Source organism: Cohnella sp. CFH 77786, assembly GCF_019400745.1.
GTDB lineage: Bacteria > Bacillota > Bacilli > Paenibacillales > Paenibacillaceae > Cohnella.
The window spans coordinates 173,015-230,685 of record NZ_WJIB01000008.1 but is presented as its reverse complement, the minus strand read 5'-3'; the positions used below and the strand labels follow the sequence as shown (position 1 = coordinate 230,685).

53 protein-coding genes (2 of these 53 running past the window's edge) are annotated in these 57,671 nt (G+C 56.9%); 39 read left to right on the top strand and 14 right to left on the bottom strand.

All coding sequences use genetic code 11. The features are described 5' to 3' along the window. From tkt to GE107_RS13520, 5 genes are all read left to right on the top strand, one after another. Positions 1–1,918 carry the 3' portion of a transketolase gene (gene tkt / locus GE107_RS13540; protein ID WP_219640501.1) on the top strand. It extends 92 nt beyond the left edge of the window, so the window shows 1,918 of its 2,010 coding nt (coding positions 93–2,010); its start codon lies off the left edge, out of view; its stop codon occupies positions 1,916–1,918. 27 nt (positions 1,919–1,945) lie between these two features. Then, entirely contained in the window at positions 1,946–2,263 is a 318-nt protein-coding gene (ppnP, locus tag GE107_RS13535; protein WP_219640500.1) for a pyrimidine/purine nucleoside phosphorylase, read from the top strand. 228 nt (positions 2,264–2,491) lie between these two features. Further along, positions 2,492–3,133 (top strand): hypothetical protein, encoded by a 642-nt coding sequence (locus tag GE107_RS13530; protein ID WP_219640499.1) that lies wholly within the window; start codon positions 2,492–2,494, stop codon positions 3,131–3,133. 41 nt (positions 3,134–3,174) lie between these two features. Next, entirely contained in the window at positions 3,175–3,864 is a 690-nt protein-coding gene (locus GE107_RS13525) for a hypothetical protein (RefSeq protein WP_219640498.1), read from the top strand. Positions 3,865–3,979: 115 nt separating this feature from the next. Then, on the top strand, positions 3,980–4,768 hold the full coding sequence (locus tag GE107_RS13520) for a protein-glutamine gamma-glutamyltransferase (RefSeq protein ID WP_255570455.1): 789 nt from the start codon (positions 3,980–3,982) through the stop codon (positions 4,766–4,768). A gap of 62 nt (positions 4,769–4,830) precedes the next feature. On the opposite strand, the gene GE107_RS13515 is transcribed toward GE107_RS13520, so the two are convergent. Further along, positions 4,831–6,189, bottom strand: a complete 1,359-nt coding sequence (locus GE107_RS13515) for a cytochrome P450 (RefSeq protein WP_370636411.1) — start codon at positions 6,187–6,189, stop codon at positions 4,831–4,833. A gap of 245 nt (positions 6,190–6,434) precedes the next feature. Between GE107_RS13515 and GE107_RS13510 the strand changes: the two genes are divergently transcribed. Next, entirely contained in the window at positions 6,435–7,070 is a 636-nt protein-coding gene (locus tag GE107_RS13510; protein WP_219640497.1) for a DUF2238 domain-containing protein, read from the top strand. A gap of 62 nt (positions 7,071–7,132) precedes the next feature. Here GE107_RS13510 and GE107_RS27145 read toward each other — a convergent pair whose 3' ends face one another. Together GE107_RS27145 and GE107_RS13500 are read right to left on the bottom strand one after the other, a co-directional pair. Then, positions 7,133–8,497: an NAD(P)-binding domain-containing protein gene (locus GE107_RS27145; RefSeq protein ID WP_370636410.1), complete on the bottom strand. Its 1,365-nt coding sequence runs from the start codon at positions 8,495–8,497 to the stop codon at positions 7,133–7,135. Beyond that, entirely contained in the window at positions 8,494–9,087 is a 594-nt protein-coding gene (locus GE107_RS13500) for a CGNR zinc finger domain-containing protein (RefSeq protein ID WP_219640495.1), read from the bottom strand. Before GE107_RS13500 ends, GE107_RS27145 begins: the two co-directional genes overlap by 4 nt. 161 nt (positions 9,088–9,248) lie before the next feature. On the opposite strand from GE107_RS13500, the gene GE107_RS13495 reads away from it, so the two are divergent. From GE107_RS13495 to GE107_RS13440, 12 genes are all read left to right on the top strand, one after another. Continuing rightward, complete coding sequence (locus GE107_RS13495; protein ID WP_219640494.1) at positions 9,249–9,740, top strand: DinB family protein; 492 nt, start codon at positions 9,249–9,251, stop codon at positions 9,738–9,740. A gap of 287 nt (positions 9,741–10,027) precedes the next feature. After that, positions 10,028–11,377 (top strand): glucose-6-phosphate isomerase, encoded by a 1,350-nt coding sequence (locus tag GE107_RS13490; RefSeq protein ID WP_219640493.1) that lies wholly within the window; start codon positions 10,028–10,030, stop codon positions 11,375–11,377. 611 nt (positions 11,378–11,988) lie between these two features. Continuing rightward, the gene (locus GE107_RS13485) at positions 11,989–13,149 is read left to right on the top strand and encodes an iron-containing alcohol dehydrogenase (RefSeq protein ID WP_219640492.1); all 1,161 of its coding nucleotides are present in this window, start codon (positions 11,989–11,991) and stop codon (positions 13,147–13,149) included. Positions 13,150–13,289: 140 nt separating this feature from the next. Continuing rightward, positions 13,290–15,110, top strand: coding sequence for a PrpR N-terminal domain-containing protein (locus tag GE107_RS13480; RefSeq protein WP_219640491.1), 1,821 nt, complete (start codon positions 13,290–13,292; stop codon positions 15,108–15,110). A gap of 1,148 nt (positions 15,111–16,258) precedes the next feature. After that, positions 16,259–17,839 (top strand): type 2 periplasmic-binding domain-containing protein, encoded by a 1,581-nt coding sequence (locus GE107_RS13475; RefSeq protein ID WP_219640490.1) that lies wholly within the window; start codon positions 16,259–16,261, stop codon positions 17,837–17,839. Positions 17,840–17,973: 134 nt separating this feature from the next. Continuing rightward, on the top strand, positions 17,974–18,879 hold the full coding sequence (locus tag GE107_RS13470) for an ABC transporter permease (RefSeq protein ID WP_219640489.1): 906 nt from the start codon (positions 17,974–17,976) through the stop codon (positions 18,877–18,879). A 13-nt stretch (positions 18,880–18,892) separates the two neighbouring features. Further along, positions 18,893–19,768 (top strand): carbohydrate ABC transporter permease, encoded by an 876-nt coding sequence (locus GE107_RS13465; protein WP_219640488.1) that lies wholly within the window; start codon positions 18,893–18,895, stop codon positions 19,766–19,768. A gap of 30 nt (positions 19,769–19,798) precedes the next feature. Beyond that, positions 19,799–21,085, top strand: coding sequence for a four-carbon acid sugar kinase family protein (locus tag GE107_RS13460; protein ID WP_219640487.1), 1,287 nt, complete (start codon positions 19,799–19,801; stop codon positions 21,083–21,085). Between the two features lie 3 nt (positions 21,086–21,088). Next, positions 21,089–22,117 (top strand): 4-hydroxythreonine-4-phosphate dehydrogenase PdxA, encoded by a 1,029-nt coding sequence (gene pdxA, locus GE107_RS13455; RefSeq protein ID WP_219640486.1) that lies wholly within the window; start codon positions 21,089–21,091, stop codon positions 22,115–22,117. After that, positions 22,117–23,010 (top strand): 4-hydroxy-tetrahydrodipicolinate synthase, encoded by an 894-nt coding sequence (gene dapA / locus GE107_RS13450; RefSeq protein ID WP_219640600.1) that lies wholly within the window; start codon positions 22,117–22,119, stop codon positions 23,008–23,010. The genes pdxA and dapA overlap by 1 nt, the downstream gene beginning before the upstream one ends. 2 nt (positions 23,011–23,012) lie before the next feature. Next, positions 23,013–24,161 carry a sialidase family protein gene (locus GE107_RS13445; protein ID WP_255570453.1) on the top strand — a complete coding sequence of 383 codons (1,149 nt, stop codon included), beginning with the start codon at positions 23,013–23,015 and terminating at the stop codon, positions 24,159–24,161. Positions 24,162–24,182: 21 nt separating this feature from the next. After that, positions 24,183–24,866: a TerC family protein gene (locus tag GE107_RS13440; RefSeq protein WP_219640485.1), complete on the top strand. Its 684-nt coding sequence runs from the start codon at positions 24,183–24,185 to the stop codon at positions 24,864–24,866. A 238-nt stretch (positions 24,867–25,104) separates the two neighbouring features. On the opposite strand, the gene GE107_RS13435 is transcribed toward GE107_RS13440, so the two are convergent. Next, positions 25,105–26,121, bottom strand: coding sequence for a LacI family DNA-binding transcriptional regulator (locus tag GE107_RS13435; protein WP_219640484.1), 1,017 nt, complete (start codon positions 26,119–26,121; stop codon positions 25,105–25,107). A 79-nt stretch (positions 26,122–26,200) separates the two neighbouring features. Further along, entirely contained in the window at positions 26,201–27,187 is a 987-nt protein-coding gene (locus tag GE107_RS13430; protein WP_219640483.1) for a glycoside hydrolase family 16 protein, read from the bottom strand. A gap of 351 nt (positions 27,188–27,538) precedes the next feature. On the opposite strand from GE107_RS13430, the gene GE107_RS13425 reads away from it, so the two are divergent. The 3 genes from GE107_RS13425 to GE107_RS13415 all read left to right on the top strand — a co-directional run bounded on the left by GE107_RS13425 (position 27,539) and on the right by GE107_RS13415 (position 30,716). Further along, entirely contained in the window at positions 27,539–28,909 is a 1,371-nt protein-coding gene (locus GE107_RS13425) for an ABC transporter substrate-binding protein (RefSeq protein WP_219640482.1), read from the top strand. A gap of 92 nt (positions 28,910–29,001) precedes the next feature. Beyond that, positions 29,002–29,898: a carbohydrate ABC transporter permease gene (locus GE107_RS13420; RefSeq protein WP_219640481.1), complete on the top strand. Its 897-nt coding sequence runs from the start codon at positions 29,002–29,004 to the stop codon at positions 29,896–29,898. Further along, positions 29,898–30,716, top strand: coding sequence for a carbohydrate ABC transporter permease (locus GE107_RS13415; protein ID WP_219640480.1), 819 nt, complete (start codon positions 29,898–29,900; stop codon positions 30,714–30,716). Before GE107_RS13420 ends, GE107_RS13415 begins: the two co-directional genes overlap by 1 nt. Here GE107_RS13415 and GE107_RS13410 read toward each other — a convergent pair. Then, positions 30,656–30,985, bottom strand: coding sequence for a YkgJ family cysteine cluster protein (locus tag GE107_RS13410; RefSeq protein WP_219640479.1), 330 nt, complete (start codon positions 30,983–30,985; stop codon positions 30,656–30,658). The genes GE107_RS13415 and GE107_RS13410 overlap by 61 nt on opposite strands. A gap of 180 nt (positions 30,986–31,165) precedes the next feature. Here GE107_RS13410 and GE107_RS13405 point away from each other — a divergent pair, with 180 nt between their 5' ends. Beyond that, complete coding sequence (locus GE107_RS13405) at positions 31,166–31,795, top strand: YigZ family protein (RefSeq protein WP_219640478.1); 630 nt, start codon at positions 31,166–31,168, stop codon at positions 31,793–31,795. A gap of 623 nt (positions 31,796–32,418) precedes the next feature. On the opposite strand, the gene GE107_RS13400 is transcribed toward GE107_RS13405, so the two are convergent. Continuing rightward, positions 32,419–32,814: a secondary thiamine-phosphate synthase enzyme YjbQ gene (locus tag GE107_RS13400; protein WP_219640477.1), complete on the bottom strand. Its 396-nt coding sequence runs from the start codon at positions 32,812–32,814 to the stop codon at positions 32,419–32,421. Positions 32,815–33,356: 542 nt separating this feature from the next. Between GE107_RS13400 and cysT the strand changes: the two genes are divergently transcribed. The 7 genes from cysT to GE107_RS13365 all read left to right on the top strand — a co-directional run bounded on the left by cysT (position 33,357) and on the right by GE107_RS13365 (position 39,977). After that, positions 33,357–34,118, top strand: coding sequence for a sulfate ABC transporter permease subunit CysT (cysT, locus tag GE107_RS13395; protein WP_370636420.1), 762 nt, complete (start codon positions 33,357–33,359; stop codon positions 34,116–34,118). Continuing rightward, the gene (locus GE107_RS13390; protein WP_219640475.1) at positions 34,115–34,912 is read left to right on the top strand and encodes a sulfate ABC transporter permease subunit; all 798 of its coding nucleotides are present in this window, start codon (positions 34,115–34,117) and stop codon (positions 34,910–34,912) included. The genes cysT and GE107_RS13390 overlap by 4 nt, the downstream gene beginning before the upstream one ends. Positions 34,913–34,938: 26 nt before the next feature. Next, positions 34,939–36,003 (top strand): sulfate/molybdate ABC transporter ATP-binding protein, encoded by a 1,065-nt coding sequence (locus GE107_RS13385; RefSeq protein WP_219640474.1) that lies wholly within the window; start codon positions 34,939–34,941, stop codon positions 36,001–36,003. Between the two features lie 59 nt (positions 36,004–36,062). Then, positions 36,063–37,151: a sulfate ABC transporter substrate-binding protein gene (locus GE107_RS13380; protein ID WP_219640473.1), complete on the top strand. Its 1,089-nt coding sequence runs from the start codon at positions 36,063–36,065 to the stop codon at positions 37,149–37,151. Positions 37,152–38,008: 857 nt separating this feature from the next. Then, positions 38,009–39,001 carry a GNAT family N-acetyltransferase gene (locus GE107_RS13375; protein WP_219640472.1) on the top strand — a complete coding sequence of 331 codons (993 nt, stop codon included), beginning with the start codon at positions 38,009–38,011 and terminating at the stop codon, positions 38,999–39,001. 14 nt (positions 39,002–39,015) lie between these two features. After that, positions 39,016–39,537 (top strand): YcxB family protein, encoded by a 522-nt coding sequence (locus GE107_RS13370; protein WP_219640471.1) that lies wholly within the window; start codon positions 39,016–39,018, stop codon positions 39,535–39,537. A gap of 14 nt (positions 39,538–39,551) precedes the next feature. After that, complete coding sequence (locus GE107_RS13365; RefSeq protein WP_219640470.1) at positions 39,552–39,977, top strand: hypothetical protein; 426 nt, start codon at positions 39,552–39,554, stop codon at positions 39,975–39,977. A 21-nt stretch (positions 39,978–39,998) separates the two neighbouring features. On the opposite strand, the gene GE107_RS13360 is transcribed toward GE107_RS13365, so the two are convergent. After that, entirely contained in the window at positions 39,999–40,220 is a 222-nt protein-coding gene (locus GE107_RS13360; protein ID WP_219640469.1) for a hypothetical protein, read from the bottom strand. A gap of 137 nt (positions 40,221–40,357) precedes the next feature. Here GE107_RS13360 and GE107_RS13355 point away from each other — a divergent pair, with 137 nt between their 5' ends. After that, positions 40,358–40,723: a helix-turn-helix domain-containing protein gene (locus tag GE107_RS13355; protein ID WP_219640468.1), complete on the top strand. Its 366-nt coding sequence runs from the start codon at positions 40,358–40,360 to the stop codon at positions 40,721–40,723. Positions 40,724–42,084: 1,361 nt separating this feature from the next. After that, entirely contained in the window at positions 42,085–43,782 is a 1,698-nt protein-coding gene (locus GE107_RS13350; protein ID WP_219640467.1) for a glycoside hydrolase family 2 protein, read from the top strand. A gap of 78 nt (positions 43,783–43,860) precedes the next feature. Here GE107_RS13350 and GE107_RS13345 read toward each other — a convergent pair whose 3' ends face one another. Further along, complete coding sequence (locus tag GE107_RS13345; RefSeq protein ID WP_219640466.1) at positions 43,861–44,310, bottom strand: VOC family protein; 450 nt, start codon at positions 44,308–44,310, stop codon at positions 43,861–43,863. Between the two features lie 92 nt (positions 44,311–44,402). After that, positions 44,403–46,391 carry a response regulator transcription factor gene (locus tag GE107_RS13340; RefSeq protein WP_219640465.1) on the bottom strand — a complete coding sequence of 663 codons (1,989 nt, stop codon included), beginning with the start codon at positions 46,389–46,391 and terminating at the stop codon, positions 44,403–44,405. A 173-nt stretch (positions 46,392–46,564) separates the two neighbouring features. On the opposite strand from GE107_RS13340, the gene GE107_RS13335 reads away from it, so the two are divergent. From GE107_RS13335 to GE107_RS13325, 3 genes are all read left to right on the top strand, one after another. Continuing rightward, positions 46,565–47,032, top strand: a complete 468-nt coding sequence (locus GE107_RS13335; protein ID WP_219640464.1) for a DUF2269 family protein — start codon at positions 46,565–46,567, stop codon at positions 47,030–47,032. 45 nt (positions 47,033–47,077) lie between these two features. Beyond that, positions 47,078–47,761, top strand: a complete 684-nt coding sequence (locus GE107_RS13330) for a hypothetical protein (RefSeq protein WP_219640463.1) — start codon at positions 47,078–47,080, stop codon at positions 47,759–47,761. A gap of 418 nt (positions 47,762–48,179) precedes the next feature. Further along, a complete protein-coding gene (locus tag GE107_RS13325) occupies positions 48,180–49,274 on the top strand; it encodes a GRAS family protein (RefSeq protein WP_219640462.1) in 1,095 nt (364 codons plus the stop codon). Between the two features lie 70 nt (positions 49,275–49,344). Here the strand turns inward: GE107_RS13325 and GE107_RS13320 are convergent, their stop codons facing one another. Next, a complete protein-coding gene (locus GE107_RS13320; protein ID WP_219640461.1) occupies positions 49,345–50,148 on the bottom strand; it encodes a Cof-type HAD-IIB family hydrolase in 804 nt (267 codons plus the stop codon). Positions 50,149–50,293: 145 nt separating this feature from the next. On the opposite strand from GE107_RS13320, the gene GE107_RS13315 reads away from it, so the two are divergent. The 5 genes from GE107_RS13315 to GE107_RS13295 all read left to right on the top strand — a co-directional run bounded on the left by GE107_RS13315 (position 50,294) and on the right by GE107_RS13295 (position 55,940). Continuing rightward, a complete protein-coding gene (locus GE107_RS13315) occupies positions 50,294–50,509 on the top strand; it encodes a hypothetical protein (protein ID WP_219640460.1) in 216 nt (71 codons plus the stop codon). Positions 50,510–50,660: 151 nt separating this feature from the next. Then, positions 50,661–52,007 (top strand): GH1 family beta-glucosidase, encoded by a 1,347-nt coding sequence (locus GE107_RS13310; protein WP_219640459.1) that lies wholly within the window; start codon positions 50,661–50,663, stop codon positions 52,005–52,007. Positions 52,008–52,135: 128 nt separating this feature from the next. Further along, entirely contained in the window at positions 52,136–53,926 is a 1,791-nt protein-coding gene (locus GE107_RS13305; protein WP_219640458.1) for a B12-binding domain-containing radical SAM protein, read from the top strand. Beyond that, positions 53,923–54,915: an L-glyceraldehyde 3-phosphate reductase gene (gene mgrA / locus GE107_RS13300; protein ID WP_219640457.1), complete on the top strand. Its 993-nt coding sequence runs from the start codon at positions 53,923–53,925 to the stop codon at positions 54,913–54,915. The genes GE107_RS13305 and mgrA overlap by 4 nt, the downstream gene beginning before the upstream one ends. Positions 54,916–54,980: 65 nt before the next feature. Beyond that, complete coding sequence (locus GE107_RS13295; protein ID WP_219640456.1) at positions 54,981–55,940, top strand: acetylxylan esterase; 960 nt, start codon at positions 54,981–54,983, stop codon at positions 55,938–55,940. A 318-nt stretch (positions 55,941–56,258) separates the two neighbouring features. On the opposite strand, the gene GE107_RS13290 is transcribed toward GE107_RS13295, so the two are convergent. The 3 genes in view from GE107_RS13290 to GE107_RS13280 are tightly spaced (at most 36 nt apart) and all read right to left on the bottom strand, a layout consistent with a single transcriptional unit that may run on beyond the window. Beyond that, a complete protein-coding gene (locus GE107_RS13290; RefSeq protein WP_255570451.1) occupies positions 56,259–56,780 on the bottom strand; it encodes a MogA/MoaB family molybdenum cofactor biosynthesis protein in 522 nt (173 codons plus the stop codon). Further along, positions 56,755–57,249 (bottom strand): hypothetical protein, encoded by a 495-nt coding sequence (locus GE107_RS13285; protein WP_219640454.1) that lies wholly within the window; start codon positions 57,247–57,249, stop codon positions 56,755–56,757. The genes GE107_RS13290 and GE107_RS13285 overlap by 26 nt, the downstream gene beginning before the upstream one ends. 36 nt (positions 57,250–57,285) lie before the next feature. After that, a protein-coding gene (locus tag GE107_RS13280) for a type I phosphomannose isomerase catalytic subunit (protein WP_219640453.1) crosses the window boundary here: on the bottom strand, positions 57,286–57,671 show its 3' end. Its footprint extends 586 nt past the window's final position; only the last 386 of its 972 coding nucleotides appear in the window; its start codon lies beyond the right edge, outside the window; its stop codon occupies positions 57,286–57,288.

The following is a 57,671-nucleotide window of genomic DNA, read 5'->3' as shown; positions in this document are numbered from 1 at the left end:
CATGCCGATGGGCGCTGCCCCAATGGGCTACCAACTGTACGCGAAAACGATGAAGCACAACCCCGCGAACCCGACCTGGATCGACCGCGACCGGTTCGTTCTCTCCGCCGGCCACGGCTCCATGCTGCAATACGCTTTGCTTCACCTGAGCGGTTACGATCTGCCGATGGAAGAAATCCAAAGCTTCCGCCAATGGGGCTCTCTGACGCCGGGCCATCCCGAGTTCGGCCATACGGCGGGGGTAGACGCCACGACGGGTCCGCTTGGCCAAGGCATCGCGATGGCGGTCGGCATGGCGATGGCGGAAGCGCAGCTTGCGTCTACCTATAACAAAGACGGGTTTAACCTGATCAACCACTATACTTACTCGATCTGCGGCGACGGCGACCTGATGGAAGGCATCTCTTCCGAAGCGGCTTCGCTCGCGGGCCATCTAAAGCTGGGCAAGCTCATCGTGTTGTACGATTCGAACGACATCTCGCTCGACGGCGAGCTGAACCTGAGCTTCTCCGAGAACGTCGCGAAGCGTTTCGAAGGCTACAACTGGCAAGTGCTTCGCGTGGAAGACGGCAATGATCTGGAAGCGATCGGCAAGGCCATCGCGCAGGCGCAAGCCGAGACTTCCAAACCGACGCTGATCGAAGTGAAGACGGTCATCGGCTACGGTTCCCCGAACAAAGCCGGCAAAGGCGGCCACGCCGGGCCGCACGGCTCCCCGCTCGGAACCGAGGAAGCTAAGCTGACGAAAGGCGTCTACGACTGGGCTTGGCCGGAGTTCCACGTGCCGGACGAAGTCCGCGCCAACTTCGCGGAAGTGAAGAAGCGCGGCGAGCAAGCGAACGCGGAATGGGAAGCCTTGTTCGCGAAGTACAAGAGCGCCCATCCGGAGCTGGCGCAGCAGTTCGAGCAGGCCTTGGCCCGCAAGCTGCCGCAAGGCTGGGATGCGGACCTGCCGAAGTACTCCACGGAAGACAAACCGCTGTCGACGCGCGTTGCTTCTGGCAATGCGATCAACGGCCTGGCCAAAAACGTCCCCTACCTCGTGGGCGGCTCCGCCGACCTGGAAAGCTCGACGATGACGCATATGAAAGGCTTGCCGGTTTACAAGCCGGGCAGCTATGAAGGCCGCAACATCTACTTCGGCGTGCGCGAATTCGGCATGGCCGCGGCGATGAACGGCATTTCGCTGCATGGCGGCCTCCGCGTGTACGGAGGCACGTTCTTCGTATTCACCGACTACCTGCGTCCGGCGGTTCGCCTTGCATCCATCATGCATCAGCCGGTCATCTACGTGCTGACGCACGATTCGATCGCGGTCGGCGAAGACGGCCCGACGCACGAGCCGATCGAGCAGCTCGCTTCGATTCGCGTAATACCCGGCCTGACGGTCATCCGACCGGCGGACGGCAACGAAACGTCGGCGGCATGGGCGTACGCGCTCGAGAACACCGGCAATCCGGTGGCGCTCGTGCTGACCCGCCAGAACCTGCCGATCTTGGCCGGAACGGCGGAGAAAGCCCGAGACGGCATCGCGAAAGGCGCGTACGTGATCTCGGAAGCCGCCAGCGGAGCGCCGCAAGGCATCCTGATCGCGACCGGCTCCGAGGTGCAGCTCGCGATCGCTTCCCAGAAAGCGCTGGCGGAACAAGGCGTGCACGTCCGCGTCGTCAGCATGCCGAGCTGGGATCTGTTCGAGAAGCAATCCAAGGAATACAAAGAAAGCGTGCTGCCGAAATCCGTCAAAGCTCGCCTGGCCATCGAAATGGCTTCGCCGTTCGGCTGGGAACGCTACGTGGGTGACGAAGGCGCCGTGCTCGGCATCTCCACCTTCGGCGCGTCCGCTCCGGGCGACCGCGTCATCAAGGAATACGGCTTCACGCCGGAGAACGTCGTCGCGGAATTCCGCAAGCTGATTTAATATAGAGACGGGTGAGGAGAGAAAACCATGTCCCAATTCGACAACGTATCGGTCGTTAAGAAAGCGAACGTCTATTTCGACGGCAAAGTGACGAGCCGCACCGTGCTGTTCCCGGACGGCACGCGCAAGACGCTCGGCATCATGATGCCCGGCGAGTATGAGTTCGGAACGTCCCAGAAGGAAATCATGGAGATTCAGGCGGGAGAGCTGTCCGTGTTGCTGCCCGGCAGCGACCAGTGGATCAACATTTCCGGAACCGGAGAATTCACGGTGCCGGCGAACGCGAGCTTCAAGCTGAAGGTCGCCGAAGTGACCGACTACGTGTGCTCCTACCTGGACGCGTAATCGGACGAACGTCGTTTTAACGCATGCAAGGCGAAAGCCGCCCGACTCCCGCAAGGGGAGTTTCGGGCGGCTTTTCGTTTCTTTTCGGAGCATTCGGCGCGGGGTCAACAAGACCGGACAATTTCTGCTTGAAAGTACGAAAAAAAAGGATTAAGATGTGTCATGGATACAATACGTATCATCATTAGATACATATTGTGCCAATTACACGAGGCGAGGTGGACGGAGTTGAAGAAGCATTCATTGTGGCGAACGCTGGTTCTATCGCTGGTTCTGCTTTTCACCGCGACAACGACGATTTACGCGCAGGATGCGCAGCCGCAGCCGAAAGATCAAACGCAAGCGACCCCGCAAGTCAAGGAGACGAAGAACAAGGAGTGCCTGTGCGAGGTTCTCAAGAAGCTGAAGGAACTGACGGCGAGCCTTGAAGCTCTGAAAAAGACCGTTGCGGACCAGCAAAAGCAAATCGCGGACCAGCAAAAGCAAATCGACGATTTAAGCGTAGGGCAGGATGGCGAAGTAAGCGTGTTATTGCAAGGTACGAAAGGAGTCTCATTCAAAAACGCAGATAGCGCAGATTTGTTTACCATTACCCTTGAACCCGGAGCCCTTTATAAAATAGAAGTCACCGGATATGCGGGCTCGGTCGACGGAGGGGCTCGTCTTTCCCTGAACCTAAAAGTTCCATCCGGTGTTCTCACCATGATGTATACAACGCTTGAGGAAAAATCGTACGACAGCTTCGCGGCATCCTACTGGATCGACGGCACCAAGTTTAGTGCTCCAGAGCAGTATACCGTCAGTACCTTTACGGATGATACGACTGCCTTCGGCACCTATACTTACGACGTTATCCAGTATAAAAAGTGACGAGGGAATCTATACCATTTAGAAAAGGTGTGGTGGAACGGGTGAAGACGTTTTCGATGATACGCACACTGATTTTATCGTTAGTTCTGCTTTTCACCGCGACATCGACGATTTACGCGCAGGAGGCGCAGCCGCAGCCGCAAGGCCAATCGCAAGCGAACCCGCAGGTCAAGGACACGAAGAACAAGGAGTGCCTGTGCGAGGTTCTCAAGAAGTTGAAGGAATTGTCTGCTTATATCGAGGAACTCAAGAAGATCGTCACGGAACAGCAGAAGCTGAATATGGATCAGCAGAAAAAAATCGAGGACCTGCAAAAACAGATCGATGCTTTGGGCGGAGGACAATCGGGCGGAGTAAACTTGTACTTGGAAGGCTATCGTTCTACCGTAAATAAATTGAATGATGGATTCAATAAGTCGGTAAGTTTGTTTTCGGGTACTCTCGAATCAGAAGGAAAATATAAATTGGATATTACGATGAACGTTACGGGTTCGCAGGCGGATACCTTTGATCTCAGTTTATTAACGGGAGCAGGGCCCAACAGCTATAACTCCGGTATTACCATGAGTCGACCATCCATTTCAACCCAAACTTCGACCGTAACGGCAACATGGATTATCGATTCTTTTCCTACAAACGGTCCAACGTACTTCAAGATTGCGGCTTATACGGGTGACAATAAAGCCTATGCGACCAATATCAGTTACAACATCATTCACTTCGACGAATGATTCGGTTCCCCATGCATAAGCAAAAGCCCCGTCACCGGGGCTTTTGCTTTTCCCCCTACCGCCAATCATATCCCCCCTCCTCGCCCGCATACGCTGTAGAAACGGAAAGGAGGCGTTGCCCATCATCGCCATCGCCGGCGCTCAGACGCCCTTGGATACGACCTCCTGGTCACCTGTCGCGAGAATCGTTTATGAACGGAAATGGGCCAGTCCGTTCGTTTACCATTACCCCTCCGTCCATCAAGTACGCTTCGAAATGGAGCTGAGGGCGGCCACCGTGGCCGCGGCCGAAAGGTTAGGCTATAGCGGGATGAAGTTTTCCGATTTCAAGGACGCCAGGTGCAATCCTTGGGTGTGGCAACGGACGGAGCTCGGCGGCTTCAAGATCCGGGAGGGCGTTCCGCCGGCCGCGGGCATCCGGGACATCTTCGTGAACGGCAGCCTGTACGCGACGGAATGCGCGACCGCCACCATCATCGTGGTGTACAAAGCGGTGCTCGATACGATCGGGGACACCCAGTTCAATCGGCTGTTCGACGGCCTTCTCCTGTACGATTGGCAAGTGGACGACGACTTGCGATTGATCAAACGGAAGGGCATCGAATCGTACCCCGGGGATTTGCTCTATATCAACAATCCCGATTTCGATCCCGCAACGCCTCAGTGGCGGGGGGAGAATGTGGTCAAGATTTCGGACGACCATTTTTACGGCCATCCGCTAGGGGTCGCGCCATTGGAAATTTTCATCACCGGCTTAAACGGCGTCCGCCGGCCCGGCGCTTTCATCTCGGCCTATCTCACGGACGATGTCGTATATCCGGACCACGCGTACCTGTCTCAATTCGCGCCGGGCATGCGGCAGAAGGTGATCGGGCGAATCGGCGGAAAGCGCGTGGTCGATTAAAGGAAAAGCAGCCCCGCCATCGTTTCGGACGGGACTGCTTTCTTTTTCTGTGAAATCCAGGCTTATCGTTTCTCCAAAACCACCCGAATGCCGTCTTTCGGTACGAGCGTAAGTAGGGCTTCCGGAACGACCTCGTGATGGTTAGGGGCCAGCCGCATGCGGAACCGCCGGCCGATTGCGCACAGCACCATCATCATCTCGAGCATCGCATAGTGATTGCCGATGCACGCTCGCGCTCCCCCGCCGAACGGGAAGTAGGCAAATTGCGGGATCTTCTTGACCATATCGTTCTCGAATCTTTCCGGCCGAAAGGCGAGCGGGTCGGAAAAGTAAGCTGAGCTGCGGTGAATGACGTAGGGGCTGATAAACACAATTTCGCCTTTGGCAATTTGAATATTGCCGATGATTACGTCTCGGGCGGCTGTCCGATAGACCATGAAGGCGACTGGCATTAACCGCAGCGCCTCCGAAAGCACATGCTGAGTATAGGTCAACTGTGGAAAATCGTCCGCATTCGCGTCCCGGCCGCCCAGAACCCGGTTCCATTCCGCATGAAGCTTCGCTTCCGCTTCGGGGTTTTGCATGAGGAAGTAGAACGTCCATAGAAGCGTGTTGGCCGTCGTCTCGTGGCCGGCAAAGAAGAGCCCCATAAGCTCGTCGCGCAGTTGGGTATCCGTATAGGTCGATTGATCGGTTTCGTCCACGGCGGCCATCAGGACGGAGAGCAGGTCCTGATGAGTTGCGTCTTTTTCTTTTCGGCGTTTGGCGATCAGGGAATATACGATTTCGTCGAGCTTTCCGATGGCCTCCAGATATTCCTTGTTCTGCTTGGTCGGGACGAAAAGGGGGAGCTTGAACAGATGCCGCAGCTTCTCCGATCCGATCCGGTTAATGACGGAGTACGCTCGTCCGATGTCCGTAAGCTGATCGCTGGAATCGAAGCTGAATATCGTACGGGCGAGAATGTCGAATGTAATGCCGAAAAGCGCCTTCGACAACTGAAGTTCCTCGCTGTCCTTCCAAAGCTCCGCGTGAGCGGCGGCGATAGCGGACATTTGCTCGGCGTATTGCTGGATATGGGCACGGGTGAAGCGTGGCTGAAGCATCCGCCGATGTTTCTTGTGCTCGTCTCCTTCGCTGAAGATGACGCCTTCCCCTAAAAATCGCTTGACCTCCTGGGCAGAAAATCCTCCTCGAATAAAAGATTCGCTTTTGGTGATCAGCACCTCTTTGACCATCTCCGGATCGTACAAGAGATTGATTTTCTTGGGTCCGAACCGGATTTGGGCCGACATGCCGTATTGCTTGTGCATTTCCTCAAAGAACGCAAGAGGATTCCGTCGGAATGCTTTTAAATGTCCGCCTAGCCAAGTGCGGTCGTTCGTGGCCATAGGCGGTCTGACCGTTTGCAGTTGACTCACTGAAATCTCTCTCCCTATTTCCGTTTATCGGGCTGGCAACCCGGGTGGGGGGCCATGCCGCTCACTTGGGCCCAGTATAATCCGGATTTGTAAGGAGGAGTAGTTACCGGAGTCATGTGATCGGTCATTACTTTTCTTCATGAAACGCGCTGCTGTATTCCGTTTCGCGCCACGCGGCTGGTGAATGCTATGGCTGGATTTTGGGGAAACGATAAGAACCAATATCCGCAGAAAAGTGGTATGTTATGTTCTCGAGGAACGGGAAGCAGCGGTTAAACGACGTTTTCGAAATCGGCCTGTACGCGATCTGCGCCGTCTGTTTCGTTTATTTCACGAAACGGGGCATATACTCCAAAAGCTTTCAAGCCGCTCTGATCGTTTCGGTCCTGCTGCTGATCCGGGGGCTGGTCAAATGGACCCGGACCGCGCTGTTTCCGTCCCTCCGGTTCTCCATCCTGTTGTTCATTACGCTTGCCATGCTCCTCGCCAACTTGTTCGGCTTATACGGCGTCATTCCGCATCTGGATAAAATCGAGCACCTGCTCTCCGGCGTCATTCTTTCCTTCGTGGGATTGTTGGTGCTGCGGAAAGCGATCCGGAACCAGGAGGTATCTCGGATTCCGTCCCGCATCGGCGTCTGGTTCGCTTTGTTCTTCTCCGTGGCGATGGCGGGCTGTTGGGAAATCTACGAGTTCGCCACGGACCGGTTGTTCGGGCTCAATAGCCAGAACGGAAGCTTGACCGACACGATGACCGACATCATTTGCGGAACGGCAGGGGCAACGGGCACGTTCTTCTATCTGGCCGCCAAGGCGAGAAGGCATCCGTTCTCCATTTTGAATCCGGAACCCTCACCCGAAACGCCGAAGACCCCGCGCTAGCTCGATCCGAGCCGGCCGGGGTCTTCTCATGCGTGGCGCTGCGGGGCGGCGGATGGTTGCCGTTACGGCTTGGAGATCCGCTGCTCGATGTACTCTTTCAATTGGATTTTCTGGTAGAGCGGGAGCGCGGACAGCAGGCAGCCGTATTGAAACAGGTTCGCTTTCTTCTCGATGCGGATGATCCTTCCCGTCATCGGCGGCAATCCGGCTTCCGGAGGCATGTGGATGACGATGAACATGTCGCGCTCGAGCGGGAACGAGGAGGCGATCTGCAGGCCGTCCTCCGACACGTCATTCAGCGTGCCTTCCACCGATTGGCCGCTGAAGGCCCCTTCCTGCAGCCATTGGTACACGGAGACCATCACGGGGATATCGAGCGGGACCCGGGCTTGTTTCCTTCGGTTCACGGTCTCGGCCGGCTCCGTCTCCGCCGTCGCTGCAACGGGCGGCTTCAGGTCGGCGATCGGCGTGCCGATCCATTCCTCGTATACCTGCGCCAGCGCGGACAGGTCCAATTCGCCGAGGCCGGAGGAGTGGCCGATCTGGAACAGGCTTTTGGCCGTTTCCAGCATCGGGGTGGAGACGCCGAGCTTGTCCGTCAGTACGGAGGACAGCTTCAAGTCTTTGAGCATAAGGGCAAGGGAGAACTGCACGCCGAAATCATGATCGATGATCTTGCGGCCTTTCAGCTCGGCCTGCTTGCTCGAGGCGCCGCCGGACAACACGATCTTCAGGAAGGCGGACGCATCGATGCCTCCCTTGGCTGCGAGGGCCATCCCTTCGATCAAGCCTGCCGCGTTGATGCCGACGATCGTGTTGTGCGCGAGCTTGGCCGTCGAGCCGCTGCCGTTCGGTCCCGTGTGGACGATTTCCCTCCCCATCGCGAGCAGGACGTCCCGCTGTTCATCCACGACCTGCTTGTCGCCGCCGACCATGAACAGCAAGGTGCCGTCCATGGCGGCCGGCTTGCTCCCGGTGACCGGGGCGTCGAGGAAATACGCGAATTTCGCCTGGATGTCCGCCGCCAGCCGAAGCGAGAGGGCGGGAGAAACGGTGCTGCAGTCGATGACGGCCGTTCCCGGCTGCAAGCCCTGCAGGATGCCGTTATCGCCGTAGTAAACGTTCTCCACCGCATCGTCGTTGCTGATCATGGTGATGACCACGTCGGCCGAGCGAGCCGTTTCCGCCGGCGAAGGGACAACGTCGGCGCCGAGCGAGATCAGCTCGTCCGCCTTGCCGGGCGTCCGGTTGTAAACGGAAACCGAATAGCCCTTCCGAAGCAGATTGGCCGCCATGGGCGCGCCCATGACGCCGAGACCGATAAAACCGACCTTTTTCATCCTGGATTCTCCTTGTCCGAAATGAAGTCCTATCTCCTTTGTACCATAAAATGGCCCCGGCCGAAACCGGTACGTCCCGGCGTTCACTCGGCGTCTGAGGAGGAATGCCCGCCTGGCCGGCCGGTATCCGCCGGATGTGACGCTTTCCGCCGGGCGCGGAACCTTCTGACTTTCATCAGATTCCCGCACATCTTATCGTCGCAGAACCGCTTGGAGCGGTTCCGGGTATCGTCATAGTACACCCACAGGCAATCCGGATTGTCGCAAATTCGCAGCCGGGTCGGCTCGCCTTCCGCCAGCATGCGGCAGAAGGACGCGGCAATTTCCGCTTGGATGCCGGGCCAGTCGGACCGCACGGGGACGGATTCCATCCGGAGGCCGGAACCCGTCTTCGCGATGCGCCGGGTGACCGGTCCTTCGGCCAAGATTTGGTTCAGCCTCTCCAGGTCGCCGGATTCCGCGGGCCGGCCGGCGATCAATTGCCGCACGAGAAGGAGCAACTCGCCCCGCAGCCGCTTGAGGGCCTCCAGCTCTTCCTTCGTCGGGGGACCCGGATCCGGCAGCTTATGTTCGACAAGCCAACGTGTCCGCCATGCCGGCTTGTCCAAGCGGTCCTCCGATTTGCCGCCGCCCCTCCAGTCGTGATAGTCGCTGTTCAGAAAATCATCCCACAACATGATGCATGCCCCTTCAGTTGATTCGGTATGGGGACATTGTAACACTCGAAAGTGGATTTCACTAGTTACTTGTCGGAGGGGCGAAAGCCGTGTTAAACTGAACTGGGGAGTAACGAGTATTATTACATTAGCTGGTTACACGAACGATGGGAGGAACCTGGATGAACCGGATCGAACTGCTTGTTCAAGGTTGGGAATTCTGTTACGACAAGGAGGATTGGTATCCGCCGCTGCAGGACGCCCTGAAGGGAGTGTCGGCCTCCCAGGCAGCCTGGAAGCCGGAAGGGTCGGCCGTGAACTCGATTTGGGAGAACGTGAACCATCTCCTGTTTTACAAGGAACGGCTTCTCGCAAGGTGGACGGGAGAAGAAACCGCCTATCCGGAGGGAGTCACCAACGATGATACGTTTGCCGTGCCGTCCGCGGAAGAGGCCGATTGGCAGGAAACGCTCGCCCGGTTGGAGCGCGTTCATCGGGGGATCGGCGAGAAGCTCGCCGCACTGTCCGAGGAGGAGCTGGACGAAGCGATTCCCGGCCGGAAGCTGGAGGGTTGGGCTCACAGCCTCATCCGGCACGACGCCTATCACACCGGACAGATCGTCATGCTATGCAAGCTGCAAGGGACATGGCCCGCACGGCGCGCTTTCGAGTGAACGGCTGACAGACGGTGAAGTCCGCTTTCCACAAGGGAGAGCGGATTTTTGTGCAAAAGGCAGATTTTTTTTGTAGGATGATCCGGTTTTGCAGGAGGATCCGGTTTGGAACTTTTCGACAAAGAATGAGCCGGCCCAGAAAAACGGTTTTGGATACTTTCGTCATCACTTGGCATTGGCCCGAACGCGCGCTCCTCAACACGCAGAGAGGCGCGCTTGTGCCGAAGGGGAATTTTGAGTATGCTAAAAAGAAATTTGACCAGGAGAACATGAGGGGGATTCAAGCAGTGAGCAAGAGCATTCGTTTCGACTATTCCAAAGCATTGCAATTCGTGGGCCAGCACGAGATCGACAACCTGGCGCCGGCGGTGAAGCTGGCGCACGAGCAATTGCATAACGGAACCGGCGCGGGTTCCGACTACCTCGGCTGGATCAACCTGCCGAGCGACTACGACAAGGAAGAGTTCTCGCGGATCAAGAAGGCGGCGGACAAAATCCGTTCCGATTCCGATGCACTTGTCGTTATCGGCATCGGCGGCTCGTACCTCGGCGCCCGTGCAGCCATCGAGATGCTCCAGCATTCCTTCTATAACACGCTGTCCAAGGAACAGCGCAAAGCTCCGCAAATTTTCTTCGCCGGCAACAACATCAGCTCTACATACGTCACCCACCTGCTGCAGGTGCTGGAGGGCAAAAACTGGTCGATCAACGTCATCTCCAAATCCGGCACGACGACCGAACCGGCGATCGCTTTCCGGATTTTCCGCGATGCCCTGGAGAAGAAATACGGCAAGGAAGAAGCCCGCAAGCGCATCTACGCCACGACGGACAAAGCGCGCGGAGCGCTCAAGAACCTGGCGACCGCGGAAGGCTACGAATCGTTCGTCATTCCGGACGACGTAGGCGGCCGTTACTCCGTCCTGACGGCGGTGGGCCTGCTGCCGATCGCTTCGGCCGGCATCGACATCGACGCGATGATGCAAGGCGCGCGCGACGCATCGGTACAGTATAACAATCCGAACCTGAGCGAGAACCAGGCATACCAGTACGCGGCCGTGCGCAACGCCCTGTACCGGAAAGGCAAAACCGTCGAAATCCTCGTGAACTACGAGCCGGGCCTTCACTTCGTGTCCGAATGGTGGAAACAGCTGTACGGCGAGAGCGAAGGGAAAGACTACAAAGGGATTTATCCGGCGTCCGTGGACTTCTCGACGGATCTGCACTCGATGGGGCAGTTTATCCAGGAAGGCAACCGGATCATTTTCGAAACGGTGCTCCAGGTCGGGGAAGTGTCGGAGCAAATCACGATCCAGCCTGATTCGGAGGATCTGGACGGGCTGAACTTCCTGTCCGGCAAAACCCTCGATTTCGTGAACAAAAAAGCGTTCGAAGGAACGCTCCTGGCGCATACGGACGGCAACGTGCCGAACCTGATCGTCCATCTGCCGGACATGTCGTCCTACACGTTCGGCTTTATGGTGTATTTCTTCGAAATCGCCTGCGGAGTGAGCGGCTACCTGCTCGGCGTCAACCCGTTCGACCAGCCGGGCGTCGAAGCCTACAAGAAAAACATGTTCGCGCTGCTCGGCAAACCGGGCTTCGAAGAACAGAAGAAAGCGCTGGAAGCCCGCCTGTAATCCGGGGCCCGCATTCGCGAGCAGCCTTTCGGGAGTCATCCCGGGGGCTGTTTTTTTTTTTGTGGTTGGCGGGTGCGTCGGAGTGAAGGGTATAGGGTGAAAGGTTGTGCGGTGGTTGGCGGAGTTAAGCTCGCGGTACGGGCTTAACGTGTCGTGTGAGCGGTGGTTGGCGGAGTTAAGCTCGCCGTACGGGCTTAACGTGTCGTGTGAGGGGTGGGTCGACGGAGTTAAGCTCGCGGTACGGGCTTAACGTGTCGTGTGAGCGGTGGTTGGCGGAGTTAAGCTCGCCGTACGGGCTTAACGTGTCGTTTGAGGGGTGGGTTGGCGGAGTTAAGCTCGCCGTACGGGCTTAACGTGTCGTGCGAGCGGTGGGTTGGCGGAGTTAAGCTCGCCATACAGTCTTACCGTGGCAGGAGTGCTTGGCAGGTAGGGAACCATCCAAGAGCGGAGAATAAGTTAATCCTTGAAACACTGTTTCGAAATAAATCAGTTTTTTCGTCATTATATTGACACGGAATTTAATTGTTTAATATAACAATATTATATAACGTATTTTAATAACATTGACACAGTTTGTTTAAAACTGAAACAATTGAGGAGGAGCAGCCTTCATGACGTTGTCCCCAAACCTTTACCGCTTCCAAACGGCGCCGCAAATCGTCGCCGGGCCCGGCTCCCTTGGGCAGCTCGGCGCCCATCTGGATCTCGCCGGGTCCTTCCGTTCCGCCCTCGTCGTCGCCCAGAGATCCATGGTCCGGCAAGGGTTCGCGGACGAAGTCGTCCGCCAGCTGGAACAGAAGGAGATTTCCTGCTCCATCATCCAGGATGTCATGCCCGAGCCGACGGCGGGCCATATCCGCGAGTTGTGCGCAAGGTTGTCGGAAGAGTCGTTCGATTTGATCGTCGGCATCGGAGGAGGCAGCGTACTGGACGTGACCAAATTGATCTCCGTGCTGCGGACGAACGATCGGCAGGTCGAGGAGATGCTGGGCATCGACAATGTCGAGAGGCCGGGGATTCCCGCGGTGCTTATCCCTTCGACGGCCGGGACCGGTTCCGAAGTGACGCCGAACGCGATCGTCACGTTGCCGGAGGAAGAGCTGAAAATCGGTGTCGTGAGCCGCCACCTGCTGCCCCGTTTGGTCGTGCTCGATCCTTGTCTCACGATGGAGCTGCCCCAGGCGCATACCGCGGCCACGGGCATGGATGCTTTTACCCATGCCATCGAGTCCTATATTTCGGTCAAAGCGAATCCGATCAGCGACATGTTCGCCCTGGAGTCGATCCGCTTGATTTCCCGGAATATCGTCCAGGTTTATCGGGAGGGGAGCGATCTTGCGGCGAGGGAGCAGATGCTGCTGGGCTCGATGTACGGAGGCATGGCGCTTACCGGCTCCGGAACGGCTGCCGTCCACGCCTTGGCTTACCCGCTTGGCGGCAAGTTCAATATACCGCACGGGGTAGCCAATTCGATGCTGTTGCCCCATGTGATGGAGTTCAACGAAAGCGCGGTCAGAGGGCGTCTCAAGCGCGTTGCCGTCGCGATGGGGCTCGGAGGTTCGCTGCAGAACGCGGAAGGCGTCATTCAGAAAATAAAGGAGTGGACGGTCGCGCTGGACATCCCTCAGGACCTGCGCGTTTTCGGGGTCGAGGGGCGGAATGTGCCCGCTCTTGCGCAAGCGGCCCTCAAGGTGACGAGGCTCATGCAAAACAATCCGAAACCGATGGCCGCCGGGGATGTCGAAGCGGTTTACCGAAAGCTGCTTCCGTAGTCTTTTCGAAACAAATCCGGTAAACGGTTTTCGTGATAGACATTCGCAATACCTTTTCCAAACGAATCCGGTAAACGGCTTTCGTGAGCGATTTTCCGGCATTCATTTCTGCGCCGGACGGAATCCGGTATAATGGGAGGATGAACGCGATCGGAGGATCGGAAACGGTGATGAAGGTTCTTGTCGTGGCTCCCTATACGGGGCTCGGAGAGTTGATCAGGCAAATGACGGCCCAATACCGCCAGTTCGATATTACGGTCGTGATCGCGGACATGAAGGAGAGTCTCGGTCTAGTCGAATCGATCGGCAGGGAGGGCTACGACGTCATCATCAGCCGGGGGGGAACGGCGAGGCTGTTGGCGCAGCATTCGGAAGTTCCCGTCGTGGAGATCCAGGTATCCGGCTTCGACGTGCTCCGGATGCTCACTCTCATGAAGGAGTATCAAGCCAAGATTCGGTTGGTCGGGTTTCCCAATGTCATCCAAAGCTTCGTTTCCGTATCGAATTTGCTGGATTACGACTTTCAATATACGGTCATCGACGACGAGAACGAAGTCGGCGAGGCGCTAGCCGCCGCTAAGCGGGAAGGGGTTCAGGTCATCGTCGGAGACACGGTGACGGTCCGATTCGCAGGCGAGCTTGGCATGCAAGGAGTGCTGATCACGTCCGGCCGCGAGTCGGTGGCGGAAGCGTTCCGGACCGCGGAATTGATCTGCCGCTCCTTGGAAAAGCACAAAATGTTGAACCGGATTTACGAACGGCTGATTCGGGAGAGCGGTCGGGAAGCGGCCGTTCTGGATGCGTCGTTGAACGTTCTGTTCGCCACGCAGGGAATCCATTCGATTTGGGAAGGCACGCCGGTTCATGCGGCATCGCCCAACCGAGTGGAGAGCGGAAGATTCTTGGCCGAATTGTTGGAAGGAATGGCGTCCGACATCCGCGAGAATGGTCCTTTGCACGTCTATGAGCCTGCGCAGCGTCAGACGTTGACGGCATCGCTGCTTATGGACGGAGAAGGCTCCGAATACTATTGGCTGTCGCTTGCCCCATCGGATGAACGGGAGTCCGGAATTCGCGCCGTGTATCCTTATCGGGATTTGGAATCGTTCCCTTCGTTCCTGCATTTAACGGGAAGTATGGATCGGGCGTTGCGCCAGGCGAAACAAGAGCTGGAAAGCGGGCGGCCGGTCACGCTCCATGGAGAACAGGGGACGGGAAAACGGATTTTTGCGGGCGCGCTGGCCATGATGCTGAACAAGGATAATCGCCTTCTCGAACTGGAGGCGAGGTCGGGAGAAGAGCCGGCTTATCGGCGGCTGTGCCGCCTGATCGGCAAAGCGAAACGCGATGTCTTGATCCACGTGCGGGGACTCGAGAAGTTCACGGGGGCGCAGCAGAGAAAACTCGCGGACATCATCAAGGGCGGGGGTTGCCGCGTCGTCTTCTCGTTCGAAGAGCATCCGGGACGGTTGAAGGGCGAATCCCGCCTGGATCCTAAGGTGCTGGAATGGCTCGGGGGCGAGGCGATCGAGCTGCTTCCGCTTCGCGAGAGGCTGGACGAGCTGGAAGAACTGGTCCGTGCATTCCTGGCCGTTCTGAACGAGAAATACGGGAAACAGATCGTGGGGCTCCGTCCGGACGTTTGGGAGCTTCTGCGCAAGAAAAGCTGGAAAGGCAACCTCGTCGAGCTTCGGGACACGATCGATGTGTGCGTCCTCGAGGCGCAAGGGGAATACATCGAGCGTACGGACGCGGAAGCCGCGGCGAATCGGCTGCTCCGTAAAGCTCCGTACGTCGCTGACCGCATGCCGGCGATCGATCTTAATCAATCCTTGGAGGCGATCGAGAGGGACATTATCCGCTACGTGCTGGAAGAGGAAGACATGAACCAGTCGAAGGCGGCCAAAAGGCTGAAGATTAACCGGACGACCCTTTGGCGCAAGGTCAAGGGGGAGGAATGATTCCGTCGTTGCGCGCGACCGCGAGGTCGCGCTTTTTTTTTTTTTTTTATGCGGTTGACCCATTCGCATACAACAGCAAGTCAACCGCTATCGGATTGATCTCCCATCTAGATTCGGCAACTCGACTTCCGCCAGTTCCTTCGTCAGCACTACATTCTGGCTCGAAAGGCAAGATTCTGTCGGCCAATTCCGTCCCCACAGCCCCAGCCTCGGGAAACGTCACGTCATGGAACTCTTACCATGATCAGGCACTACGATTCTGTATGAAATTTCATATAGAAAATTACCGGACGCAGTAAATTCGATAAATCTATACGAAAAATCATACAGAATATACTCTATCGCCAAGAATCCCCATCATTCTGTTCGAAATTTCATACAGACAACGATGCAGCGGGTAGCGTCACCCTCAGAAGGATGAAATAGGGCTAGCCAAAGTGCAATTGGGGAGGAGAAAAAACGACTTTTGAATCGAATATCAAAAGATGAAATGTATTTTGGTTCTTAGAAGCCCGAATAAAGAGGAAAATTAGAAATTTAAATGCATTTTAGCTCATCGTTCAACCCGTGGATCAAGGAGCGAAGATCGCCTGAGAGAAGGGGATACCGCGATGAAGACGGTACATCCCTGAGAGAACGAGTGGTTAGCGGGTTGAAAGGTGCTTAGCATCTCCGAGAGAAGGGGATACCGCGATGAAGACGGTACATCCCTGAGAGAACGAGTGGTTAGCGGGTTGAAAGGTGCTTAGCATCTCCGAGAGAAGGGGATACCGAAGAAGACTTGGCATCGCCTGAGCGAAGGGGTTGTGGTACCCGACACGATCCTGAGAGAACGGGATAGCGGAGAGTGAATGGAATCGGATGCGGAATGGATCTTACATTTCCCCCGCTGACAACTGCCCCAAAAAACGAAGAAAGAAACGCATGAACCTGCAACATTTCCGACGTATAAATGTTTAAAAATGCAACAATAATCCATTAATTCACGATATACAAAAAATATGTTGCAAAAACGAATATCTCCGCTATAATAAAATTAAGAAAGCGGATACAAACCGGCGATGCTTTCTTGAGTCTGCAAATTATGTTTCAAAATGCAACGAACGGAAAAGGGCTCACATTTTCACCTCTGGGAAGGGGAAATTCGGATGCAGGCAAAGAAAAAAGGGTCAATCTTGATGGTCGTGCTTGCGGCAATGTTGATTTTATCGGCGTGCAACAAATCGGGTTCGGACGAATCGTCCGCCAGCCCTTCGGCTTCCGCATCCGGAAGCGGAGGAGGCAGCGGCGAGAAGGTGCAGTTCTCCTATTTGTTGGCCGGCAAATACATCAACTGGCTGAAGGACCTGAAATGGTATCCGGAGCTGCTGAAAAACACGAACGCGGACATCGAGCTGGTGAACGGCGGAGAAGACGACGACCAGTACTACAAAAGCCTGGAAACGAAGCTGATGTCCAACGACCTGCCGGATTCGGCGATCGTCACGCTCTCGCAAGCGGAGGTTTACGGTTCTCAGGGGCTGTTCCTTAACCTCAAGGACCTGATCGAGAAGAACGCTCCGAACATCAAGAAATTCATCGATGCCAACCCGGATTACAAAAAAATGATCACCGCGTCCGACGGCAACATTTACGGACTTCCGCAGCAATATCCCGTCATCACGCCGGTTCCGTTCTACCGGGCGGATTTCTTCGAGAGGGCGGGCATTGCGAGCAACCCGACCACGATCCAGGAGTTTACCGATGTCCTGAAAAAACTCAAAGCCGCTTACCCCGCCGCGGACTTCTACCCGTTCACAGGCCGCGACGGATACATCAAGTTCACCGAGTCGTTCCAAGCGAAGGATTTCATCGACGACAGCGGCAAGGTGCACGGGATCTATAACAACGGCCTGGGCTACGACCTGAAAGCGCCCGGCTTCAAGCAGCTGGTGGAATGGTACAACACGCTGTTCACGGAGAAGCTCATCGATCCGGAATGGATATACGGCACGCAAACGGAAGAAACCTGGCAAACGAAGATGCTGACCGGCAAAGGCGCCATTTCGTACGACTTCTTTACCCGCCCTTCCTGGTTCATGAACAATGGCGGACCGAAAAACGATCCGAAGTACAGCATTAAGGTCATGGACGCGCTGAAGGATCAGCAAGGCAACGCCCCGAAAGTCTCGGCTTACCAGCCGCGCTTCCGGAATGACCGCGTGTTCGTCATCAACGCGGCTTCGGAGAAAAAGGCGGAAGCCATCATCAAGTTCATGGATTACGTGTTCTCCGATGAAGGCCGCACCTTGATGGATTACGGCGTGGAAGGCCAGTCCTACAAGAACGAAGGCGGCGAGAAGGAATACCTCGTCAAATTCGAGGAAGAAGGCAATAAGCCGCTCGGCACGCCGGTGTGGAATTTCCTGCAGGACCGTCTGACCTTCCCGGCTCCTTCCAACGACGAAGCTTACTATCAATGGATGGACGATCTGACCAAGTCGTTCGCCAAAGATTTCTTCACGAAATACGCGGAAGTCATGCCGGCCCTGAAATATTCGACGGACCAGCTCAAAGAAAGATCCGGGCTCGTCGCGAACGTGCAGCCGATGATCGACTCTAACCTGGTGAAGTTCATCACCGGCAAACGGCCGATATCCGAGTGGGATGCGTTCCTCAAGGAAGCCGACGCCCAAGGCTACAGCAAAATCGTCGACATCGACCAAGCCGCATACGACGCGAATAAGTAAGCGCACCCGGTCCGTCACTCCATGCACGCCATGCGGTGGGGTGACGGACCGCTTTCCGAACCCAGTAAGCAAAGGATGTGCTGTGCATGCAAACCGCCCTCAGGAGCGAAACTGCCGGAGGCCGTGGCCGTCGCTTGTGGAACGGAATGTGGAGATCCCGTCTGCTGTATCTCATTTTGATCCCCGGTCTGGTTCATATGCTGGTCTTCAAGCTGCTGCCGCTGTTCGGGCTCGTGATCGCCTTCCAGGACTACAGCCTGATCAAAGGGATCGGGGCGAGCAAATGGGTGGGGTTTGCGAACTTCGAGAAGTTCCTGTCGGACCCTTACTTCTGGAAGCTTCTGAAAAACACGGCGCTCCTCGCGTTCTTCAACCTGCTGTTCGTGTTTCCGATCCCGATCCTTTTCGCCTTAATGGTGAACGAAGTCCGGATCAAATCGGTGCAGCGGTTCGTCCAAACGGTCACGTTCTTCCCTTATTTCATCTCGTCAGCGGTCGCGGTGAGCATTCTGTATACGTTCCTGTCGCCGCAGAGCGGGTTGGTGAACATGGCGCTGCAGAGCATGGGGGGCGAGCCGGTCTTCTTCATGTCCGAACCCGGCTGGTTCCGGCCGTTGTACGTGGCGCTGAACGTCTGGCAGCTGTTCGGGTACAGCTCGATCATCTACTTGGCCGCCATGACCAACATCGACCCGCATCTCTACGAAGCGGCGGATATGGACGGCGCAAGCCGTTTCCGCAAAATGTTCCACATTACGCTTCCGTCCATTTTGAACACGATCGTCATCATGTTCATTCTGGCCATCGGGCAAATCATGACGGTCGATCTCGACAAAATTTTGCTGATGTACAATCCGAGCCTCTATGACACCGCTGACGTCATCCAGAGCTACGTCTACCGCCAAGCGTTCGCGACCAGGGGCTTCCCGAACTACAGCTACGGCGCGGCCGTCGGTTTAATGCAATCGATCGTGGCCTTCATTCTCGTCCTGTCGGCGAACAAGGCATCGAAGAAATTTTCGGATTCGCAAATTTTCTAAGGGGAGGACATCCATGAAATCCAAGCTGCAAGGTTTCGATTACGCCAACATGTTTGTCCTCATCCTGATTTCGATCGTCTGCGTCTATCCGCTGTGGAACATTTTCGCCGTCTCGCTCAGCGACGGGATTTACGCTGCGGCTTCCAAGGTGTACCTGGTTCCGAAAGGGTTCAACGTCGAGACTTACAAATACGTGCTGAACAACCCGAGGCTCGGCGTGGCAGACGGTTTGCTGAACTCCTTCCTTTATACGGTCGTCGGAACCTTGGTCGCGGTCATCATGACCTTCATCACCGCGTATCCGCTCAGTAAGAAAAGGCTCGCGGGCCGAAAGCTGATCATGCTCGTCTTCATGTTCACGTTCATTTTCGAAGCGGGCATCATTCCGAACTACATCGTGTATCACGGAGTCGGTCTCGTCAACTCGTTCTGGGTGATGGTCATCCCGGGCGCGATCAACACGTTCCTGCTGATCATCATGCGGTCCTTCCTCGATGCTTTGCCGGAGGAGCTGGAGGAATCGGCCCATATCGACGGGGCGAACGACCTGCAGATCATGTGGAGAATCTATTTCCCGCTTACGCGTCCGGCGATCGCGACCGTATGCGTATTCTATTCCGTGTCCATCTGGAACCAGTTCCTGATTCCGGCGATTTATTTGCAGAAGCAGAGCCTGAAGCCGATCACGCTCGTGCTGTATAACCTGATCATCAGCGCGGGCAAGGACGGAACGTCGCTTGAGAGCATCAACGTGAACGGGGTGCAGCTGCTTCCGCAGAACCTGCAAGCGGCCGCCGTGTTCCTGGCCGTCGCCCCGATCCTGATCGTCTACCCGTTCGCGCAGAAGTATTTTACCAAAGGAATGCTGATCGGTTCCGTCAAAGGTTGATTGGCAACTTCCGTCAGCGAGGTGTTCGACTTGAAATTCGCCATCATAGCCGACGACTTGACGGGTGCCAATGATACCGGAGTGCAATTCGCGCGGCGGGGACTGGCCACGTCGGTGCTCCTCGAGCCCGATCCGGATTTGGCCAAGGACTTGGACGTGGTCGTCATCGATACGGACAGCCGCTCCTTGGCGCCGGGCGAAGCCTACCGCAAGGTGAAAAACGCGTCCGAATATTTGCGGCAATATCCGTTCGAGTTCATTTATAAGAAAATCGATTCTACCATGCGCGGAAACATCGGAGCCGAGATCGACGCGGTGTACGACGTGTTCCGGCCGGATCTCGTCGTCATCGCGCCGGCTTATCCGAAAAATAAACGCATTGTGAACAGCGGCGATTTCTATCTGGACGGCTCGCTGCTCCATTTGACCGAGATGGCGGCCGATCCGAAAACGCCGGTGACGTCCGCGCACATTCCTCACATCCTTCGTTCGCAGACCGAACGTCCGGTCGGGCAAGTCACGGCAGAGGATCTCAGGGTCGGGGAAGCGTACATCCGGCGGAAAGTGGAAACTTTCGCCCGGGACGAAACGCCCTATGTCGTCTTCGATTCCGTGAAGGAAGAAGATCTTCGTTCCATCGTGCATGCCGTTCAGGACAGCCGCCTCCGCGTCGTCTGGATCGGATCGGCGGGGCTGGCGAACCATCTCTGCAAAGCCTACCTCAAACGCCAGCAGGCTCCGGTACGCCGGAAGGACGGGCCGTCCCTGGTTCTGACGGTGGTCGGGAGCGTGAACCGCAACAGCCGGTCCCAGCTCGAGCAACTGCTGAAGACGGCGGGGGTGGAGGGCATCGAGATGAAATCGCACCTGGCCGTCCAGGGGGATGAGGTCGCGGCATTGGAGAAAGCCAGGGTGATCCGTCTGGCCTCGCAAGCCTTGGAAAGCGGCCGGCATGTGGTGCTGTATACGTCCGGCAACGCGGACGACATCGCCCTGGCCAATCAAATCGGCTCCGCCTCCGGATGGGACGCCAAAACGGTGAGCGACCGCATTTCCCGGGCGATCGGGGAGTCGGCGGCGATGCTGGTACGGCGTTTCCGGCTGAACGCCTTGGTCATGACCGGAGGGGATACGGCGAAGCAGGTGTGCTCCTATCTCGGCGTGAAAGAGTTCCAATTGATCGACGAAGTCGAGACCGGGATGCCGATCGGCATGCTGCCGGGCGAATGGCCTCTGTACGCCGTCACCAAAGCCGGCGGGTTCGGCTCCGCCAACGCGCTGTCCAAGGCGCTGAAAAAAATGCAGGGAGGGGTCTGATTCATGCGACCCGTTATCGGAATTACAATGGGCGATGCCGCCGGCATCGGGCCGGAAATCATCGTCAAAGCGCTGCGGTCGGAGGCCGTGTACCGCGAAGCACGGCCGCTCGTGATCGGGGATCTCGCCATCCTGGCGAGAGCGGCGGATTTCGCCGGCGTGAAGTGCGGCTTCCGGTCTGTCGGGTCGCCTTCGGAAGGGAAATACGAGCTTGGCGCGATCGACGTGCTGGATTTGGGAATGCTGCCCGCGGATTTGCCGGTCGGCCGGTTGTCGGCTGAGGCGGGGAACGCGGCGTTCCGGTACATCGAGAAAGCGGTGGCGCTTGCGCAGGCCCAAGAAATCGACGCGATCTGCACGGCTCCGCTGAACAAGGAAGCGCTCCGCAAGGGCGGACACTCGTACCCCGGACATACGGAAATTCTGGCCGAGCTGACCGATACCGACGACTACTCGATGATGCTTTCCGCTCCGAAGCTGAAGGTGATCCACCTGACCACGCACGTCGGATTGATCAAGGCCGTGCAGAGCATCACGCCTGAGCGGACGTACAAGGTGCTGAAGCTCGCGCACGAGACGCTGACCCGCGCCGGGTATGCCTCGCCTCGGATCGCCGTGTGCGGAATCAATCCCCATGCGGGGGAGAACGGGCTGTTCGGGGAAGGAGAAGAGGAAGAGAAGCTCGTGCCGGGCATCGAACAGGCGCGTTCCGAAGGCATCGACGTACACGGACCGCTGCCGGCGGATACGTTGTTCTATCGCGCGGTGCGGGGTGACTTCGACATCGTGGTCGCGTGTTACCACGACCAGGGCCACGGCCCGATCAAAGTGCTTGGTCTGGAAGCCGGCGTGAACATTACCGTGGGGCTGAAGGGAGGCATCATCCGGACCTCCGTGGATCACGGAACGGCGTTCGATATCGCGGGGACGGGGAAAGCGGATGAGGGTTCCCTGCTGGAAGCGATCCGGATGGCCGTCGAGCTGGCGCCCAAGCGGATGTCTCCATCCGAAGTGCAGGGAGGGATCGAGTGATGCCGTTCGTTCCGCAAGGAATTATTCCGGCTTTGGTCACGCCGTTTCACGGAGATGAGGAAATCAACGAGAACGCGCTGCGGGTTACGGTGCGGCGGCTGATCGGCGCCGGCGTCCACGGCTTGTTCTGCTTGGGGAGCAATGGAGAGTTTTTTGCCTTGTCCTACGAAGAGAAAATCCGGGTCGCTTCCATCGTGGCGGACGAAGCCGCGGGCGCGGTTCCGGTATTCGCGGGCAGCGGGGCGGAGAGCACGCGGGAGACGATCCGCTTGACGCGGGTTATGAAGGAATTGGGCGTCTCGGCGGCTTCCGTCATTACTCCGGCGTTCCTCAAGCTCACGCAAGCCGAGATGGTGCGCCACTACCAAGAGTTGGCCGCCGCCGTCGACTTGCCGATCCTGCTCTACAACATTCCGTCTCTTACGGGTAACTCTTTGTCGCCTCAGTCCGTCGGGGAATTGTCCCGCGTCCCGAGCATCATCGGGATCAAGGACAGCAGCGGCGCGTTCGACAACATCCTGGGGTACTTGGATGCGTCGGCATCTTCCGATTTCGCCGTGCTGGCGGGTACCGATTCGCTGATTCTGTCCACGCTGATGGCGGGAGGAACGGGGGCCGTGGCGGCCACGGCCAACGTGGCGCCGGAGACGGTCGTCGCGATCTACGAGAAATGGCGGAGCGGCGATTACGAGGGAGCGGAGCGCGAGCAGCGCAAGCTGCGTCCGATCCGCAGCGCGTTTAAGCTTGGGACGATGCCTTCTGTACTGAAGGAAATGATGAACGCCCTCGGCGTTCCGGCCGGATGGCCCCGGGCTCCGGTGAATGAACTCGGCGAAAGCGCCAGGCAGCAGGTCTTGAAAGTGGTACAGGAATTTCAATCCAAGGGGGAATAGGAATGAACGAACTGGCTGAACTTATGAAACAAAGCCGGGGAGAAGCCGGGCTTCTGCTCCCCTCCGGAAAGGGAACGGCGGAGGCGCTCCTTCCGACTCCCCATATTGTCAACCATGCGCCAAGCATGATAGAGTTGCAGAATGGCGACCTTCTTATGGTATGGTTCGCAGGAGATACGGAAGAAGGAAGAAGCGACATCCGCATCGTCATGTCCCGGCTGCCCAAGGGGGGGTTGCGCTGGAGCGATCCCGTGCCGATTTCCGACGATCCGGTCCGATCGGAGCAGAACCCGGTTCTGTTTCAAATGAAGGACGGAAGGCTGCTTCTTCTGCATACCGCCCAAGCTCCGCGGGAAGACAAGAAGGAGCGGTATAATCCGGCAACCAACGTTGACGCGGCAACCCGGCAGGAAACGTCCGAAATCCGCTCCCGGGTTTCGGAGGACAACGGACACACTTGGGGTCCGACGCAAGTTTTCTCCGGAACGCCCGGTTCGTTCTGCCGCGCTCCCATCGAGGTTCTGAGCAACGGGGATTGGATTTTCCCGATGTGGATCAGCCGCAGAGACGGGCAAACCGTATTCGGCAACGATACGAGCCTCGTGCGCATCTCCGCGGACGAAGGAAGGACGTGGACGGAATATCCGATCCCGGGAAGCCGGGGCAGGGTTCATCCAAACATCATCGAATGGGGCGAAGGGCGGCTCAGCGCTTTTTTTCGCAGCCGGTCCGCCGACTGGATCTATGTCAGCCGTTCGGCCGATTACGGCCGGACCTGGTCGGAGCCGGAGCGGACGACGCTTCCGAACAACAATGCGTCCATCCGCGCGATCAAGCTGCAGAGCGGGCGTCTCGCCGTTATTTATAATCATTTCCAAGCCGGCGACGATCCGAACGCGACCGTATGGCCCAAGACGCGTTATCCCGTGTCGATCGCCTTGTCCGAGGACGAGGGCCGCACGTGGCCTTACATTCGCCAGTTGGAGCAGGGCGACGGATTCGCAGGCGAAGCCAATCGTCATCATAACCGAACTTATGAATATCCGTGGATCCTGCAGGCGAGGGACGGGCTTCTCCACGCCGCGTACGCGTACGGCAACAGAGGATCCATGAAGCATGTCGTGCTGTCCGAAGAGTGGATTATCGGCTGAAGGCATACGAAAGGGGCTCGCATGGAAGCGGATTGGTGGCTCGGATTACTGAAAATCATCCTGATCAATATCGTGTTAAGCGGCGACAATGCGGTCGTCATCGCCATGGCGTGCCGCAACCTAAAGCCTCAGCAGCAGAAGAAGGCGATCTTCTGGGGCACGTTCGGGGCCGTCGCGCTTCGGCTCGTCCTGACGTTCGCGGCCGTCTGGCTCCTGAAAATCCCGATGGTCGAAGCGGTCGGAGGCCTCCTGCTGCTTTACATCGCGATTAAGCTGCTCACGGGCGAGGAGGAGGAAGGTCCGGACAAAGGGAATCTGTCGATCGGACAAGCCATCCGGACGATCGTGATCGCCGACGTGGTCATGAGCCTTGACAATGTCGTGGCGGTCGCCGGCGCGGCGCAGGGGGATTGGGTGCTGATCGGGATCGGCCTCGCCGTCAGCATCCCGCTCATTATCTGGTGCAGCCAGCTGCTCACCGGTCTCATGAAACGGTTTCCCATCATCGTTTGGCTGGGGGCCGGACTGCTCGGCTACACGGCGGGCGAGATGCTGGAGGAGGACGAGTGGGTGCACGGCCTGCTCGATCCCGTGACGGCCGGGTACGAGGTCGTGATCCCAGCCGTGACGACCTTGGCCGTCCTTGCTTGCGGTCGGATTGCCGCCTTGAGAGCTCAGAGGAGAACGGGTCACGAAAGAGGTTGAGTGCGGTTCCGGAGGGCTGTCTCCGGGAGCCGGTAGCCGCGCCCGCGCTACGGATCGACGACGAATGGAAAGGCGCCTCGCGAAATCGCGAGGCGCCTTTCGTGCGCTGACGGAGACGTTATGACAACTTTATACGTTATCAGGAAGCCATATGCGGCATTCTCTTATTTGCGCGCTGGCCTCGGGTTGGCAACCGGAAGTGCGCCATTGAGGCGTCGAAGCAGGAGCGCGAACGAGGTCAAGGCAGCGTCTTGCCGCAGGATTGCCGGGCGACCAGCTCCGCCTCCACCACGATCGCGGACGGGTCCATTTGCTTGTTGACCATGTCGTACAGCATCATGGCGGCAAGCCGGCCGATCTTCTCCGTATCCTGTTTCACCGTGGAGAGGGCCGGATCGGTGTACCGGCAAGCGTCGATGTCGTCGCAGCCGATGAGCGCCATGTCGCCCGGAATCCGCAGGCCGTGTTCTTTCATCGCGCGGATGGCGCCGAAGGCCAGCAAATCGGATACGGCGAACATCGCTTCGGGCAGCGCGCCTTTCTCGATCAGCTGCTTCACGGCCCGGTAGCCATTCTCCTCCTCGTAATCGCTGCTGTAGACGAACCAGTCCGGGTTGACGGCCAGACCGAACGTTTTGAGCGTCTCCCGAAAAGCGTTCTCCCGGAGGGACGTGATTTCCGAATGGCGCTCAATGCCGAGGAATCCGATCTTGCGGTAACCGTTCAAATAGAGGTGCTCGACCACTTTGGCGGAGATTTTCTCGTTGTCGGACATGATGTAGGCCGAGTTTTTGCCGGACAGCTTGATGTCGACTCCGATGCACGGGATGTCGCTCTGGTCCAGCTGGTGGACGCTCGGCTCCACTTGGTCCCCCGCGATGATGATGCAGCCGTCCACCTGGAAGTGGCGGCAGCGGGCCAGGTAGTCCTCTTTTTCGCTGAAGAAGTTTTCGTTGGAAAACAGAAGCAGGTCGTAGCCGAATACGCCGATCTGCTTCTTGAATGAGTTGATGACTTTGACGAAAAACGGATGGTTCAAATCGGAGTTGAGCTCGCCCGCAAAAACGACGCCGATCAGGTTCGATTTCTTGGTGGCGAGCGTTTTGGCGGAGGAAGACGGCTTGTACCCGGTCTCGTCCATGATTTTGAGCACCCGCTGCCGCGTCTCTTCCCCGACGTCGCTGTAGTTGTTGATGATTTTCGAAACCGTCGCGACGGAGACGCCTGCCATTTGGGCGATCATTTTGATGTTCATTTCGATAATCCCCTTATGCGCGAAAATTTCGGTCAGCATTCCCGCGAAAATGGCGCATGGTTTCGTAAACCACTATACTTCAATTTCCGGACTTGGTCCATACGGCAACATAGTCCACCTTCATCTCCGCGCCGGAAACCGTCGCGGGAGTCGGCAGGCCCGGCCAACCTCCGCCGATCGCCACGTTCATAATCAAGAAAAAGCCGTGATCGGTCGCTTTCTTCCACGTTTCGGCATCCACCTGGTCGGCGGTCACCTTGTGGTAAAGCTTGCCGTCCGCGTACCACCGGATTTGCTCCGGGGACGCGCTCCTGTCATATTCAACCGCGAACGTATGAAAGCCGTCCTGCAGCGCAGGAGAGAAGCCGGATTCGGTGCCGCCGATGCCGCTAGGCTCCAGGCACGGGCCGCCCGGATAAACGCCGCAATGCAGCGTCCCGTGCAAGGCGTTGCCTCCGTTCACATTCTCCATGATATCGATCTCGCCGACGCCCGGCCAATTCGTGTATACGCCGCGGAAGGGCTCGCCGAGCATCCAGAACGCCGGCCAGTAGCCCTTGGCTTCCGGGCCCGTTGCCTGCGGCAGCTGGATGCGGCCTTCCACGCGCATGACGCCGCCTGCGGGCGGTTTGAAATCGGTTCTCGCCGTTTCCACGCGGCCGGAAGTCCATGTGCCGTCATCCTCCCGGATCGCCTTGATATGCAGCAAGCCGGAGCCGTCCTGGAACACGTTCCGGGTGCTGTCCGTCATCTTCTCGATTTCGCCCGTTCCCCAGTTCGCCGCGCCGCCCGGATATCCCGTTCCGATGTCATGGACCCAGTCCCGTTTGTTCAATCCTGTCCCGGATGCTCCCAAGAAATCGTCGCTCCAGACGAGCGTCCATTCCGGCGCCATGGACGGGATGGACGGTGAAGCCGGATCGGCCCCCAAGTCCCGGAAAGGACCTAATCGAAGAGAGAGAATCGCAAGCAGGGCCGCGAGCGAAAAGAGCGAAACAAGAAGCGTTAGTTTTCGCCTGCTTCCCTCCAAACGATGCCCGGAATGCACACGAATCCCTTTATCCAAGGCGTTCGACCCCCATATTGGATAGAAAAATGACGCCGAAACGAAACCGGTTTCGTGCAAAGTTTACTATAGTTTCGCTGTGCTGTAAACCGAATTCGCGAATGGATTTGATTTTTTTAACGAACTGAAATTCGATTTCATTCCAATAATATCAAGGGATTATGGCGAATGGAATGAGGTTGGCTGGCAGAAGATTCTCGGAGGATAACAAAGAAATTTGCAATCCCCTCTTTACAAACCGGGGTTGGGTAGGAAATAATGGGGATGAAGTTACGAAAGCGATTTCGTTAATCGATGGGCAAGAAGGATTCAGACGCTTTCGGATGACTTACAAATGGACTGGGGGAATCGGTGTTGAAGAAGAGGTTGTTATTGCTCTTGGTGTGCATGATGTTCGTTTCCGTGGCAGCCGCTTGCGGCAATGGTAAAGAAGAGTCCAGCTCGTCGCCGTCCGCGTCCGCTGGTTCGTCGGCTCCCGCGTCTTCGGCTTCGCCTGCCGAAGAAGAAGTAACGCTCAAGATCATCCACTGGATCAACGAGCCGGTCAATAAGTATTACGAAGAGTTCAACAAGAAATTCATGGAGCGCTATCCGAACATCAAGGTCGTGTACGACGTCGTTCCTTCGGACGCCACCTACGACCAGCTGCAGCAAACGCGCATCAACGCCAATGATGCCGACCTGATGGCGCTCAAAAGCGGATTTGCTCCGATCCCCCAGGAATGGGCGAAAGGCGCCGAGGATCCGTTGTGGAAGCAATGGATCGACGCGGGTCTGATCGCGGATCTGTCGAACCAAGAATTCGTGAAGAACTACAATCCGGTCGACGTTCAGAACTCCACGACGTATAACGGCAAAGTGTACGGCATCAATATGGGTAAAGTATCCTTCACCGGTCTTTACTACAACAAAAAGATTTTCGCCGAAAACAACCTGCAAGTGCCGAAAACGTGGGACGAATTCGTTAACGTCGTGAAAACGCTGAAAGACAAAGGCATCGCCCCGATCGGCTTCGCCGGCAAAGACATTTGGCCGCTCAACCTTGCGGTTCAAGGCTTGTCCGCCTCCGTTCACAAAGACCAGGGCTCTTTCATCAAAGGACTGTGGGACGGCTCGACGAAGTTCACGGATCCCGTGCAAATCGAAATTCTGGATAAAGCCCAGTTCATGATGCAGAATGCCATCGACGGCTTCATGGGCGTCGACTACGCTTCGCTGCCGAGCTTGTTCATCAGCGGCCAAGTCGCCATGATTGCCGACGGAACTTGGAACGCGCCGACGCTCAAATCCGGCGATGCCAGCCTGGAATTCGGCTACTTCCCGATCCCCGGCAGCAACGACGCCGCTCAGAACGCTTCGCTCGCCGGCAAATACGACATGTCCTGGGTCGTGCTGGAAAAATCGAAAAACAAGGATGCCGCGCTGAAATGGCTGGCCATGCAGTCCGAGCCGGAAAATTACGCGGCGTTCGTGAAAGCATCCGGATTCTTGCCGAATGCCGACGTAACGGTCGACGATCCGTTCATCAACGAGATTAAGCCATATCTGTCGAATTTCAAGCTGGCTTGGGACCAATTGTTCATTAACCGCGCCAATGCGGGCGAGCATGTCAACGGTTCCAGCATCCACGCGGAGTTCCTGGCTCCGGCGGGCCCGATCAAAACGTCCAAAGAGCTGGCTGAGCTTTCCCAAAAAGAATGGGACGCAGCCGCTCCGAAGTAAATCTAATACGAATAGAAAGATCGCGGGGTCTGATCTCGAATCAGGCCCCGTCCTTCCTTGAACGCTAGCTCAGGTATGGAGAGGTGAATGGGATGTACCCGTTCGGGAGAGGAATCGCAAGGCACTTGCCGCTCGCCTTGCTCATGCTGCCCTTGTTGCTGTATGTCGTGTTCGGATTCGGACCTTCCGTTGCGACGATCTTTTTTTCATTCACGAACGCGTCGGGGCTGCCGGGCGTAGACTGGCACTTTATCGGTTGGCATAATTACGAGAAGTTTTTCTTCTCGTCGGACCAGCAGGAGCGGATCCGGTCGATCGGCAACTCGGTTTATTTCGCCTTCGCCGTAGTCGTCATTCAGAATGCCATCGGCCTGTGGATGGCCATCCTTCTGAACCGCAAACTGAAAGGCGACGCCTTCTATCGGGCGACGTTCTTTCTGCCGGTCGTATTGGGCGTTACGGTATCCGGCCTCGTCTGGCGGATGATGACGAACCCGCTTGGCGGTCCGATGAAGGAAGTGTATAGCTGGTTCGGCGCCAAATCGACGTTCTTTTCCAGCTACGATTCCGCTTTCGAGTGGATTATTTTCGTTCAAATCTGGATGTACATGGGCTATTCGATGACGATTTTCCTGGCAGGACTGCAATCGATCCCGAAGGATTTGTACGAAGCGGGCCATATCGACGGCACGAACCGCTGGCAATCGTTCCGGCATATTACGTTTCCGATGATCGCTCCTTCTTTTACCGTCAATATGATGCTTTCGATTATCGGGGCACTGCAGACGTTCGATATCATCTACGTGCTCACGGGCGGAAACTTCAATACGCGCACGCTGGCCTTTGACGTGTTCCGCGACGCGATCGCGACGAACCGGACGGCCGACTACGGTCTGGCGTCCGCCGGTGCGATGATCCAGTTCGTCTTCGTATTCCTGGTGTCGGTTATCGTCTTGATCTATTTGCGCAGACGAGAGGTGGAACTGTAATGCAAGAGACGAGATCCGCTTCCTTCGTCCGTTATCTCGTTGTCCTGGCGATGCTGGTCGTCTATATTTTTCCTTTGTTCTACCTCTTTAACGTGGCCATGAAAACGCAAATCGAATTTTTGAAATCCCCGGTCGGCATCGCAGAGCATTTTCGGTTCGGGAATTTCGCCGAGGCATGGAAAAAAGGAGATTTCTCGACTTATATTTGGAACAGCTTGCTGTACACCACGACGGCGACGATCGCTTCGATCCTGCTTTCGGTGTTCGCCGCTTTCCCGATCGCCCGCCAATACGTCCGATTTTCCAATCTGATTTACCTGTTCTTCATGATGTCGTTGTTCCTTCCGAACCCGCTCGTTCCGCAATTTTGGCTCGCGAACAAGCTTGGGCTATACAACGAGCAGTGGGGCTATATTTTGCTCCGCACCGGAGGAACGGGCATCGCTTTCATGATGTTCGTCGGATATATCAAATCGATTTCGAGGGAGCTTGACGAAGCGGCAGCGATCGACGGAAGCGGGTACTTGAGGTATCTGTTCCAAATCCTGATCCCGCTCATGAAGCCGGTCCTGGCAACGGGAATCCTGCTGACCGCAATCGGGGTCTGGAACGACATCATCGGGCCGACCATTTACCTGTCCGACACGAAGTACCAGCCGATCACACGGGGACTGTTCGCGTTTTTCGGCCAATATTTGAACAACTGGCCTCTGCTCGCTTGCGGCATTATTATCGTCGCCTTGCCGCTCATCGTGCTTTATGTGTTCGTGCAGCGCTTTCTGGTCAGCGGGGCTTTGGCCGGTTCCGTCAAATTCTGATCGAATATCGAGGCTTTGGGCGACGTCGCGCGCTCCCATTCCGTTAAGATCCGGTAAGCATCCTCGTTGTCGTTCCCGCACATCTCCACCGACGCCTGCAGGCTCACGCAGACGGCCGGCCTTTCCGGCTGGCCGAACAGCTTGCAGGCGTTGTTTTCGTTTAATTGCACGCAGCGGACTCCCGCAGGTTTGCCTTTTGGCATCCCCGGAATCGGCGACGAAATCGAGATCGCGATGCAGCAGGCCGCACAACCGACTCGGCATTCCATGGTCCGAACCCCTCCGATCGAATCGTATTCTGATCTTATTACAGTCGAGTCGGATTGGAAAGCGCGTTATAATGGAAGGAAGCAAGGGATCGAGAGTAATCGAGGAACGTGGAGTCGAGGAACGTGGAATCGAGGAACGTGGAATCTGGAACGCCGAACTAAGGAAGCGGGGAAAGGGTTTTGCTCGAACGTTATGCGACTTTGAAGGAAAACGGGAGCCAGGAAATCGTCATCAAGAAATCGCTTTTCATCGGACATGCCCGTCCAGCGGAGACGGAGGAGGAAGCCGTCGCCTTCATTGAGCAAATCAAGAAAAAATACGGGGACGCCACGCACAATTGCTCGGCTTACCTGATCGGAGAGCGTGACGAATGGCAGAAAGCGCTCGACGACGGAGAGCCGAGCGGCACGGCGGGCAAGCCGATACTGGAAGTGATCAAAAACCGCGGGCTCAAAAACGCCGTGGTCGTCGTCACCCGGTATTTCGGCGGGATCATGCTGGGTGCGGGCGGCTTGGTTCGAGCTTATACGGACGGCGCGGTTGCCGGAATCGACGCGGCCGGGACGATCGTGAAGGTGCTGCGGCGGGAGGTGGCGATCGACGTCGACTATACTTGGTATGGGAAGCTGGAGAACGTACTTCGCGATCGCGGCACCCGCGTAGAAGGTGTCGACTTCACCGACCGGGTGCGGGTACGGTGCCTCCCCGAAGAGGGAGAGGCGGAACGCTTCAAGCTGTGGATCACGGACGTCACCCAAGGCCAAGCCGTTCTGGAGACGGGTGACGCCGGGTACTATGTGGATCCTTAGTTAGTTGACAAGACCTTGGGATGATGCAACAAACGCCGACCCTTCCATAAGCAGACGGTTACCGCCAATCATGTACGCCAATTAGCCGCGATCAACCGCCGACACCATTCACCATCGCACCAAGCACAAGCACCAAAGCACCGGACTCTGCCGATTGCTAAGAACCAAAATGCAGTTAGTTCCTCCCAATCTGCCCATTTTTGAGCGACTAAGAGCCGAAATACATTTATTTTGAGTATAAACGTCCAGTTCCACCGATTATCGTATTTGCTAAATGTATTTTGGCCTTTATTCATTGAAAATGCGGTTTATTACTGGATATGAACTGTATTTTAGCTCTTAGGTCTCGATAGAACCGGCTTACGAAAGGAAGAGAGCACCCATGACGTCATGGAAATTCGATTTCGGCAGCGGCGGCGAGCCTTTCAAGAGCAAGGGGCGATTCGCATCGCCGGGCTCGTGGCGGAAGAGATTCGCCGGCTGAATCTCCGGCCGCTTACGCTCTATCTCCGCTGACACGGCAGATGTTCGCGGATGCGGGCGCTCTTGGCATCCCGTCCGACTGGGCAATGGAAGACGCTCCGCTGGCTCAGGGCCTGACGGAGCGTCTTTGCGCGCGACAGCTACAGGAATTTCACATAATATTCCCGTTCCCGCGGACCGTCGAACTCGCAGAAGTAGATGCCTTGCCAGCGGCCGAGCAGCAGTTTACCTCCCGTCACGATCACGGTCTGCGACGTTCCGGTCGTGATCGCCTTGAGGTGGGCCGCCGTATTGCCTTCCGCGTGGCGGTATTTCGGATGCTCCCACGGAAAGACCTCGTCCAGCCGCATCAGCACGTCGCGTTTCACGTCGGGGTCGGCGTTCTCGTTGATGGCGATACCCGCGGTCGTGTGCGGGCAGTAGACGAGGACGGCGCCCTCGGTCCAACCTTCCCGAGCGACGATGGCCGCCACCTGCCGGGTAATGTCCACCATTTCGTCCCGGCGGCTCGACCGCAATGTTTCCCTAACGATCATGTTTTGTCACCTTATCCTTGATGTAGTGGCTATCATCTTGCTCTGCGCCGCGTCCTCCGTTTCGGTCCGCCCGGGCGGGCCCGCTTTACTTCGGTATTCGTGCGCTGCAAGAGCGGCAAATCGCCTTCCGCCCACGAGTGTATAGAGACTTCGGGCGTATAAGGCGATCGGGAATCCCTTACAGGGGTCACGCGGTTTCCTCCTGATTTCGGAATCCATGGATATTGCCATTTTAGAACGAATGTTCCTGTTTTGTCCACCCGATAATCCTTGTGCATCCGGCGAATCCTCCCCGAGCCCCTGTTGCCAAACACCGCCCATAAGCAAAATGAATAGTGTATATCAGTTTCGGTAATAAAAACTGCTTTTGTACCGTTCCATATGGTTGACGGACAAAGCCAACCTCTGCTAAAGTATGAATACCGACTAAATTAATAGGAATTATGCTAAATACTTAACGGCCAAGAGTACGGGAGGTACACGTCAACGTGAGTTCCACGCTACAGAGCCGCTGGTGGGGCTGGGGTTTCCGCAGTGCCGTCATGCTTTATTTTGTATTGCTGATCGTGTTTCCCATTCTCGGCATTTATGGACAATCCTTGTCCGCCGGGTGGGGGGCGTTCGCCGACAACGTCACGGAGCCGCTCGCCTGGAAAGCCGTCGCGCTGACGGTCAAACTGGCGCTGATCGCGACAATCATTAACGTTCTGATCGGAACGATGGCCGGCTGGGTGCTGATCCGCTACCGGTTTCCGGGGCGCAAGCTGCTGAACAGCATGGTCGACCTGCCGTTCGCGCTCCCGACGGCGGTCGCGGGCCTTATGATCCTGCTCCTGCTCGGGCCGCAAAGTCCCGTCGGGCAATGGGCGGAACGGCTCGGCTTCACGATCCTGTTCCATCAGCCGGCGATCGTCATCGCGATGGTGTTCGTCACGTTCCCGTTCGTGATCCGCGCCGTTCAGCCGCTGCTGGAGGAGATGGATCCGGCCGAGGAGGAAGCCGCGTATACGATGGGCGCGACCAAAGCCGCGACATTCTTCCGCGTCATCCTGCCGAACATGGCGCCCGGCATTGCCAGCGGTGCGATGCTCGCTTTCTCCCGGGCGCTGGCCGAGTTCGGCGCCGTCGTGCTCGTGGCGGGGAACATCCCGGGCAAAACCCTGATCGCTTCGGTGTACATTTTCGGCGAAATCGAAAGCGACAACGTGGTCGGAGCGACCGCGGTCAGCGTCATCCTGCTCACCTTCTCGTTCCTCATCCTCTGGTTCGTCAATCATTTGCAGACACGGAGGAAAGGCCGATGAGACGCTTATGGATCCTTTTAACGTTCGTCGTATTCGCGCTCTTGCTCGGCGCCCCGGTCGTCCGGATCGCCATGGGCGCTTGGGACCAGGGGTGGTCCGGCTTTGCAGGCGGCTTAACCCGGCCTGAAGCCCTTCACGCGTTATGGATGACGACCTTGATCGTCATTGCGGTCACGGTGATCAATACCTTTTTCGGCGTTATGCTTTCGCTCTATCTGGTCCGGGCCGCGTGGCTCGGTCCGAAGCTGAAGAAGCTGATGAACAGCATCGTGGATTTGCCGTTCGCGGTTTCTCCCGTCATCGGGGGGCTCATGATCGTGCTGATCCTCGGGCCGGAGACGGCACTCGGGGGACTGCTCGGCTCGGCCGGCATCAAGATCGTGTACGCGTTGCCGGGGATGATGATCGCGACGCTGTTCGTGACGTTCCCGCTGGTCATTCGCGAAGTGATGCCCGTGCTTCAGGAAATCGGCAACCAGCAGGAGGAAGCGGCGTCCACTCTCGGAGCATACGGGTGGACCACGTTCTGGCGGGTCACCTGGCCTTCGATCCGGTGGAGCGTCGTATACGGGGTCGTGCTGACGGTTGCTCGGGCCCTCGGCGAATTCGGAGCCGTGCTGGTCGTTTCGGGGAATATTTTGTTCAAGACGCAAACGGCGACGACTTTGGTTTATCAAGACGTGGAAAATTTCAACCTGACTTCGGCAAATTCCGTGGCGCTCGTATTGGCCGCAGGGTCGGTCGCGCTGCTTCTGCTCATGGAATGGGCCAAATCCAGGCAAGGACATCATTAAGGCGACGCAAAAGGGAGTGTTTGGGCATGCATGTGGAAGTTCGCGGATTGAACAAGAGGTTCGGCGAGTTTCAAGCGGTGAAGGATGTCGATTTCTCGATTGCCAAGGGCCAGCTCATCGGCCTGCTCGGGCCGAGCGGCGGCGGCAAAACCTCGATTCTCCGCATGCTTGCCGGCTTGGAGACGCCGGACGCGGGGGACATTCTGTTCCACGGCCGGAGGGTAAACGAGTTGCCGCCGCAGGAGCGGGGCATCGGCTTCGTGTTCCAGAATTACGCGCTCTTTAAGCATATGACGGTCGAAGGCAACATTGCCTTCGGACTCGAAGTGAAGAAATGGTCCAAACCCCGCATCAAGGAACGCGTGGCCGAATTGGTCGAATTGACCGGCTTGTCCGGCTTCGAGAAGCGGTACCCGCACCAGCTGTCCGGCGGCCAGCGCCAGCGCGTCGCTTTCGCCCGCGCTTTGGCGCCGGAGCCGCAGCTGCTCCTGCTCGACGAACCGTTCGCGGCGATCGACGCGAAGATCCGGCAGGAGCTCCGTTCCTGGCTGAGAGAGATGATCGACCGCCTCGGCATCACTTCGATTTTCGTCACGCACGACCAGGACGAAGCGATCGAAGTCGCGGACGAAATCATGATCATTAACAAAGGAAACCTGGAGCAGAAGGGCACGCCGTGGGAGATTTACAAGAATCCGCAAACGCCGTTCGTCGCCGGTTTCATCGGGGAGTCGACCATCGTGGAGAACATCGCGTCCATCCGGGGCTTCGAGGATGCCGCGTCATGGCCGGGCACGAAGGCGCTGATCCGTCCGGAATACGTCGAAATCGGCAAACCGAGCGAGTTCCGCTTGCTGTCGGCAACGGAAACCGGGAAGGTGCGGCATCTGCACTTCCGCGGCAGCGAGTGGCTGGTCGAGGTCGAAGTCGGTTCGTCCAAGCTCGTCACCTACCGTTCGCTGGAGAAAGAAGTGCTGCATCCGGGCGATCCCGTTCAAGTGCTCGTGCACCGGGCTTATCTGTTCAACGACAGCGACAGCTGGATCATGGAAAACAAGCTGAAGGAAGATCCGATGCCGGTTCATATTTGAACCGGAACCGGATTCGCGAAGGGCGGGAGCCTTCGAAGGTACCGTGGGGAGGAAAGGACATGCGGCCGGAATTTCGGAAGCGTAAAGGGCTGTTTCATCATGCCGGCCGGACGGGAGCGGGACTGGCGTTGCTCGGTTTGCTCTTGCTGCTGTCGGCTTGCGGAGGCGCTGCCCAGAAGAGCGGGGGGGATGAGGCTGCGGCGCCCAAAGGCGATCTCACGCTCGTGATCGGCGCGTATTCCGTCGCCAAAGACGCGCTGACCGACATTCTTCCCGCGTTCAAGGCGGAGTGGAAAGCGAAGACGGGACAAAACATCGCGTTCCAGGAATCCTACGAGGCCTCTGGCACGCAGGCTCGGGCGATCGTAGGCGGTTTCGAAGCGGACGTCGCCTTGCTGGCGATGGAAGGCGACATCGACAAAATCGTCAAGGCGGGGCTGATGGACGCCGATTGGAAAAAGGGGCCGGATGGCGGCATGGTAACGAGGTCCATCGTCGTCTTGGGCACCCGCTCGGGCAATCCGCTGGGCATTCGCGGATTCGAAGACCTGGCCCGGCCTGGCGTGAAGGTGCTCTATCCGAACCCCAAGACATCCGGCGGGGCGCAATGGGATATCAACGCGATATACGGGGCCGGACTCAAGAAGTCGGAGGCCGAGACGGGACGCAAGGATCCGGCGGCGGCCAAGCGGTTTCTGGCGGAAATCCACCGGAATATCGAATCGATGGACAAGAGCGGCCGCGCCTCCATGGCGGCGTTCGAATACGGGGTCGGGGACGTCATCGTGACGTATGAGAATGAGCTGCTCGCCCGGATCGCTCAAGGCGTCAAGTATGACATCGTCGTTCCCGACGCTACCATCCTGATCGAAAATCCGGCCGCCGTCGTGGACCGCAACGCGGACCGCCATGGGGTTCGGGAAGCTGCGGAAGCGTTCGTGGCGTTCCTGCACGGGGAGAAAGCCCAGGAGCTGTTCGCCAAGCACGGGTTCCGGCCGGTTCTGCCGGAGCTCGCCGAGCGGTTGAAGGACCAGTACCCGGTACCGCCGCAGCTGTTCGACATCGGCTACCTCGGCGGGTGGAACGAGGTTCGGAAAACCCTCTATTCCAAACGCGGCGTCTGGTATCAAGTATTGTCGGGAACCTGACAGGAAGAGCGCGGCGAAAGCCGCGCTTTTTTTTTAAACATCCCTGACTACGAGCGCTGTAGTGACTTCCGGAGACGTTATTTTTGCGAAACCCCTGACTACGAGCGCTGTAGTGACTTCCGGAGACGTTATTTCTTCGAAATCCCCGACTACGAGCGCTGTAGTGACTTCCGGAGACGTTATTTTTGCGAAATCCCCGACTACGAGCGCTGTAGTGACTTCCGGAGACGTTATTTTTGCGAAGCCCCCGACTACGAGCGCTGTAGTGATTTCCGGAGACGTTATTTTTGCGAAACCCCTGACTACGAGCGCTGTAGTGACTTCCGGAGACGTTATTTATGCGAAATCCCCGACTACGGGCGCCGTAGTGACTTCCGGAGACGTTATTTTTGCGAAACCCCGACTACGAGCGTTGTAGTGACTTCCGGTGACGTATTTATGCGAAACCCCCGACTACGAGCGCTGTAGTGACTTCCGGAGACTTTATTTTTGCGAAATCCCCGACTACGGGCGCTGTAGTGACTTCCGGAGACGTTATTTTTGCGAAATCCCCGACTACGAGCGTTGTAGTGACTTCCGGTGACGTATTTATGCGAAACCCCCGACTACGAGCGCTGTAGTGACTTCCGGAGACGTTATTTTTGCGAAATCCCCGACTACGGGCGCTGTAGTGACTTCCGGAGACGTTATTTCTTCGAAACCCTTAGGTGTGCTGTAGGTATAATTGAGGAAGCAGAACCGCGCAAGCGGTCTTTCTTCTCCAGCAAATTTGTTCTGTCGGGGAAAAACCCCTACAATAGAGGAAATGCATCCGCTTTCGACGAAATGTAGAGAAAAGAGATCGAGGAGGAACTTCTTTGCCTAGACCGACCAGTATACGAACCGCTATATGGCTGCTATACATCCGCTTGTTTCTATCGGTTACGGCCATCGCCGTCAACATCAGGCTCTTGGTTTCGCCGACGGCGGAGGAGAACGCCAAGTACAAGATCGACCAATTGACGGGCGGCCAGATCGCGGTGGCATTCGTGAATTTGCTCCTTCCGGTCGCCGCGGTTGTCCTGACGCTGTGGTTTATCCGCAGGAGAAAGAGAATGCCGGCCATTATCGCGTCCTTGGTCGTGCTTTGGTTTTCCGCTTCTTTATTGCCTCAAGTCGAAATGGTGCTGGGAGTCGTGACGTTGTTTCTGCTGTTCGGGCGGGCTTCCAAGACCTATTTCTCGGATTCGCTCCTGAATGAGCCCAAAACCGTGCAGGCCGAGGAGAAGACGGCAAACGGCGAAACGGTTGATGTCGCCGATGCGGACGCCTCTTCGGACGCCGAAGGACAGGCCGAACCGGTTCCGGCCTCGGCTCAGCGGAGCCGGGTCGACCCGGTCGTGGAGATCCGGCAAGCGACGCCGGACGATGCGGAGGTGGTCCATGCTCTCATGATCGAGGCCTTCGAAGAATACCGGGCCGCGGTTCCGCCTTCGAGCGCTCTGGACGAAACGGCAGAGTCGGTGCGGGAGGCGCTTCAGGGCGGAGAAGGCGCAGCGATCCTGTATGAGGACGAGAATCCGGCGGCCATGGTGCGTTACAACATCGAAGGGGAAACGATCAACTTTTTCCGGCTGTCGGTTCTCCCTTCCCGCAGAAGAAGAGGGTATGCCAAACGGCTGGTGAAGTGGGTCGAGCAGTTCGGCATCAGCAAGGGGCTTAACGTTTGCCGCTGCATGGTGCGTCAGACGGTGCAGAACAACGTCGCGATGTATCAGAACATGGATTACGCAATCGTCGATCAACAGCTTGTCGTTCGCGAGTCGGGCTCGGTGAAAGCGCTCGTGATGGAGAAAAAGCTCGGGGTTTAGGAAGGGGAACGGAAATGCCGGAAAGGGAAGACCATACGATCCGGGTCACGCTGACCGCGGAGGATTACACGGGATTCAATTTGTATCACGGCCGGTGGCAGCTTGCCGGGCTGTTCGCGTTCTATTGGTGTTTGTTCGTGATATTCGCCAAGTGGAGCGGCGTATTGGGCGACTCCGCGAATTTGGCGGTCGTGATTCCCGCCGCGTTCGTGATCAGCGGCGTCATGCTCGCTTTCCAGCTCTGGAGAATCCGGGCGAGAACGGCCAAGCTCTTTGCCAGCGATAAGGTGTCCAAGCTGGAGCAGCACATCGCTTTGACGGACGGGGGTATTCGGCATACGACCGGTGAGACGACGGTGAACGTGCCATGGGACGACGTGTTCAAGGTAGGCGAGTTTTCCAAAGCGATCGTCATTTACTTGGCGCGCAACAAAGTCATCATGCTCCCGAAGCGGGATGTCGGCGGTGACTTGGGTGAAGTCCGGGCTGCGCTTCGGCGGCACCTACCCGGAGGAAAGCTGAAGCTGAAAGCGTAATCGGCGGTGAACGCATGGAACACGCTGCAGGTTTCTTCTTTCGGTTGATTTGCTCGGCGGCTGCGTTTTTTTTGTTCGTCCTGGTTCTTCTGCTGCTCCAGAATCCTTCATGGGCGTCACTGTTTAGCTGGCCGTTTCTCGCCGGATTCGGTTTGATGGGGTACGGATGGTACGGGGTTCTGTTTCTGGCGGCAGGGTCTCAAGCTGCGGATTGGGAACTAGTAAAGCTACTGGATCGAACCCGGACTACGCCCCGCCTTCGATCGGCCGCACTTGCGATGGGCGATTTGACGGCGGGTGCGTGTGCAAGCTATATTTGCTACGCCGATAATGAGGTATTCCTCTATTCCGGCTTCGCGATAACCGTGTTATATACCGCGATGTACCGCGGGATCGAACGGCTGCACCATGCCAAGCGGGATACGCCGACTGCAGATTAAGGCACCGGGTGGGGTTCACCCTTACTCTAACGTAACCGCAACGGAGAAACGGTCCGGTTCGACGACGAGCGTAGAGCCTGCGACACGGTAATCCTCTCCGTCGATCGTGACGCCTCCGACCATGCGCAACAGAAACATCAGCCGCTCCATGTCGGAGACCGGTTGTTCCTTGACCCTGCCGTCGGGAAATCGCCATTCTACGTTCGTGAGGGCCTTGTCTTCATCGATAAACGATTCGGGCATGAACGTGCGACCTCCGAATGTTCAATTTGCGCCATTGCGATCCGCAACCCGCAAACATTTTTAGCACAATTTTCATGTGTCACTATCCATTATTGATTAATCTTCAATATTTTGCAAGAGGGGGCTGCAGTGAAGTCATGACGACGTTCGGAACCCGGCTGAAGCAGGCGAGGAAAAGCAAACGGCTCACCCAGAACGAAGTGGCCGAGCAGCTGGGCATCGATTTTACGACCGTGTCCAAATACGAGAACAACAAGTCGCAGCCGGACAACGAAAAGCTGAGAGAGCTGGCCGGCCTGTACGAGGTGTCCCTCGACTGGCTGCTGACGGGACGGATCGGCGAAGGCATCTCGGCCAATCGGCTTTGGGTGAACGGCCAGCCCGAGGAGCTGACCGACGAGGAAGCGCTTCACCTGCTCGAGAGCCTCGAAATGTTCCGGCTGCTGAAAGCGAAACGGAAAAAAAGCAAGGCCGCAGCAGGACAGACGAACCCGGAGATCTGAAGCCGCGGGCGGGCCCAGTATGGTTTGGACAGAGGGATTGCAATGGCAACACCGCCAGAGTGTGGTGTGCATGACCAGTTTCGCGCCGACTTGCCACAGCATGGCAAGGGTACGTTATTTTCAAACCCATAAGCCGTGCTGCCATCCTCCCGCTTGCTAAGACCCAACATACAATTTGCCCAAATGAGGGGAGAACAGCAAAGTTGAGGTACAAAGTGCCTTAAATCCACCATAAAAGCGGGAGAACAGCAGAGTTGAGGTACAAAGTGCCTTAATTCCGCCAGAAAAGCGGGAGAGCATCAGAGTTGAGGTACAAAGTGCCTTAATTCCGCCATAAAAGCGGGAGAACAGCAGAGTTGAGGTACAAAGTGCCTTAATTCCGCCAGAAAAGCGGGAGAGCATCAGAGTTGAGGTACAAAGTGCCTTAATTCCGCCATTAAAGCGGGAGAACAGCAGAGTTGAGGTAAAAAGTGCCTTAATTCCGCCATAAAAGTGGGAGAACATCAGAGTTGAGGTACAAAGTGCCTTAATTCCGCCATTAAAGCGGGAGAGCATCAGAGTTGAGGTACAAAGTGCCTTAATTCCGCCTAAAGCGGGAGAACAGCAGAGTTGAGGTACAAAGTGCCTTAATTCCGCCATTAAAGCGGGAGAACATCAGAGTTGAGGTACAAAGTGCCTTAATTCCGCCAAAAAAGCGGGAGAGCATCAGAGTTGAGGTACAAAGTGCCTTAATTCCGCCTAAAGCGGGAGAGCATCAGAGTTGAGGTACAAAGTGCCTTGATTCCGCCATTAAAGCGGGAGAGCATCAGAGTTGAGGTACAAAGTGCCTTGATTCCGCCATTAAAGCGGGAGAGCATTAGAGTTGAGGTACAAAGTGCCTTAATTCCGCCCAAAAAGTGGGAGAACATCAGAGTTGAGGTACAAAGTGCCTTAATTCCACCCAAAAAGCGGGAGAGCATCAGAGTTGAGGTACAAAGTGCCTTAATTCCGCCATTAAAGCGGGAGAGCGGCAGAGTTGAGGTACAAAGTGCCTTAATTCCGCCATGAAAGCGGGAGAACAGCAGAGTTGAGGTACAAAGTGCCTTAATTCCGCCATAAAAGCGGGAGAACAGCAGAGTTGAGGTACAAAGTGCCTTAATTCCGCCTAATAAGCGGGAAGTGCGGCAGAGTTGAGGTACATCGTGTTCCCGAAAACGGCCGTTCGGCCGGTTTTTCGGCGAATCCAGGTTTTTAACGATAGTTTGGATTTTTGAAAGCGTTCAATGAACATGCAGCGAGACAAAATCAACCGAGTGAAACAGCTGCCGCCGGTCGCGGCGGGGGTGCGAGGAGAAAACGGGAGCCGATAGGAGGAAACGACGATGCTTCGATTGTTCGAACAGCATGCCATTCGTCCGCAGACGGAATTGGAGGGCATGTGGGATTTTCAGCCGCTAGCGGAGGGTGAGGATTGGCCTTCCGATTACGCTTATTCGATGCCGGTGCCCGGATGCTGGGAGCAGCACCCGGACTTCCTGACGTACCGGGGCAGGGCGGTTTATCGCAAGAAAATCAAAGTACGGCAGGCGGGCCGCCTTCGGATCGAATTCAAAGGGGTCAGCCACACCGCGGAAGTGTTTTTCGACGGACAGCCGATCGGGAAGCACTACAATGCGTATACGGCTTTCTCCGTTCTCGTCCCGGATGTAGCCGAAGGTGCGCACGAACTGGCGGTGCGAGTCGATAACCGCTTTACCGAAGACTCGGCATTGCACGTCCCCAACGACTATTACACTTACGGCGGTATCGTCAGACCCGTTGCCATGGAAACCATCGGAGAAGCATACATCGAGAGGATTCGGTTCATGCCATCCTTGAATAACGGGGAGTGGACCGCGGAAGTCGGCGTTCTGCTCCGCAATGTCTCCAATCAAACGAAGACGGTTCAAGTACGCGCGACGCTGGGCGGGGAATATCCGATCGATTTCGGCGAAACGGCCGTTCCCGCCGGAGAAGCGGCGTGGGTCGGCGGGAGCTTCGCTTTCTCCGGAGCCGCGGCTTGGAGCTCGGAGTCCCCGCGGCTGTATGAATTGGAGGCCCGTCTGTACGAACCGGGCAGTCCGGAGCCCTTCGACGATCTCATCGAACGGGTCGGTTTCCGGGAAGTGCGGCTGGAAAACCGGAAACTGCTCGTCAACGGCAACCCCGTCTTCCTGAAAGGCTTCAACCGCCACGAAGATTTCGGAGTCGTCGGCTGCGCCTTGCCGCTTGCGCTCATGGCGAAAGACGTGGATCTGATGCTCGACATGGGGGCGAATGCGGTCCGCACCAGCCACTACCCGAACGACGAGCGGTTTCTCGACCTGTGCGACGAGAAGGGCTTGTATGTGTGGGAAGAAAACCACGCCAGGGGCCTCGGGATCGACCGGATGAAACACCCCCTGTTCGAGAAGCAATGCGAGGACTGCAACCGGGAAATGATCGAACAGCACGGCTGCCATCCCTCCATCGTCATCTGGGGGCTGCTGAACGAGTGCGACAGTGATAACGCGGAAGGCCGTCCGATGTACGAGAAGCAGTTCGCGCAAATTCGGGGGATGGACGGCAGCCGTCCGGTCACGAGCGCCACTTGCAAACATTTCACGGACATCTGTCTGGACTTGGGCGACATCATATCCTTCAATCTATATCCCCAATGGTACGAGGATGTCGATCCGGAAGAGCCTTACTTGAAGGAACTAAAATGGGCGGAAGAGAGCGGAGGCGCCGGCAAGCCGGTGATCGTCAGCGAGTTCGGGGCGGCAGCGCTGTACGGCTTCCGCGAACCGACGCGGGTCAAATGGAGCGAGGAACGGCAAGCGGACATCATTGACCGCTGCCTGGAGGTGTACATGAGCCGCCCCGAGGTGGTCGGAACGTTCATCTGGCAGTTCGCCGATTGCCGCGTGACCGAAGGAAGCGGCTGGCTGCTGTCGCGGGCGCGGACGAGGAACAACAAAGGGGTCGTGGACGATTTCCGGCGGCCGAAGATGGCGGTCGAAGCGGTCAAGAAACATTACCGGAATAATTCGCCTTTGTAACAGGAAATGGACAAGGTCAGCCCAGGTTCGACGAGCAATCGTTGGCCTGGGCTTTTTTTTTTTGGCATGCATGATTCTTTATTGGTTGACCTGCCGAAGGATTTCCATGATCTCCTCCTCCGTCTTGGCAAGATCGACCGGATGAATGAACGGAGGCTTCCGGTCGGCCAGCGGAGTAGGCCAATGCACTTCGATCAGGTTATCCTCCGGATCCGCGAAGAAGATCGCCACCGACCCGGCTTGGATCTGGGTGGCCCGGACGATAATTCCTGCGGCTGTCAGCTCGGCGTATAGCTGTTTCAGTTCTCCCAAAGTGGCTGCTTTGAAAGCGAAATGAGCGATTTGGGCGCTCGCGACGAAGGCAAGCTCATGGTTTTCCTCGGAAGCGCGGCTGCGCAGGAACGTGGCCGTCCAGTTGGGGGAATACCCCACCGTCTCGAGTCCAAGCACGCGGTTGTAAAATTCACTCAAACTCTTCGGATCTTTGGCGTGTAAAGCGACATGACTCAAACCTGTTGTCGTTAACAATTCTATCCCTCCATGGATCGTGATGTATCAAACTATAAATGGAGGGGACGGGAAAAGTAATTATACGGAGGTATACATTTGGCAAGCTGCCCTTATTGGGGCCTTTCCACCCATTTCGACAATAACTCCACTTTGTTCTTGACGCCTAGTTTGTGATAGATGCGACCCAGGTGCTTTTTGACGGCAATTTCCGTAATGTAACAGCTCTCTGCGATCTCTTTGATGGACTTCCCCGCAAGCATCAAAGATGCGATTTCCTGCTCCCGCGGGGTAAGCAGTTGAAGCTGTTCCCATTGCGAAATCGCGGCGGGAACGGGGATATTCATTTTGTCCATCATACGTTTCATGAAGGATTTAAATTTCTGACCCGACAAATCCATGACGTAGGTCGGGGACGGAAATCGATCGCCGAAATCGTAATGAACCGGGATTTCCGGCTGCTCCGTAAACCCCATGCGAAGAAGAAAGTCTTGATAATGAGGGAGCGGGAAAGAAGCGACGAAGATCCCGCCTTTCATGTAGGCCGAGATATAAAATTGAAACGTCAAGGCGAGGGCATCGGGACTGTTATCTTTTCGCAAATCGACGTGGTAAAAATAACCGCCGATCGGAGCGCTCGATTTCCTTGCGGCTTCCACGATGTGCTGATTGCCGGGATGCCGAAAAAAATGCTTGGAGATCGGGCTGTCGATCAAAAAGGGCAGTGAGCGCGAATGAATCGAAATCAGCACGAGGAGTCCGGTGATTTCGGAGCGATCGTTCCGGATTGCATGAATCGCATCCTCATCGACCGCAAGAATGGCTTCAGGGTTCAAGATCCGAAACGCACGCTGGTCGAAATCGCTGGGAATATCAATCACAATCCGTTCGTGGGTAAGCGGATCGAAGAACACGTGGTAAAAATCTTTGCGGCTGTCAAGCACATCCTGTATATGTTGACGAACTTCACCAAGCGTCTCGGCCGTCACGGTCTCCAACGTGTATTGGCGTTCCTGCTGGCCGAGCAAATAGACGGAGCGAATGACCGGGTTGTCAAGCAAATATATGAAGTCGGAATAGAGAAGAGCGTTGTCATCCGAAGGTTCGTCGGGAAGCTGCCGGTACAGATAGACCATGCAGCGCTCCCGCCATTGCCGATGCGTTTGCGGTTTGCGTTTCCGGAAATCTTCGTACACCGCTTTACGCAGCACGTCGTGGATATACCATCCTCTGGCGTTCCTGCGGATAAAGGAAAGTTGGATAAAGCGGTTAAAAAGTACTGCGGAAACGGTTTCTCCCACGACAAACTCGAGAAGCTCGTGATTGAAAACCCGGACAAGCGACGAGGCTTCCGCCAGCCGGATCAGACCGTCGTCGGGCACTTCTCTCAGCCAGCGAGCCGTCAAGAGCCGGATCGCTTCCTCGGGCAAAAACGAATCGGAATTGGTAAGTAACCCTTCCCTGGAGAATCCGATGAGCAACGAAAAGGTGAGCGGATGCCCTCTGGATATCAAATACATCCTTCGAATGGCCGATTCTTCGGGACGTTCGAATTGGGCTGCGTATTCTTCGCAGGTTTCGTATTCAAAAGGCTGAAGCTGTAATCTCTTGATGGGAGTCACCCATGATGGACGGGTGATCCAATCTCCGGAGAGCGGATAACGTCCGGACAGGATCAAATGGATCCGGTCGCTCAGCTCCGGAATCAACGACTCGCGGATGAACCGGTCCAATTGGTTCCACTCTTCGTAGGTGTCGAACGCAAGATAGAGCCCGGTTGGTTCGGCATAACGATTTAACTCCGCCGCGCAGGCCGAGAGGGATGGCGGAACGGAATCGGACAAGGACGAAGAAGGACTCAGGCTGCTTGTCAGCTGCTTCAGCAATCCCGCGGGCGTATGCCGGAATTCCTTGCTTTCCAGCAGAATGAAAGGGATCCCCCGCCTACTCGCCATGCATTTGAATTCATCCAGCAAAGTGCTTTTTCCGATTCCGCCCGTGCCGTATACGTTAATGATTTTCTCTTTGTTTGGGTCGGATGAAAGATGCTTCTCGAACCACAGCTTCTCGCTGCGGCGGCCAACGAAGAAAAAACGCGACATGAGCAAGTCCTCCGAAATGGAAATGTATACCCGAGTATACTTAGATTTGCTTTTCTCCTGTTTTATACTTTCGTTGTCGCAATGGAATGGAGGGGGGATGAAGGATCGTTAGAGACTCATTATAACATGGCGGCATTTCAAGAGGTTATTCCCAAGGTAAAGGATGAGGTATCGTGTTCGTTGTTTTATTGAGCATTCATTTGATCTCGGCAGCGATTTGGCTCGGAGGTGCCGTTTACGAGAGGTTCGTCGTCGTACAAAAAGCGAGGAAAGTTGCCGGCAAAGAGCTGGAGCTCGAACTGATTAAGCTGTTTATTTCCACATCCCGAATCTTTGTGCCGGCTGTCGTGCTGTTATTGCTCTCCGGCATCGCGTTGACAGCCCAAGAGAAGCTTGCTTTTTTTAGCGGAGACTGGCTGGGGATGAAACAAGTGATCATGTCGCTCATTATCCTGGGGTTCGTCTTTGTCCAAGGACCCCGAAACGGCAAATTAAGCAAACAAATCGAACAGGATAGGCAAAGCGGCGGAATCATGTCGGAAACGACCCGGCAAGCGTTCAACCGCCTTTACGTCGGTTTTGATCTGATCCATATCGGCGTTGTCATCAATGTGCTTTTGGCGGTATGGAAGCCTTTGTAGAACATCATTCATTGGAATAAATCATGGAGAAGGAAGGTAATCAAAATGAAAAAAGCATTGCTTATCATTGTTTTCCTATTTTCGGCAACCATCGGCACGGTTTCCGCACATGCCGGCCATGATTCCAGGGAGGCTTCGGTTCTTGTGAATGGCGTGAGGTTGAATTCCGGAGCCAATCATTTCGCGAGCGGGAAATTATTCGTTTCTCTCGATGCTTTTGCTTATCTTTTCGGCAAGGACGCTGCGGTTGCAGCTGACAATCGCACCGCTGTTTTTAACGGAGTAACGTTGAAAGAGATCCGCCTGTATAAAGGAGAGCCAACCGCACCGATCCGGGATTTGGCGGCCGCCATCGGCGCACAGCAGGTATCCTGGAATGAGGAAAATCAAGAAGCATACGTTCTGGCGCTGCCGGCAGGCAGTATTCAATTGACCCCTGTTGTTCCGGCGATGGGCGAGCATTGGGGGAATTTGCAAGATTTGCCCACGGGTCCGATCTACGGAGTCTACGAAGGCAAACTGGTGTTTATCGAGTACATGATCGCGCAGGAAGATTTCATCAAGGGAACCTCCCATGTGAATTTATCCGGAATGAAAGGCGTGCCTTCGCCCGCCGTCATTCAGACGGATATCGAATTCCAAGAGCATGGGCACGAAGGATTCGAAATTCCTCACTATGACATTCATGCCTATTTCATAACGGACGAAGAGCAGCAGCAAATCAAATGACAAAGATGAGAATGTCCAGGGATAACCGTTATTCTTGAGGTGAAGCGGATGGAGAAATATGTAATCGCAACCGTTCCGATACATGGTCATCTCAATCCGGGCTTATGAAAAAAAGTATGCTCCGGAAGCTCAACTCTGATGCTCAGTAACGTCCATTCGAAAATACGTAGTTCTTCCGACGACAAATACGTAAAACACCCGACTGCGGGCCGGCGTTCTCCGTCCTAGAATAAGAAAGGGAACGGGCCCGAATCAAAAGCACCGTTCTCAGCGGACCGGGTGTGGAAGTCGCCTTGACCAATATCGGCCCGAAGGAACGCGGAAGGAGACAACGGATTCTTCCATCGATGAGATCCGTGTTTTCCGGAAAGCGACAACGGGCGCATTCGTAACCCGCAATTACGAAAGGAGAATCGAAATGTCGCTTTTGCAAGTAGCGCCTTATGACAGGCTGCACTCGCTGCTGCTCGAGCCGGGTAATGCCGGCGAGACGGATGCCCCGGCAAAGCTGTCCCGTTTCGCGGAAGGGCTGGAGATTGCGAAGCACCCCGGCGATTTGCTGCCTTACCTATTCGCCAAGTCCATGTTAAAAAGGGTGAATCCCGAGCAACACGAGCAGATGAACCTCTACTTGCGGCAGCATGACATTCCGCAAATCACGCTGTTCAATTTGCTTGCGCAAAAAATCCCGTTTGTTGCCCATGCCGCGCCCCTTGCGAACGGTCTGCTTGCCCGGTACATCCATTCCGATGCAGATATCTCGTTCCTGGAGGTCGGAATCGGCACCGGACGCCAAATCGTATCGTTGCTGCAGGAGCTCCACCGCCAGGGCAAGCGGCCCGCGACATTCACGCTGCATGCAATCGAACCGAACCAAGATTGCTTGCAACAGGCGCAGCGCAACGTGATGCAAGCCGCCTCAAGCTGCGGCATCCGTGTTGTTTTTCATCCGATTCCCTATGAAATCGAGAGAATGCCCGATGAGGCATGGAAGCGGATCGCGGCAGGAAGCGGAAGCCTCCTTGTCAACGCAGCCTTCGCGCTGCATCATATTCGCGATATGGAGGGCGGATCGGCAGCCAAAGACGAAGTGCTGAGCAAGATTCGCTCGCTTCGTCCGGCAATCCTCGTCATGTGCGAGCCGGATTCGGACCACCAGACATCGGACAGAATGAGTCGGTTCAACAATTGCTGGCGGCATTTTTCCGCGGTGTTCGAATTCATCGATAAGCTTGATCTCTTGCCGGAACACAACCGAGCGCTCAAAATATTTTTCGGCCGAGAGATCGAGGACATTATCGCAAACCCCGAACATACCCGCTGCGAACGCCACGAATCGACGACGAATTGGATCACGCGGTTGAAAAAGGCCGGTTTCTCTTCTTGTCCGGATTCAGAAAGCCTTACCCGTCATCACCTCCAAGACGTAACGGTCACCTCAGGCCAATGGCATATCGGGCTCGGCACCGGCGATATCAATCTCGTTTCCGTGATCAGTGCCGTTTCAAACTAAAACATGAAGAAACCTCCTTGTCCGCCGGTGCGGATGAGGAGGTTTCTTGTTATGGTCGAAATCGGTGCGTTCACGCGTTCAGCACGAACTTCTCCAGCACGTGCCGCACGCCGTCATCGTTATTGCTGAGCGTCACATAGTCGGCGATTTCCTTAAGGGCCGGAACCGAATTCGACATCGCCACGCCGAGACCGGCCGCTTCGATCATTTCGCGGTCGTTCATCGCATCGCCGATCGCGATCGTCTCTTCGATCGGGATGCCGAAGTGGGCGGCAAGGAAACGAAGCGCATGGCCCTTCGTCCCTTCATGGTGCATAAACTCGAGAAAATGCGGCTTCGATTTCGTCACATGCACCTCGTGCCCCAGAAGCTCCCGCAGCTCCGGTATCATGGCGTCCAGCCGCACGGGCTCATCGATGATCAGCAGCTTGGTCTGCTTCGGGTGCGACATCAGCTTGCCGAAATCCGGCTCGATCGTGTACGGGATTTTGGACAAATTGGCGTAACCGAGAAGCTTGTCGTTTTCCTCGGGGGCATACAGCTTGTCGTCGATATAGGTTTGCAAATGCAGTCCGCGTTCGCGGCAATACTCGTACAGCTTGAAGGCCGCCTCCGCCGGAACGGAGCGCTCGTAGAGCACCTGCTCGTCGAGCAGGTTTTTGATCAGAGAACCTTGGTACGTGATAATCGGAACGTTGAGGCCGATCTGCCGCGCGATCCGTTGGGCGGAATCGAACATCCTCCCCGTCGCGATCGTCAGGCGGACGCCTTGGGCGATGGCCTTCTTCATCGCTTCCTTCGTGCTCTCGGTCACGGTCAAGTCGTCGGTCAGCAGCGTGTCATCCAGATCCATGGCCATCAAACGGTAAGACATCGGGTTTCATCCTTTCATCCTGGCAGCGCATATCCGCTTCATTGTAGCGCAAATCCCCGGATGCGAAAAGACCGGGCCGCCGGCATGCAACCTTCCTGCCGTTTCCATCGTCATAAACCGTACAACGGTTTATGGGGGGTTGCGTATGACATCTCGGGTTTATCGCTTCTTCGGTCTTACGGCTGCGCTGGCCGCGGCGATCGCTCTCGGCGCTTGCGCGCAGCGGCAAAGCACGGGTCCCGTGCCGGAGCCTTCGGATTCCGTCCGTTCTTCGCCGTCCGCGGATCGGCCGTCCGAACCCCCGATGCAGCCGGAACGGGAGAACGACAAGCTTGCCACCACTTTCGTTCAGAGAGCTTAGCGCGGTTGCACCGACATGATGGCGCAATCCCAAGAAATCTAAAGAAATCTCCGCCTGAGGCAGGAATAAAACGTTTTCCATCGAATAATCTTTATTCGACATCCTATTTGTTATCCAACACATTGTCATCAAACACATGGAGGAGATTTCATTGGCACGATTGGACTTCCCGCAAGATTTCGTCTGGGGAACCGCCACGGCGTCGTACCAGATCGAAGGCGCCGTTCAAGAAGGCGGGCGCGGCCCGTCCATCTGGGACACGTTCTCGCATACGCCGGGCAAAGTGGTCGGAGGCGACACCGGCGATGTCGCATGCGACAGCTACCACCGGTACGAAGAAGATATCGCGCTGCTGAAGAAGCTGGGCGTCAAAGCGTACCGCTTCTCGATCGCGTGGCCCCGCATTTTTCCGAAGGGGATCGGCGAAGTGAACCAGGAAGGCCTTGATTATTACGCCCGGGTTGTCGATGCGCTGCTCGCGGCCGGCATCCAGCCTTGCGTCACGCTGTACCATTGGGATTTGCCGCAAGCGCTGCAGGACCAAGGGGGCTGGGCTTCCCGCTCGACGATCGACGCGTTCGTTAAATATGCGGAAACCGTGTTCCAAGCGTTCAACGGAAAAATCAAGCAATGGATTACGTTTAACGAGACGTGGTGCGTTTCGTTCCTTTCGAATACGCTCGGCATCCATGCGCCGGGCTTCAAGGATCTGCAGTTGGGCGTGACGGTAGCCCATCACTGCCTGGTCGCCCACGGACTCACGGTAAAGAAATTCCGCGAGCTCGGCATTCAAGGCGAAATCGGAACGACGCACAACCTCAACTGGTGCGAACCGCATTCGACTTCCCCGGAAGACGCCGAAGCGGCACGCCGGTCACGCGCATGGAACAACGAATGGTTCATGGATCCGACCTTCAAGGGGACATACCCCCAATTCCTCGTGGATTGGTTCCGCGCCAAGGGAGCGGAGGTTCCGATCGAGCCGGGCGACATGGAGACGATCGCGCAGAAAATCGACTTCATCGGCATCAACTTCTATACCGGCAACTACGGCCGATACAAGGAGAACGAAGGATTATTCGACTACGAGGAAGTGCAAGTCGGCTTCGACCGGACGGACATCGGCTGGAACGTCTACCCCGAAGCGCTCTACAAAACGCTCAAATGGGTGCACGAGGAATACGGCGATACCCCGATATACATCACCGAGAACGGCGCCTGCTACGATGACGAGCTGACCGCGGACAACCGCGTGCATGACGTCAAGCGGACGGAATATTACAGGAAGCATTTCGTCCAGTGCCACCGCTTGATCTCTTCGGGCGTGCCGCTCAAAGGCTATTTCGCCTGGTCGCTGCTGGACAACTTCGAGTGGGCCGAGGGCTACCGCAAGCGTTTCGGCATCGTTTATACCGACTATGAGACGTTGGCGCGCCACCCGAAGGACAGCTATTATTTCATTCGGCAAGTGATCGCGGACGGCGGCTTCGACGTGTAGCGGACAGCCCCCGAACGAGACCGGAAGCCGGTTCCCCTTGCGGAACCGGCTTTGTTGCATGATCATGGCACGGAGCCTCGTTATCCGGTACAATAGAGGAGATGCCTGACTTCAAGAGAGGTAACGCCATGAACGTCGTCCTCGCGACGCTGAACGCCAAATATATTCACACTTCGCTCGCGTTGCGCTATTTGAAAGCATATTGCGCGGGCGAGTTCGATGTGCAAATCGCCGAATATACGATCAAGGATCCGGCGATGAGCATCGCCGCCGACCTGTTCGGCAGGAAGCCCGACGTGATCGGGTTTTCGTGCTACATCTGGAACATCGAAGAAACGATTGCCGTCGTGGACATGCTCCGCAAGGTGCTTCCGGACGTGAAAATCGTGCTCGGGGGGCCTGAAGTCTCTTACGATACGGAGGAGTGGATGGCACGGCTGCCCGCCGTCGACTTCATCGTCATGGGCGAAGGCGAAGAGACGTTCCGGGATTTGCTGCGGGAGATCTCCGGCGACCGGAAATACCATTTCGTTTTCGGGCTCGCTTACCGCAAGGAAGGACAGGCGGAGGCGGTCATCACGCCGGGGCGGCCGAAGCTCGATTTGAACGCGATCCCGTCTCCTCACCGTTTCCCGGAAGACATTCCGTCGCTCCGCAACCGCGTCGTTTATTTCGAGACGAGCCGAGGATGCCCGTTCAGCTGCCAGTTCTGCTTGTCGAGCATCGAGGTGGGCGTCCGCTATTTCGACATGGAACGGGTCAAGTCGGATCTGCTGTACCTGATCGACAGCGGGGCGAAGCTGATCAAATTCGTGGACCGGACGTTCAACATCAAACGAGAGTACGCGATGGAAATCTTTCAGTTCCTGATCGACAACCACCGGGGCTGCGTGTTTCAATTCGAGATCACGGCGGACATCATGCGGCCGGAGGTGCTGGATTTTCTGGCCGAGCATGCGCCGCCCGGAGTGTTCCGGTTCGAGATCGGGGTACAGTCGACGAACGACCCGACGAACCTCGCGGTGCAGCGCCGCCAGAATTTCGCCAAGCTCACCCGGACCGTGACGAAAATCAAGGAAAGCGGCAAGATCGACCAGCATCTGGATCTGATCGCGGGCCTTCCGCACGAGGATTACGACACGTTCCGGAAAACGTTCAACGACGTGTTCGCGCTTCGGCCGGAGGAGCTGCAGCTCGGCTTCCTCAAGATGCTGCGGGGAACCGGGCTGCGGCGCGACGCCGGGAAATACGGATACGTCTACATGGAACGGGCGCCGTACGAGATGCTCGGCAGCGACGTCATGCCGTTCTCGGACATCGTCCGGATCAAACGGGTGGAGGATGTGCTCGAGAAATATTGGAACGCCCACCGCATGGACCGGACGATGGAATACTTGGTCGGGCGGGTGTATCCGTCGCCGTTCGATTTTTTCCAGCGGTTCGGCGATTATTGGGAGTCCCGGGGCTGGAGCCGGATCGGGCATCAGCTCGAGGATCTGTTCGTCCGGATTTGGTCTTTCCTGGAGTCGGACAACCCGCAGGGCTTGGATCGGGACGCGGCCTTCGCGCTGCTTAAGATCGACTATTATTTGCAGCATAAGTACAAGCCGCGCAAAACATGGTGGGAAGACCGGCTGGACAAGAAGGAATGGACGGCCGGCCTGAAATGGGCGGCGGAGCGCCTCGGCATGGAAGAGCGGGAGCTTCAGAAGAAAGCTTCGCTCGACCGGATTCCGTTCGATTACGGGGTATGGGTGCAGGAAGGCCGGGTGGACCGTTCAGCGGGCACGGCTCTCGTCATCCTCTACTCCGGCGAAGAAGCGCCTCCGCGGCTTGCGGCGTTGCCTCTGCCGCGGCCGGACGGGCCGGCGGCAGGTCAAGACCAATTCATGGGCATGGGGAAGGGGCAGGAAACATGACGTATTTGGCAAAGTCGGACCGCTATGCGAACATGAAGTACAACCGAGTCGGCAAATCGGGCTTGAAGCTTCCGGCAGTATCGCTCGGACTGTGGCACAATTTCGGAGGCATCGACTCGTTCGAGAACGGCCGGGCGCTCGTGCGTCGGGCATTCGACCTGGGCATCACCCATTTCGACCTGGCCAACAACTACGGGCCGCCTCCGGGCTCCGCCGAAGAGATGTTCGGACGCCTGCTCGCGACGGATCTGAAGCCTTACCGCGACGAAATTGTCATTTCCTCGAAAGCCGGCTATTACATGTGGGAAGGCCCTTACGGGGACTGGGGTTCCCGCAAGTACTTGATTTCGAGCCTGGATCAGAGCCTGAAGCGGATGGGACTCGACTACGTCGACATTTTCTACCATCACCGTCCCGATCCGGAAACGCCGCTGGAAGAGACGATGGGGGCGCTCGACCATATCGTTCGATCGGGCAAGGCGCTGTACGTCGGGATTTCGAACTACCGGGCGCCGCAAGCTCGGGAAGCGATCGCGATTCTTAGGAGGCTCGGCACGCCGCTCCTCATTCATCAGCCCCGCTACAGCATGTTCGACCGCTGGGTGGAGGATGAGCTGCTGGACGCGCTCGAAGAGAACGGCGTCGGCTCGATCGCGTTCTCCCCGCTTGAGCAGGGATTGCTCACGAACAAATACTTGAACGGCATTCCGGCCGACTCCCGCGCCGCGGGAGCGTCCGTTTTCCTGAACGAGGGCAGCATCACGCCGGAGCGGGTCGAGAAGGCGCGCCGCCTGAACGCCATCGCGCAGGAGCGGGGACAATCGCTGGCCCAGATGGCGCTGTCCTGGGTGCTGCGCGGCGGACGCGTAACCAGCGTGTTGATCGGCGCCAGCAAGGTCGGCCAGCTGGACGACAATGTGGCGATCGTGAACCATCCGGAGTTCAGCGCGGAAGAGCTGGCCCGGATTGAGGAGATTTTGAAAGGATAAGCGGTTAAACCGAAAAGCCCCTCGGGAATTCCCGAGGGGCTTTTGAAGGGGGACGGGAAACGAACATGAGCAATGCCATCGCCAGACGAATCCGGGATTTGGAATTGTATGGGCCTCCTCTGACGGGACGGCCGGATTTGGAGAGCTATTGGGACAGGACGCTGGCGGAAATCGCGGGGAAACCGCTGAACGCGGCCGCGGAGAAGGCGTCTACTCCGATGGCGTACGTGGACGCTTGGCGAGTGCAATACGAGGGCTTCGACGACACGCGGATCCACGGGTGGTATTTGCGCCCCCGGTTCGTGGAGGCCGGGCGCAAGCTGCCGTGCATCGTCCATTATCACGGATATACGGGCAGCAAGGGGTACCCGGAGGATTTCGGGGCGTATTTGCTGATGGGGATGGCGGTATTCAGCGTGGACGTCCGCGGCCAGGGCGGGGAAACGGGCAACCGGCTCGGCCAGGATTACGGCATGGCCAAGGGCTGGATCACGCAGGGGATCCTCGACCGCGATACCTGCTACTATAAGGCGATCACGGTGGACGCCTTGAAGGCGGTGGAGTGGGCCGCGGCCCAAGAGGACGTGGACGCCGGACGGATTTGCGTAATGGGGGGAAGCCAGGGCGGCGGTCTCGTCATGATGGCCGCGGCTTTGTCGAACGTGCCGGCTCTGGCCGTCGCGCACATCCCGAACATGTGCCACATGGATTTCGGCATGATGAATTCGACCGGCTCTCTCACGGAAGCCGCGGATTTCGCCGCAAGGTTTCCGGACCGGCTCGAGCAGGTGCTGAAGACGCTCAGCTACTTCGATCAGCTCAATCTGGCGCATCGAATCCGGATTCCGATATTGGTCTCGTGCGGACTCAAGGATACGATCACGATGCCGGAGACGATCTATGCCGCCTACAATCGGATTACTGCGCCAAAGGAAATGCACGCGTATCCGTTCATGGGGCACCACGTCGGCGGCGACCAGAACCGCCGGGCGCTCGAGTTCATCGCCTCGCGTTTCGGCTTGTAAAGGAGCGGGGAAGCCTTCTGCCTAGGCTGTCGGGAATATGTCCCTAGCTTGGGCGGAAGGCTTTTCTGTGGATTGGCATCGGGGCAAGATGGTGCGGCAGCACAAAGTGAAGGATGCGGCGGGGAAAGTAGGCAAAATAGTGCGGACATTCGAATCAAGGCGGCAGGACAAAGCAGAAATAGTGTCGGAGAGGCATGATTTAGGCGGATTGGCGGCTAGGTATACGAAATAGTGACGGAGAGGCATGATTTCGGCGGAAATTCGGTTGCGTAAACGCTAAAGCGGCTGAGCAGATCCCCCCTGCCCAACCGCTTTCCTTCACTTCGCGTCCTTGTATATCTCCCGCATCACGTGCCCGAGCTCTGGGAGAATGAGCCGCGTCATCGCCAGCTTCACCGCGCCGGTGGAGCCCGGCATCGCGAACACGGCCGTGCGGCCCATGGTCCCCGCGACCGCGCGGGACAGGATGGCGGCCGAGCCGATATCCTCGGCAAAGCTCAAAAACCGGAAAATCTCGCCAAAGCCGGGCAGCTCCTTATCCAACACGCTCCGGACCGCCTCCACGGTGACGTCCCGGGCCGCGATGCCCGTGCCGCCGTTCAGCAGCACCGCTTCAACCGCCGGATCATCCGCAGCCGCCCGAAGCAGCTCCGCGATGATCCCGTATTCGTCCGGCACGATCCGGTGTCCCGCGACCTCATGCCCCTGTTCCTCCAACAGCCGGCGGATCAGCTGTCCGCTCTTGTCCGTCTCCTCCTTGCGGGTGTCGGACACGGTCACGACAAGGCAGGATACCCGGGCGGGGGCTTCTTGCTTATGCTGTTCCGTCGGCGTCGGCAACGCGGTTCTCCTCCTCTGAGGCAGCTTGAGTATCTTCCGCCCGCGTCTCAGCTTCATCGCCGATCGAAGCCTTCTCGCGGATCAAGCGATCCACGGCGGCGGGCACGACCAGCATCATGGCGTAAGCCAGCGTCATCCAGATCGTGAACGCATGATGCTGCCCGGCGGTGAAGGACGGAAATACCGCCTCCCGCTGCCAGACCGAGAACGTGTCCAAGAACAGGCCGACCGCTGCGGCCGTAAACCCGAACCGGGTGGCCGAGCCCCGGCGCGGGAACCATTTCAATCGTACCCACACGGCCAGCCCGATCAAGACGAGCAAAGTGAGCAGTTCCAGCATAAACAGCGAGGAACCGAAATGGGATTCGCCCGGCGCGATCAGCACCCAGCTTCCGAACAATCTGAAAAATAACGTCGCGGCCCCCCACACGGCGATACCGAAACCGGTCAACAACAAACCTTGGCGCATGACTCCAACCCCTCCCGGCTAACTGTCACATCCTCGTCACGGAACCCGGCTCCGCAGAACCGTCATCTCTCCGTCCAACGCGTACTCCCCAATTGGGGCAGGGAGCAAGAAGCAGTCTCCTGCCTTCGCGTGCAGCGTGCCGTTCGCCCAGCCGATCGTCCCTTCTCCTTCGCAGACGATGACGATGACGAAGCTTTCCGGGGACGTTCGCAATTTCCATTCGCCCCGCACGACCCCTTTTTCCGTCACGAAATACGGAGAAACGGCCAATGTCAGCCATTCGCCCGGCTTGGCCGCGTCGGTCTTCATGCGGGTGGCGTCCGAGCCTTCGAAGTCGGTCACGTTGAGCGAATCCTCGATGTGCAGCTCGCGCGGCTTGCCGTCGAGTCCCGGACGGTCGTAATCGTAGAGCCGATAGGTCG

Excerpts from the sequence above, each read along its gene's own strand:
- ppnP (WP_219640500.1), top strand. The coding sequence starts at position 1,946 with ATGTCCCAATTCGACAACGTATCGGTCGTTAAGAAAGCGAACGTCTAT.
- GE107_RS13510 (WP_219640497.1), top strand. The coding sequence starts at position 6,435 with ATGTTCTCGAGGAACGGGAAGCAGCGGTTAAACGACGTTTTCGAAATC.
- GE107_RS13500 (WP_219640495.1), bottom strand. The coding sequence starts at position 9,087 with ATGTTGTGGGATGATTTTCTGAACAGCGACTATCACGACTGGAGGGGC.
- GE107_RS13495 (WP_219640494.1), top strand. The coding sequence starts at position 9,249 with ATGAACCGGATCGAACTGCTTGTTCAAGGTTGGGAATTCTGTTACGAC.
- GE107_RS13485 (WP_219640492.1), top strand. The coding sequence starts at position 11,989 with ATGACGTTGTCCCCAAACCTTTACCGCTTCCAAACGGCGCCGCAAATC.
- GE107_RS13480 (WP_219640491.1), top strand. The coding sequence starts at position 13,290 with ATGAACGCGATCGGAGGATCGGAAACGGTGATGAAGGTTCTTGTCGTG.
- GE107_RS13475 (WP_219640490.1), top strand. The coding sequence starts at position 16,259 with ATGCAGGCAAAGAAAAAAGGGTCAATCTTGATGGTCGTGCTTGCGGCA.
- GE107_RS13465 (WP_219640488.1), top strand. The coding sequence starts at position 18,893 with ATGAAATCCAAGCTGCAAGGTTTCGATTACGCCAACATGTTTGTCCTC.
- pdxA (WP_219640486.1), top strand. The coding sequence starts at position 21,089 with ATGCGACCCGTTATCGGAATTACAATGGGCGATGCCGCCGGCATCGGG.
- dapA (WP_219640600.1), top strand. The coding sequence starts at position 22,117 with ATGCCGTTCGTTCCGCAAGGAATTATTCCGGCTTTGGTCACGCCGTTT.
- GE107_RS13445 (WP_255570453.1), top strand. The coding sequence starts at position 23,013 with ATGAACGAACTGGCTGAACTTATGAAACAAAGCCGGGGAGAAGCCGGG.
- GE107_RS13440 (WP_219640485.1), top strand. The coding sequence starts at position 24,183 with ATGGAAGCGGATTGGTGGCTCGGATTACTGAAAATCATCCTGATCAAT.
- GE107_RS13435 (WP_219640484.1), bottom strand. The coding sequence starts at position 26,121 with ATGAACATCAAAATGATCGCCCAAATGGCAGGCGTCTCCGTCGCGACG.
- GE107_RS13420 (WP_219640481.1), top strand. The coding sequence starts at position 29,002 with ATGTACCCGTTCGGGAGAGGAATCGCAAGGCACTTGCCGCTCGCCTTG.
- GE107_RS13415 (WP_219640480.1), top strand. The coding sequence starts at position 29,898 with ATGCAAGAGACGAGATCCGCTTCCTTCGTCCGTTATCTCGTTGTCCTG.
- GE107_RS13410 (WP_219640479.1), bottom strand. The coding sequence starts at position 30,985 with ATGGAATGCCGAGTCGGTTGTGCGGCCTGCTGCATCGCGATCTCGATT.
- GE107_RS13400 (WP_219640477.1), bottom strand. The coding sequence starts at position 32,814 with ATGATCGTTAGGGAAACATTGCGGTCGAGCCGCCGGGACGAAATGGTG.
- cysT (WP_370636420.1), top strand. The coding sequence starts at position 33,357 with ATGCTTTATTTTGTATTGCTGATCGTGTTTCCCATTCTCGGCATTTAT.
- GE107_RS13390 (WP_219640475.1), top strand. The coding sequence starts at position 34,115 with ATGAGACGCTTATGGATCCTTTTAACGTTCGTCGTATTCGCGCTCTTG.
- GE107_RS13385 (WP_219640474.1), top strand. The coding sequence starts at position 34,939 with ATGCATGTGGAAGTTCGCGGATTGAACAAGAGGTTCGGCGAGTTTCAA.
- GE107_RS13380 (WP_219640473.1), top strand. The coding sequence starts at position 36,063 with ATGCGGCCGGAATTTCGGAAGCGTAAAGGGCTGTTTCATCATGCCGGC.
- GE107_RS13370 (WP_219640471.1), top strand. The coding sequence starts at position 39,016 with ATGCCGGAAAGGGAAGACCATACGATCCGGGTCACGCTGACCGCGGAG.
- GE107_RS13365 (WP_219640470.1), top strand. The coding sequence starts at position 39,552 with ATGGAACACGCTGCAGGTTTCTTCTTTCGGTTGATTTGCTCGGCGGCT.
- GE107_RS13360 (WP_219640469.1), bottom strand. The coding sequence starts at position 40,220 with ATGCCCGAATCGTTTATCGATGAAGACAAGGCCCTCACGAACGTAGAA.
- GE107_RS13355 (WP_219640468.1), top strand. The coding sequence starts at position 40,358 with ATGACGACGTTCGGAACCCGGCTGAAGCAGGCGAGGAAAAGCAAACGG.
- GE107_RS13350 (WP_219640467.1), top strand. The coding sequence starts at position 42,085 with ATGCTTCGATTGTTCGAACAGCATGCCATTCGTCCGCAGACGGAATTG.
- GE107_RS13340 (WP_219640465.1), bottom strand. The coding sequence starts at position 46,391 with ATGTCGCGTTTTTTCTTCGTTGGCCGCCGCAGCGAGAAGCTGTGGTTC.
- GE107_RS13330 (WP_219640463.1), top strand. The coding sequence starts at position 47,078 with ATGAAAAAAGCATTGCTTATCATTGTTTTCCTATTTTCGGCAACCATC.
- GE107_RS13325 (WP_219640462.1), top strand. The coding sequence starts at position 48,180 with ATGTCGCTTTTGCAAGTAGCGCCTTATGACAGGCTGCACTCGCTGCTG.
- GE107_RS13320 (WP_219640461.1), bottom strand. The coding sequence starts at position 50,148 with ATGTCTTACCGTTTGATGGCCATGGATCTGGATGACACGCTGCTGACC.
- GE107_RS13315 (WP_219640460.1), top strand. The coding sequence starts at position 50,294 with ATGACATCTCGGGTTTATCGCTTCTTCGGTCTTACGGCTGCGCTGGCC.
- GE107_RS13305 (WP_219640458.1), top strand. The coding sequence starts at position 52,136 with ATGAACGTCGTCCTCGCGACGCTGAACGCCAAATATATTCACACTTCG.
- mgrA (WP_219640457.1), top strand. The coding sequence starts at position 53,923 with ATGACGTATTTGGCAAAGTCGGACCGCTATGCGAACATGAAGTACAAC.
- GE107_RS13295 (WP_219640456.1), top strand. The coding sequence starts at position 54,981 with ATGAGCAATGCCATCGCCAGACGAATCCGGGATTTGGAATTGTATGGG.
- GE107_RS13285 (WP_219640454.1), bottom strand. The coding sequence starts at position 57,249 with ATGCGCCAAGGTTTGTTGTTGACCGGTTTCGGTATCGCCGTGTGGGGG.